This window comes from Methanobacterium spitsbergense (assembly GCF_019931065.1).
Lineage (GTDB): Archaea > Methanobacteriota > Methanobacteria > Methanobacteriales > Methanobacteriaceae > Methanobacterium_B > Methanobacterium_B spitsbergense.
The window spans coordinates 1-57,671 of the sequence record NZ_JAIOUQ010000002.1 but is presented as its reverse complement, the minus strand read 5'-3'; the positions used below and the strand labels follow the sequence as shown (position 1 = coordinate 57,671).

Genomic DNA, 57,671 nt, shown 5'->3' with positions numbered 1-57,671 from the left:
AAAACTTCGCATAACTGTTTTAAACATGACCTTGAACATGTGACGATGGTTCATGAGATATTTAGGTCTTGCATAAAATTTTAAATATGCTATAGCCAGTTTTCTTTCAACCATCTTCTTATTTAAACCCATTTCATCATACTTCAAAACTGGTTTAAGTACAGTGTATTCATCCCAGTCATCATTGTCTATTAAATCTTTTTCTTTGAGTTCATTGTAGATAGGTGTTCCAGGGAATGGTGTAAGTATAGAATATTGTGAGTAGTCTGAATCAAGTTTTGTTGAGAAATCTATGGTCTTATTCATATCGTCTTCGGTTTCTCCAGGATATCCTAATATAAATGAGGTTAAAACTTCTAGATCCACATTTTTAGCACTTTTAACTGCATCTTCCGCTTGTTTTAATGTTATACCCTTTTTCATTAGGTCCAATATACGTTGTGACCCTGATTCTACACCGTAGTAAATAGTTTTTAATCCTGCACTTTTCATGTTTTGAAGTAAATTTTGGTCTACACTGTCAACCCGAGATGATGCAACGAAGCTTAAATCTAGATCTCTGGCTTTGATTTCATTTGCTATATCGTTAGCTCTTCTTTTATTAAGCATGAATGTGTCATCCATGAATCCTATATCATTTATTTGGTATTTGTTTATTAATTCTTCAATTTCGTCCACTACGTTGTCTGGACTGCGTGATCGGAACTTTTTGCCCATGATTAGTGATGATGAGCAGTAGTTGCAGTTGTACACACAACCTCTGCTGGTTATTATTCCCCCATTCTGTTCTTTAGAAGCACCATATGAATCAAAGGGTACAAGATGTCTTGCAGGGAAAGGCAATGCGTCAAGATCATTTATCAAAGGACGTTTTTGTGTAGTTTTAAAATTTCCATTCTTTAAATCCCTGTAAACAATTCCTTTAACCTCATCGAGATCATGGATATTTTCGGTGGAATGGTTGGCTAAATCTACCATTGTTTCTTCTCCTTCACCGATAACAACTACATCTAGATTTTCTGAACTTTTTAAGGTTTCAGATGGCATGAAAGTAGTATGTGGTCCGCCTATTACAGTTAATGTATTAGGTAGGATGTTTTTGACTAGTTCCACATATTTCAACGCGCTTTTTATTGTAGATGTGGTTGCTGTAACACCTACTATTTGTGGATTGAGCTTTTCTGCAAGTTCAGAAACCTTTTCGTATCCCATCTGAAGAAGATCATCATCTACAATTTTGACTGAGTAAGATTCTTTCTCAAGTGATGATGCCAGGTACATAAGATTTGTGGGTGGGGTAATGAAACCAAGAGCATTCTTCAATGCATTCTCATCGTATGGATTTATAAGCAGTACATCAATATTTTTATTCATTTTTTATACCTTTTTTAGTCATCAATCAAGAGCCTATCTGAAATTTATTAAACTTTTTTTCATTATATCTACAATTTTCTTTATGTTTATGGCATAAAAACAAGGGATAACTCTCGTTATCCCTAAAAAATCCCTAAAAATCTTAGTACAACCCTAATATCCTTAATAAGATCACTACTACTATTATGAATACAATGAGGCCTATCCAACTACTCTGTCCTTTATTATCCATTATATCACTCCTATAAATTTCATCTTTTTAACTTATTTCATAAATTAGTTATTATCTTAATCTCTCCTATCTCTATCATCCCTTCGATCTCCGTCCCTTCGGCCGCCATAGTTTCTGCGATTTCTGCGGTTTAATAATAATATTAGAGCGCCGATTAAACCACCTATTGCGCCTGCGACTATTACAAGAATTAATTCTGGTGCTGAGTTTAATGGGACAAAGGTTGATAACTGTGAAGAGAATGCAGCTATCTGACCTTTGAATAAACTTAGTATCCATAAGATTATTGCACCTGCAACTCCCATAAGTGCTCCATTAATCACACCATCAATAATATCACCATATGAGATGTATCCAACTATTATACCTGCGATTAGAAAACCAAATATTGCAACTGGCAATCCCAGAACTGATCCAACACCCAAAATTGATAAAACAACAGTAATTATAATTGCCAAAATAAAACCTTCAACTATAGCGCCAACACTTACCATTCTATCCCCTTCAAAATTTTTTATTAATAATAAAAAAAATAATATATTAAATTTTCAGAACTGAAATTATATGGATTATTCGTTCTTGAAAATTTTGCCTTTAATTAGAACACTGTCACCTATTGCTTCAATTTTTTCATAGGGTACTATTTTTTTATCGCCTAGGCCAATTTTTGCTGATATTCCTGCTTCTTTTAAATATATAGATGTTACGGTGTTGGTTTCAAAATCCCATTCTACATCGTTTACTATACCAATTTGGTCTCCAGATTCGTCAATAACATCCTTACCAATCAATTCATCAGATATTTTCATACTTTTCCACTCTCCAAATTCACTTATCTAAGATAATCCAATTATTTCTCTATAATTGATTTAAGTCAGTATTTATCAGTTTAGAATATTCCTAATAATTTTAAAAGGATAATTAACACAATTATAACTACTATAATATATAACAGACTGGGTCTGCCTCCATTCATATTTTCACCTCTACGGTTGGTACATTAATCACAATCTAATAACTAAAACAAATTTAAATTCAATTTCATTTAATTGAAATGTATTTCACGGTATAACATTCTATGTCAATCGTTATTATTATAGATTTCTATATTTTCAGCAAATTATTGCTTTGTTTCGATGTTATCGATTAAAAAGTCCCAAGTGAAATTGTTTTCAATAGTTTAGTTAAAAGAAGTATTAAACGGTTGTTTAAATTAGTTTCAAGTAATTTTACAGAGTAATTGGTGACCTAATTTATAATTATTTAATATTCGGCCACTATTGTAAAAATCATCATTTAGTAGTTTCTGTTTTAGGATTGAAGTAAAAAAATATTAATTAGATACACCAATTATAATATATAAAGTATCGGAGGTGGAAAAAAAATGGCAAACCCTATATTGGCCCTGATTATATCTTTCTTTTTGCCGGGTATTGGTACGGTGTACGCTGGAAATATAATGAAGGGAATAATAATTTTCATAGTTGCAGTGATATTAGGAGCTTTAGCAACAATCTTTTTATTGGGAATCATTGCGTATATACTCTACGTCATTGTTTGGCTTTACGGTATGTACGATGCTTACACAACTGCTAGTGCTACATAAGTTAAATATTTCTTTTTTTCTTTTTATTTATGAATCCTGAATTTTTTTTTATATGGGAATGAGATTTTCTTATTAAAAAAAATTAGTATTTAATTGGCGGGATTTAAATCGTTCCATGCGATTTTCAGTGTGTTGATGATTAAATTTATAATTATTTAGAATATTATTAAAACTATTGACTTCAATATAGTATTTTGCAATCATACTTACTTTCTCAATGAATCTGTATCGGTTGCTAAGATCATGACCCATACTTATAATTTTACTTATAAATAATGTGTTTACTCATTTACGCCTTTACTCATTTATACACTTACTCACTTACTATGTTATTTACACAGAGCTGCTGTTAATTTAAGATAACTCAAGAAATATAAGAGGAATTAATATTTATTTCAAATTTTTTAACCTTTTGGTATTGTAAAGAATTTGATAGAATTATAAATAATTTAAAAAATATAAATTAAATCTATATTATCTTCCGTTTATTGCATAAACTTTTAAACCAGCTATTGTCCCATTAGTTACTTCCTTATATTTGGATAAAAGATTAATATTAGCTGTTGAATTATCCCAAAGAAGATAATAATCTATTTTATACTTTATGAAGTTATTTTCTAATTCGCTATCGCTGCTAATTTTCCAATTAATCAAATTTGTACCATAATACGGGCTATTTAGAAAGTATGCTACACCTTCTGATGTGTAATATTGACTATTTTCCCCATTTGATGCTAGATTACCATGTATGTTATACTGATTACTCAAAATATTACTCAGATTATAAATATACATTCCCTCATTAATCTCTTGAGTTATAGAGGTTACTGGTAACAAAATGAAAGAGGATATAAATAATATTATTAAAACTATTTTTCCAATATCTGTGAGTGATGTTTTCTTAAATAATTTATTAATCAAATAACCTCCCATCAAAATCAGCAAAATGTTTACAAGAATTAGATACCTAAATTCTACAAAAACAAGAATGTATCCTCCAATAAATAGCAATATCGTTGTTAAAGGATATAAATAATCAGTATCCGAGATGAGTTTCCGCGGTGGTTGAATACAAACAACAATATACGCTATAAGAATCAATATTGCAAAGATAGAAAAAGTTTGGATAATTCCTATAGTTTTGATGATATTGTTGCCTATTATCGTTAGTTGAAATATAAAATTTTTTACTGAGTGGAAAGGACTCCATTTTATGAGTTTATCATAGGATGGATCTTCCCAAGTGGTAATGGCTTTATCATTAGTTGGTTTCATAAATCCATTCCACATAGGAATCCCTTGAGAATCTGGCCCTACTAATTCGTAGTTATATTGTCCAGCAGTTCCTGTTGTTATCTTTCCATATTTGTCACTTATAATAGCACTCCAAGCTCCAGCTATGATAAAAAAAACTACAATCCCAATAGCAAAGTTTTTTAATATTTTTCTCCTTTTTACTCTTGAAATATCATTTACATAGTGAAACATATTAAATAATACAAAATGAACAATAAAAAAGGGTAAAGCATATTCTTTAGTCAAATAAGCCATTGCACCTAAAATTCCACACACAAACCCGTTAAATAATTTATCAGAGTAATTTGGGTCAAATATAAAATATAAGTAGTAAACTAAGAAACATAATAATAACAAATCCATAGGAAAAAAAGATGGTATTAATGAAAAATACAACACTACAAAAATCATTAAAAATAAGATTGATAACCTAATTTTCTCATCCATCTCAAATCGATAAGATAAAAATCTTATCCCAATTAAAGTAAAAAAACCTATAATCAAAGATAAAATTTTTGTTGAATATAAAGCAAAAAATTGTGATGATTTAAATAAGAGAAATGGTACTAACAACCATGAAAAAAGTGGGCCCCAATAACCATTAATTGCATTATGCAAATCTCCTTCAGCATATAACTGACCTATTGAGATTACACTAATTAAGTCTTGACCTGATATCGAATACTGGTAATATTTAAGCAAATAAACCCCTAATATCCAAAAAATGACTAGGAACATTAAAAAAATAATATTATGTTTTTTGGAACTCTTCTTCAAAATAGCCATGTAACTTTGCATAAATTAACTTATCTATTAATTCATAAAAAGCATTGTATTAATTCAAAATACATGTGATAAACAATTATATTTGGGGTGAGACTCTAAATAACCAACATGATGTTAGTGGTAATATTGCATCAAAATGGAAACTTGTTTGATGGGTATTATGATGAAACATTAGCACTTTCATATTTTTTAGGTTACAAGTTAATATGGATTCTCAAAACCTAACATGACCGATAATGATCTTAATGCAGAATTTAAGAAATATGGAATAGATTATAATTTTGTTTGGGGAAATTCGAGCAATGGGGTATTATTAGCTAGATTTCCACAAGTGAACAATGGTAATATAGCAAATTTAAGGATTTATAAAGTAAAAGGTGGATTATAAAATATTAATTTAATTCTCTTAATTATTATATAATTAATTTTTTTAATAATTAAATCAAAATATAATTAATTATAACTCAATAATTCATTAAAAAAGCTATGTAATAAGGTGGAAAATGAAGCTTGCAATTAAAAATATAAGTAAAAGGTTATTGAAAGATGAAACTAACAAAACTCATATCCAAATGTTTAGATACCTCTTTGTGGGAGGAGCTGCTTTCATAGTCGATTTTTTATCTTTATTTATATTAACTGATTTTTTTGGCATTTATTATCTGATTTCTGCAGGAATAGCATTCATTTTAGGATTAATAGCTAACTACTTCCTGAGTATAAGCTGGGTTTTTAACAAAAGGAAATTAAAAAATAGACACATTGAATTTGGAATTTTTGCACTTATTGGGATAGTAGGACTCGGATTAAACGAAATATTTATTTGGTTTTTTACACAGGATCTTCAAATATATTATTTAATATCCAAGATATTTGCTGCAGTTATAATATTATTCTGGAACTTTTTTGCAAGAAAATTCGTTTTATTCAGAGATTAAAAGTATTTTTTTAATGAGGAAGATTAATGCTTAATAAACAAGAAAATCAAAAAACAGCGATTATTATAGGTGCAGGTCCAGCAGGACTGACAGCAGCCTATGAACTACTCGATAAGACAGATATAAAACCAATTATTTACGAAAAAAGTAATGATATTGGAGGTATATCTAAGACTATTAATTACAAAGGTAACAGGATCGATATTGGAGGTCATAGATTTTTTTCTAAATCAGAAAGAGTTATTGATTGGTGGATGAATATTTTACCACTTCAAGGTGCTCCTGCAAAGGATGATCTTGCAGTTGGAAGGGAAATACCAATATCAAATGAATCTATTAAACATGATATAGGGTCTGTTAAAACAAAAACGTTCCCTGCACCAGATCCTGAGAAGATTGATGAAGTGATGCTTAATCGTAGCAGGTTGTCACGGATTTTTTTTCTTAGAAAATTCTTTAACTATCCTATATCCTTAAATTACAATACATTCGCTAATTTAGGAATTAAAAGAACTGTTAAAATAGGTTTAAGTTATATTAAAACATCATTTAGTCAGATAAAACCTGAAAAATCCCTTGAAGACTTTTTTATAAATAGATTCGGTGTTGAATTGTATCGTACATTTTTTAAGGATTATACAGAAAAGGTTTGGGGTGTTTCATGTATCCAAATTACAGCAGAATGGGGATCTCAACGGATAAAAGGCCTTTCTATAACAAATGCAATATTTCATGCTTTCAAAAAGCGATTCACACGTGATAGTTCTATATCTCAGAAGAATGTTGAGACAAGTTTAATAGGTCAATTCATGTATCCAAAACATGGTCCTGGCCAGTTGTGGGAGGAAGTTGCAAAGCTCATTATAGAAAATGGTGGAGAAATACATCATGGAAATAAGGTTGTAGGAATAGAAAGCAAAGAAAATGAGTTAGATGCGATTAAAGTTTTGGATGAGTTTACAGGTGAATTTAAGAGGATTGGGGGGGATTACTTCTTATCAACTATGCCAGTTAAAGATTTAATAAATTCTTTTGAAAAAAAGTTACCTTATGATGTTTCCGAAGTTGCACAAGGTTTAATGTACCGTGATTTCATAATAGCAGGCCTCCTTCTAAATGAATTGAAAATCAAAAATGAAACCAAAATGATTACGGTTAACGATTTAGTTCCTGACAACTGGATATATATTCAAGAAAGGGATGTGAAGATAGGTAGACTTCAAATATTCAATAATTGGAGCCCATATCTTGTAAAAGATGACTCTAAAGTATGGATAGGTCTTGAATATTTCTGCAACGAAGGGGACGAAATGTGGAACATGTCTAATGAAAATTTCACAGATTTTGCTATCAAAGAATTAGAAAAAATTGACATCATAAATGCAGATGAGGTAATTGATAGTGTAGTCATAAAAGTCCAAAAGACTTATCCTGCATACTTTGGAACCTATAAAAAGTTCGATATCATTAAAAATTTCACGAACCAGTTTGAAAACCTTTTTCTAATAGGAAGAAATGGAATGCACCGTTACAACAATATGGACCATTCCATGCTCACAGCAATGACCGCAGTAGAAAACATAAAAAATGATATAAAATCAAAAGAAAATATCTGGAACATAAATGCAGAAGAAGAATATCATGAAGAAAAATGAAAAATAGTGTAATCTTATCACAATAATCAAAACTGCAATCAAATACTACGCAGGCAACAACCTAACAGCTGCATACATATTCAAATTCAAAACAGGTTCCTAAAATACTTTTTTTTCTCTTTCTTGATTGCTAGCTTGCCGGATGAAATTTTCAAATAGCAAATGAAATTTCTGTATAAATTAACACCTCTGAAAATAACGTAACCTATGATTAAATGATGTACATACTATAGATTATACCAAATTAATTAATGTAAATATAATAAAACAGTATACCATTAAATAAAACCTATAGAACAAAGACTTAGTCTATAGCAACAATAATAGATATTATGTTAACCCACTATTTTATAATTAATTTCTTAATTAAGCGAGTGATAGATTAAGTGAACGTTTTCTCCATTGCAATTTTTAATTATTATAAAGATGCAGTAGTTTAATATGCAAAAAAAATATCATCTGTGCTTCCTTTCCAAATTAATAGCGAACAAAAAAGCGAAGTATTAAGAGATTAAAACAAAAGAAGGTAGATAATGACATATTACATCCATAATTTTGAATGGATTTCAATCATAAAAAAGAAAAATAGTTTAATTCTTAAATACTAGTCTATGAATAGCCAAAAAATATAAACTATTGACTTTGAAATAGTATTTTGCCTGTATACTAACTTAATATGTCCACAATAGAGTGGGTGATTCCTAAATTTTGATGGATTTAATGTTGATTGTTAGCAGATTTTGCATGATATGTTTACAATAACTTAAAAATAATAATACTTTTTCTCTAATTTCATCATCAATTTCATTGTATATCCATGCATTTTTAGATATGAGTATAACCATTTTCAATATTACAATTTAAAATAAAAAAATAGGAAAAAATAGGATTCTGATCTATATCCTAGTCTATCAATTAGGATTTGGTTGTCATATTTAAATTCAGAATTTTTTATGTTCTCAATGTTAAGAATAATATGTTTCAGATTCAAGTATTATATTAGGTGTTACTAATTTTAGAGGAGTATTAATATGGATGATATCGAAGAATTGAAACTATTAGAAAAAATATTGTTGCTTATTAAAGATTATAATGAAACGTATAAGCCGGAAATATATGATTCTAAAGTAGATTTAAAAGCTGTAAAACGAAGTTGGATTAAAAATGAAGATTATGGAACAATGGAATTAAGACATTGGGAGATAGGTTTAGAAGAGGTTCAAAATCAAATAAAAGAAATAGAGGAAAATCAGTAATCTTCCGATGATAAAACTGATTTATCATAGATTATTGCAAGAGTATAATAGGAATTTAACATTGACCCATCAAACACCTTCACTTATAATTATATATTTAAAAATTAATATAAATATTTAAATATGATTTATTGGTTTGGTATAGTGAAGTAGAATGTAGATCCTTTTCCAAGTTCGGATTCAGCCCATATTTGTCCACCGTGTTGAATTACTATTTTTTGTGCAATTGCAAGTCCTATTCCTGTTCCTTCATATTCACGATCTGAGTGGAGACGTTGGAATATAGTAAATATCCTTTCCAAGTGTTTTGGATCTATCCCAATTCCATTATCTTTTATAGAAAACAGATATTGTTTATCTTCTTTTTTAACAGATATTTCGATCTTTGGAGTTTCATCGCTTCGATATTTAATAGCATTTCCAATTAGATTCTGGAATAACTGAATCATGGACTGGTCATTTCCATATATAATAGGTAAAGGATCATGGGTTATAACTACATTATTTTCATCTATTGCAACCTTTAAATTAGTTAATGTTTCTTCTAATATTCCTTCAAGTTTAACAGAGCTAAATTCTCTTCTTTTGCTATTTACTTGGGAATAAATAAGTAAATCATTTATCAGATCATCAAGGCGTTTAGCTCCATCAACAGCAAACCCAATAAAATCATTGGCATCTTCATCCAATTTATCTGCATATCTACGCTCTAATAACTGTAAAAAACTTGATATCATCCGTAAAGGTTCACGTAAATCGTGTGATGTCACATAAGCGAATTGTTCAAGTTCAGCATTGGACCTTTCGACTTCTTCTAAACTTTTTTCAAGTTTTTCTAGGGTTTGGCTGTTCATAAGTGCTATGGCTGCAAGTTCACCAAATTCAGATGCGGTTTGAGCATCATCATCTGTAAAATCTGATTCTTTATTAGCAATTCCCATAATGCCCACAGCCTTACCATCAATTATCAGAGGTGCGAATAAGACCTTTTCCAATGGAGAGTGTCCTGGAGGCATGTATTTTATGTATTCACTATTAGAAAAGTCATTATCATACACTGCATCAGCTTTGCTGTAAGCTTCTCCTCGCAGTCCTCGAATGGGCATAGGGAGCTCTGGATCAACATTACAAGTTAAACCCCCAGAATCAAGGAATAAAACTTCGTTTTCAGAACCATCTTCACTCAAAAGAGCAACATATCCACTTTGGGCACCTATTAAATCTTTACAAGATTCAAATATTGCCTTGGCCGAGTCTTCTAATTCTTTGTATTTTAAGATAGATTTAGAACTCTCAAGTAATGCTGTTAATTTATTTTGTAATTTTTTAGATTCTTCAAGTGCATTAATAAACTTCTCTTCTTCATTCTTTTGTTTGGTTGTTATCTGAAAAAAAACCAATATTCCATTCTTCTTTTTAGGATAAACTCTAACATTATACCAGTTTTCATAGGGTTTTTCCGGGAAATAAGTTTCAAATTGAATCTCTTTTTTCTCTTTTAGAGCTTCCTGATATTTCTTTTGAAAAATAGAACCTTTAACTTCCGGAAAAACATCAAAAATGTATTTACCTAAAACTTCTTCTCGTTTACGTCCTAACATATCCTCAGCTGCCCTATTGAAATATTCAAAAACCAAGTTGTTATCGAGCAAAAAAAAGCGTCAGTGATGCTCTCAAGAATATCTTCAAATGAATCTTTAACCATTTAATCACCCTATTATTACATTCCAAGTCGCTCTTTATACTACAGAATCAATAAATGTGATCTTAAATTCAGTGCCACTACTTCTTTCAAGAATGATTTCACCATCTATTTGATCTGTTAAACTGTTTACCATTTGTAAACCGAGTGTATCTGTGTTTTGGTAATCTAAATCTTCTGGAAATCCTATTCCATTATCTTTTACAGTGAATTCGTAATACTCATCTATTGGATGGAAGTCAACATTGATTTTTCCAGTTTTACCTTCTGGAAAGGCATGTTTTAGACTGTTAGTGATGAGTTCATTCACTATCAGACCTAGGGGTACTGCAGTGTTGATATCTAGAAAAATATCTTCAACATTAATTTTTAGTTCAATAAGACTTGGATCGGCCACATAGGTATGGAAAAGTTCAGTGGCCAATGAAGTGATGTATTCACCAAAATCTATCCTTTTAAGATCAGTTGATTGGTATAATCGTTCGTGTATGAGTGCCATTGACCGTGCACGGTTCTGACTTTCCTTAAAAATATCCTTGGATGCTTTATCCTTTATATAACCTGACTGAAGGTTCAGGAGGCTGCTTATGATCATCAAATTATTCTTGACCCTGTGATGAATTTCCTTGAGGAGCATCTCCTTTTCTTCCAGAGACTTTTTAATTTCTTTTTCTGCATTCCTCAGATCAGTGATATCTCGAAGAACCTCGATAGCACCAACATAGTCCCCATTAATATTGTGGAAAGGCACTGCCTTGACCCAGAAAGTTCGAACATCCCCTTTTAAAGAGATTTCAGTTTCAGCAGTTAATACGTTATCCTTCTTTTCATAATTTCCGTATTTTTTTTGTATTTCATCTTCAGATAAATTTACCATATTAATTAACATTGGCCGGCGCTTTCCATAAACTGGTAAAGCGTATTCATAGTTGTCTTTTCCCAAAATTTCCTCAGGATTGACTTGAGTTATTTCTTTAATTGCCCTGTTCCAGGAAATGACCTTACTATTAACATCAATAACAAAAGTAGCATCAGGAAGAAACTCTATAATTTCAGCTAAACGCCGATCAGATTCTTTCAAAGCATCCTCTGCCATTTTTTGTTCAGTTATATCCTGATTCACACCTCTATGTCCGATTTTCCGGCCATTTTCATCAAATCTGAGTTTTATACGCACTATCAAATATCTTCTTTCTCCATCACCCCTTATAATCCAGTGTTGCATTGAACTTTCATAATTTGGATCATAAGATTCCACAGCCTTGGCAACTTCTACTTCCACTGCGGTTTGTTCTTCAGGAGGAACGAAACGGGTTGCATATTCCTCAGAAGACATCTGATTACCTCCCTCGTCGTCTACAGTGGTGCCATAAAGTGCGTAAAACTGATCATCGAAGGTGAACATGTCAGATGCCCCATCATATTCCCAGTAAACGAGTTTAGCAATGTCCATACCTATCTTTAGACGATTTTCCCTCCATCTGTACTTTTCTTCACTTTCTTGAAGGGCTTTTTCAGTCTTTTTACATTCTCTTATGTCTCTTGCAATCCCCAAGACTCGTTTTTGGCCTTTTATCTTTACTGGATAAGTTGCGATTTCGGTTGTGATATTTTTACCGTCTTTCCGGGTTAAAATGAATTCATCTGGTCCTGTGGGGAATCCTAAAGCATTTTTAGCTAGATTTTTTAAGGCTAGTGGAAGTTGATTTTTTGGTAGTATTGTTAAATCTGAAAAATTTTTTCCAATTAATTCTTCTTTTTTATAACCCACCATTTTTTCTGCGGCCTTATTACCATCGACAAGTTCTCCTTTAATGTTGCTTAAATAGTAAGCATCTGGTGCATATTCATATAATATTTTCATCCTTTCTTCAGAAGCCTTCAATTCATCTTCATTTAATATAGATTTAGCATATAATTCTTCCAATTCTGAAATTCTTTGCAACTTATTTTCTAGTTCATCTATAAGTTGTTCTTTAGTTTTATTCGAATATTCCATTTTAAAACTCTTCTTCATATCCTTTCTTTATATTTTAGTTCTTTAAATGTGATTTTAAATGTTGTTCCTTCGTTTTGGTCGAGTTTGATTGTGCCTTCGAGTTGTTCTACTAGGGTTTTTAGTAGTTGTAGTCCCAGTTTTTTGGGTTTTTGGATGTCAAAGTCTTTTGGTACTCCTATTCCGTTATCATTTACTATTAGTTCGGTTTCTTCATCTTTGGTATGTAATGATATGGATATTTCGCCTTTTGAATTTGGAAAAGCGTGTTTAAGGCTATTGGTGACCATTTCACTAATAATTAGTCCTAGGGGTATGGCTGTTTCCATATTGAGTGTTATATCCATAATATCGGTAATGAGTTTGATGTTTTTAGAAAGTGTTGAGTATGTTGCGAATAGTTGAGAGGTAAGGGCTAGTATGTATTCTTTAATTTGGATGCTTGAGATGTCTTCGGATTGGTATAAATTATCGTGTATGAGTGCCATTGATTTAACCCTGTCTTGAACATTGATAAAAAGACTAGTATCTCTTTTATCAAAGACTTGGGAAGATTGAAGACTTAGGAAGCTGGAAATAATCTGCATGTTATTTTTAACCCTATGATGAATTTCCCGTAATAACATCTCTTTCTCATCTATAGCTCTTAGTAAATGAGTTTCAGCTTCTTTACGTTCTGTTATATCACTAATCACTCCTAATATCCGGATTGGAACATCTTTCTCGTCATTATAAACGTTACCGTATACTTCGATCCATCGTATTTCTTTATCTGCCCTAATGATTCTGCATTGGAAAAATAATTTTTTAGTATCATAAGATTTTTCAAATCTTTGTTGGACATATTTACGATCTTCAGGTAAAATATGTTCGAAGAAGATTTTTGTATCCCATTCAGGTAAAAGTGTATCATAACCAAATATCTTGTCGTGATCAAGTGTCCTGATTGTAGTATCATTTACCAGATCTAAATCCCAAGCACCCATATCAGCCGATTCTAAAGCAATATTAAGTCTTCTGACATTATCTTGGATAATTTTATCCTTCTTTTTACGTTCTTTTATTTCTGCTTCAAGCAGAATATTAGCATGAACCTTTTCCGCAGTTTGTTTCTTCAATGCTTCTTTAGCATTTTCCTGTTTTGTCACATCCTCATAAATGGCTACTATTTCACCTGTGGGGGCTTTGAAAACATAGTTTTGATAATAGTTAGCAAATTTCTCATCTACATAGATTTTTGCCGGATATTGAATAGGTTTTCCAGTCTCCCAGACCTCCTTAAAAATAGGAATTAAACCATATTCATCAATTTCAGGTCTAATATCCTTGAGACTTTTACCGATAACATTTTCTCTCGTCATACCTTCAATTTTCTGGCTGGCAACATTAAATTCTTTAATAATGTAATCACTACCATTTGATCCATCATTTTGTACTTGATAAACTGAAATTCCACTAGGCATATTATCAAAAAGACCACGTAAAAGTCCTTCACTCTCAAGAAGTTCTTTTTCAGCCTTTTTACGTTCTGTAATATCGCTGAAAATCACAAGAATATAACCCGGCATATTATCCTTCTTTATAATGGTTAATGAAGTTTCTCCATGTCGGATTTCGCCATTTTTATCTTTGATTCGGGTTTCAAAAGGAGTTATATCTTCATGCTTTAATAAATGTGAAAATTTTTTTTCAAGCAAGTCTAATTCATCTTCTGGGAAAATTTCTAATTCCATGAAATGTTTTCCAACCAATTTTTCTTTTGAAATTCCGATTATTTGCTCTGCTGCCCCATTATAATCTAGGATTACACCATTCGAACCGATAAGTATTGTGTAATTCGGATTGGATTCAAAAAGGGTTTTATATTTCTTTTTACTCTCTTTTAGAGCATTTTCTACCTTTTTATTTTCAGTGATGTCTAAGATGGATGCCAATTCTTTTTGTGTACCTGGGATGGTGGCAATTGTTACATGAATATTTTTTATGTTTCCGTGTTTATCCCTAAATTTGGTTTCATATTGCCTGGGAGGTACGTCTGGTCCATTTCGTAAAGCATAATATCCTTTTAGTCTATCTAATTCTTCTTTGACTATGAAGTTTGTCCATTTTTTTTTGCCTTCTATTTCATTTTTAGAATAGCCAGAAAGTTTTTCAGCTTGTGTGTTTGCCTGGGATATTGTCATGTCTTTGTCAATGATTATTGTTGCAGTTCCAGTATTCTCAAACATTGTCCTGTAATAGGTTTCTGATTCTTTCAAAGTTTTTTCAGCTTTTTGACGTTCAGATAGGTCTCTTATGATAGATGTGAAGTATATTTTTTGCTCTGATTTCCAGGCGGACAGCGACATTTCAAAGGGAAATTCAGATTTATCTTTTTTTAATCCTATTGTAGTCACTGTTTTGCCGATAATTCTGTGTTTACCACTTTCCTTGAACTTTTGTAGTGATATTAGATAGTTTTTATGGTACCGGATGGGCATGAGGATGGTTAATGGTTTACCAGTTAAATCTTCTTTTGTATAGCCGAAGATTTTGGTTAGGCTATGGTTGAAAAAGATTATTTTTCCATTTTCATCGGTAGTTACTATGGCATCTATAGCGGATTCTGCTACGGCACGGAATCGTTCTGCACTTTTTTTAAGGGAAATTTCAGCTTTTTTACGTTCCGTGATATCTCGGACAGATTCAATAGCTCCATATTGTTCTCCTTTACTGTTTAAAAGTGGTGAAGCAGTCACCCAGAGATAAGCACCTCGTCCATCGTATACTGAAGGTACAAATACTTCTGCATACAGAGTTTTGCCCTGTTTGTGAATATATTCATACTTCTCACGAAATTCGGGGTTTCCTAGTTTAATAAGGTCTATTAAGATTGGACGACGTTCCCCATACCAGGGTATGGAATATGCATGATCTCCTTTACCAATGATATCTTCTTTGAGAGTGCCAGTCATCTTTTCAATAGAGTTGTTCCAAGCAATAACCTTCCCTTCTAGATCAATTGCGAAAGTAGCATCCGGTAAAAAGTTAATAATATCCGTTAAACGTTGTTTTGATTCTTTCAAAACCTTTTTTGCTTCTTCTTGTTCAGTGACATCCCTTATTATGGCTTGTATTAAGTATTCATTCTCAATTTTTATCCGGTTTAAAGTAATTTCGGAATAAATAGGTATTCCATCATAACTGAGATGTTTCCAATTGAAATGTTGAGGATAACCATCCAAAGCCTTTTTAATATGTTCAATAGCCCTATCTTTAGATCTTGTTCCGTCTGGTTGTAGTTCAGGGGAAAAATCATAGGGTGTTTGACCTATTATCTGTTTCCGGGTCACTTTGTAGATCTCCAGGGTTTTTTCATTACATTCTATGATATTTTCCCCTTTCATTAGAAATATTCCGTCACTTGCATTATCAAAAATGGCGTGATATTTATTCTCACTCACTTTGAGAGCTTTTTCAGCTTTTTTTTGTTGGGTGATGTCGTGGAAAATGCAATGTGTTTGTTTGAAGTTTCCCAATTCATTGTATCCAATTTTTCCTTCGTATGAAACATTGATTTGTGAACCATCTTTATGTTTCATTTCAAATTCGACTTCATGTATTTCGCCTGCATTCTTAAAATGTGGGAAATTCTTTTTAAAATGTTCTTTATATCCTGGTGCTAAGAAATCGGCAAAGTTTTTGCCAATAACTTCATCTTTGGAGTATCCTAAAATATCAAGCCAAGCGGGGTTAATATCTAATAAAAATCCATTTTCATCTAAAGATTGATATGGGAGTGGACTATTTTCAAAAAGAAGATAAAACTTTTTTTCACTTTCTTTTAATTCTTTTTCCATCTGGTTTTTGTAGATTGCGAGTTCTATGGCATATTTAAGTTCTGTATGGTCGTATGGTTTTATTATATATCCATAGGGTTCTGTGAGTTTAGCTCTTTCAATTGTGGACTCTTCAGAATGAGCAGTTAAATAAATAACAGGTATATTTCTGTCTTTAATATTGGAAACAGCTTCAATACCATCAATATCCTCTTTAAGAATTATGTCCATCAAAATAAGATCTGGCATTATTTCTAAAGCTTTCTCTACAGCTTCTTCGCCACTGGATGCGACATATAGAACTTCATAACCAAAGGATTCCAATGTTCGCTTAATATCCACGGCTTCTATGTTCTCATCTTCTACTAATAGAATTTTAACATCTGCCATTATGAACAACTAATAATATTGTTTGTTAATAACCCTATTTGTTTTTTTGGAATTTTAAATCAGTTGATGTGAAAAAGGTCAATAAATCCTTGTTTTTATTAAAAAACCTTTTGTATTTAGTTGTAAAATAAAAAAAATATTTTTGGAAAAATTTTTAGGATGATATCTGTTCCATAGTTTCTTTACTTATCCTAGTTATTGGCCTATGAATACAATAATATTTTTAGATTTTGAATTTAAATTGAATATATAAATACTATTTATGTATTAACTCCTATAAAAACATGCTAAACCTATAAAATTGTTCAAATGGTATTATATGTCCTAAGTCCTATGATTAGCAACAGGAATTAGAAATTAGATTTATATATTAGTATATTATACATATACCAATATAGGAGGGATTACAATGAATAAGAATATAGGTTTGGGAATTGGGGCTTTAATAATTGTATTAGTTGTTGCTTTTTCAGGATGCACAAGTACTCCTGCAAAAGAAACTGTAATAAAGGAATTTAATGTTTCATCACTTGAAAGTATGTCAGTTTTTGGCAGTAAAGGTATAATTTTTGATATTCCTGATAATGTAACAAAAGTAAGGGTAGTTTATAACTTAACAGGGGCCAATTCTTATGGAATGGGTTCTAATGGTAATATGGGAGTTTCAAGTGATAATATTGATCCTAATAGTGGACAATCTCCAATAGGTTTTGATAATCAATATTTAGAAGCAGGCCCGGGTAAAACTATTTCTGGTGAACAGAATTTCACATCCCATGGTGGCTTTTATTATGGTGGTAGTTTTGTTAAAGGTAAAATAACAGTTTATGGAACTGAATAACCTTTTTATTTCTTTTTTTTAATTTTTTAATAGATGAAATAATAAATATTCCACAAAGGTATTTCATAAAAAAAGACTTTTTTTAGCTGATTCAAATAATATAAATATTTTATATAAAAAAGTAATTATGGAAGATTTAATATTTTTTTCAAATTACAACCAACGGTGAATGATCAGATATTTTAGACTCCCTGATTTGAGAATCTGAATAAACTGATACATCCTCTAATGTTTCAGCAAGCTTTGATGAAACGAATGCATAATCTAATCTGAACCCAGTTCCAGAGTAGTGAAACCAAGTATATCCTTTAGACTCTTCTGTTCCATTGTACTTCCACAAGTCTATGTATCCTAATTCTTCTAGTTTCATTAAATCCTTGGCATTGTATTCTGTTTTATTTGAAGAATCTTCTTTGGTGCAACTGTTAAAGTCACCTGTTATCAGTACTTTATTTTCAACATGCTTCTCAGCGTAATCTAATATTTTCTTCCAGAATAAATTCTTTTGAGATCCTGACTTGTCTGGAACATATACTCCAAGCACATATAAATCCATGAGGGGAATATAAACTTCAACCCATCTATCCTCAACATTCTTGGTTATAAATTCCTCTTTACTTGCAATAAATGAACCTAACTCACCATTTTCATTTGATGGTTGAGTTTTATACCCTTTCTCAACTAATTTAGCTATAATTTCTTTACCATTATCATTTTTAATAAATTCTGTAAGTACGATCATATCAAAATCATTGTTTAACAAGTAATCCACTATTTTGTAGGTACGTTTCTCCCCACCGAATCGTATGTTGAAATTTAAAATTCTCATTTATCTCTCCCCTAATCCTGAAAATAAAGTTAAAAACAATTATTTATGCATATAATTCGATTATTCTTTATAGCGAATATTATTGATATGTTTCGCATTAGATAAAAGGAGGACTATTTATTTACAAGGAACATTTAGTCCGTTTTTCATGAATTTTTGATTCCGAATTCAGACAATTATAAATGAGAATATTTTCATAGATATTTTATTCAAAATTATTTTAATATAAATAATTCTGGGGAACTATATGGTCAAAGCTGATGCTAATATTAAAAATGTAGATGAATTGGAAAAAATTAGAAAAAATGAAGCATTACTCGCTAATTTACTTGAAAATTCTTCTCAGCCCTTTAGTGTAGGATATCCCAATGGACAATTGGGACTTGTTAATAAAACATTTGAGGAGCTTACTGGTTACTCAATGGAAGAGCTCAAAAGTACAGATTGGTCTGAAATTCTCACTCCTCATGAATTCAGGGATATGGAAAACGAAAAACTTGAAGAACTTCAACGCACAGGACAACCAGTAAGGTACGAAAAAGAGTATATAAGGAAAGATGGGACCAGAGTACCAATTGAACTATTGATGCATATAGTAAAAAATGAAAATGGCACACCTGAGTATTATTATTCATTTATCACTGATATCAGTGAACGTAAAATATCTGAAAAACTTAAACAAGAACTTTTAGAGAAGAAACAACAACTTACAGAGGAGTTAACAACTTCGTATGAAGAATTAAAATCCACGAGCGAAGAACTCCATAAATCTAATGAAGAACTTCAACAATATTCAGAAATGTTATCTACAATATATGAATTGAACCCAGATGCTATAGTTCTAACAACATTATCTGATTCAAAAATTATCGATTGTAACCAAGAATATCTAAATCAGATCGGTTATTCACGAGAAGAAACTATTGGACATACATCAATAGAACTTAATTTACTTACTTCCGAGGAACGTAACGCCTATATTGATGCAACACGAGGAAAAAAGAGCGTATCTAATTATGAACTAAGGGTTAGAAGGAAAGACGGATCATTAATCAACGTTCAATATTCTGCCAGACACATAACAATTAACAATGAACCAATAATACTCAACATAGGTCACGACATTACTGAACGTAACAAAACTGAAGAAAATTTAAAGGAAAGTGAAGAACGATTGCGTCTAGCCCAAAACCTAGGCAATGTAGGCATATGGGATTGGAATACAATCACAGATGAACTTCATTTTACCCCCGAACTCGAGCAATTATACGGCTTGACTCCCGGAACAATAAAAACATATCAAGATTGGCGTCAGTTAACTCACCCTGATGATATTGAAAAAATCGAAGTCGAAAGAGATAATAAAATTGCAAAAAACGAGCCATTCGATTTAGAATTCCGTATATTCCACAATTCAGGAGATATACATTGGTTATCGGCCAAAGGCGGGGCTATTTATGATAACCAAGGCAGTGTCATTCGTGTACTTGGTGTAAACACAGATATCACTGACCGAAAACATGCTGAATTGCTTACTCAGAAGCTTTTAAAGAATGAACAACAACTTACAGAAGAACTAACAACCTCAAATGAAGAATTACAATCCACAAGTGAAGAGCTTCAAGTATCCAATGAAGAACTTATCCATCAAGGAAATAGATTATTACAAATAAATAAAGCGCTGGAGGAAAGTGAAGAGCGTTTCCATGATCTTGCTGATAATATTCCTAATTTGGCATGGATGGCAGATGCCACAGGTTGGATATTTTGGTATAATACGCAATGGTTTGATTATACTGGTACAACATTAGAGGAAATGCAAGGATGGGGCTGGCAAAAAGTTCATCACCCTGACTATGTAGAGTCTATTACAGATGACTGGGCATCGAATATCAAAGCGGGAAAACCATATGATAACATATTCCCATTAAAAGGGAAGGATGGGAACTATAGATGGTTCCTAACGAGGGTTACTCCAATTAGAGATGAGCAAGGTAAACTTTTACGATGGTTTGGTACTAATACAGATATTACAGAACTTAAAAAAAGTGAAGAACATAATCAGAAGCTTTTAGAAAGTGAACAACAACTTACAGAAGAACTAACAACCTCAAATGAAGAATTACAATCCACAAGTGAAGAGCTTCAAACCTCAAATGAAGAATTAAGATACACTACAGAGGAGCTCCAGATATCTAATGAGAATCTTAGAAAAGTCTTGAAAAATTATGATCAACTTAATCATACCCTTATGGCACTTAGAGATAGTAGTTTTGCGATGATGCATGCTAATGATGAAGATTTTTATTTGGATGAAGTTTGTAGAATTATAATTGAAGACTGTGGTCATTCAATGGTTTGGATAGGTTTTACAGAAGAAGAAAGTAAGAAAGTTTTTCCCGTAGCATATTCTGGTTTTGAAGAAGATTATCTTAAAACATTGAATATCACATGTGATGATACAGAACGTGGCCAAGGACCTACAGGCACTGCTATTCGAACAGGAAATGTTTATATTTGTGAAAATATGTTCACAGATCCAAAATTCAAACCTTGGCGTCAAGAAGCCACCAAACGTGGTTACGCATCTTCAATCGTTCTACCACTTATTAATGATAATAGAGTATTTGGTGCATTGAATATTTATTCAAAAGAACCTAGTCCATTTTCAGAAGAAGAAATAGATTTACTTAAAGAGTTAACAGATGATATATCTTATGGACTTGCATCCCTCAGATTACGCATTGAACATGAGAAAGCCGAAAAAGTATTAAAAGAAAGTTTGATAGAAGTTGAGAGATCTAATGCTGAGCTTGAACAATTTGCTTATATCACCTCCCATGATTTAAGAGAACCTTTACGTATGATTACCAGCTTTTTACAGTTATTAGAGAGACGATACGGTGATCAGTTGGATCAGGACGCTAATGAATTTATAGGATTTGCAGTAGATGGGGCAAAACGATTGGATGCAATGATAAATGATATTCTAATCTATTCAAGAGTATCAAATAAAGAAAGAAATTTAACTACAGTAGATAATAATGAGGTTATTCAAGAGGTTTATGTAAATTTGGCAGCTTCAATAGAAGATACTAATGCTGAAATTACTTATGACTCATTACCATCAATTATTACAGATAAACAATTAATGATTCAACTGTTCCAAAACCTCATAAGCAATGCTATTAAATATCGAAGCGAAGAAACACCTAAAATTCACATATCTGCAACAAAAGAAAAAAATCAATACCTCTTTACAATAAAAGATAATGGAATTGGAATATCCCCAGAACACTTAGAAAAAATATTTACAATCTTTCAACGACTTCACACCCGTGACGAGTATGAAGGAACTGGAATTGGGCTTGCAATTGCCCAAAAAATTGTACATCAGCAAGGTGGATACATCTGGGCAGAATCAAAACTAGGGAAAGGTTCAACATTCTATTTTACAATCCCCATCAAAGAATAACTTTTGAATTCATTTTATTTTTTTTATTTTGTTCTTATGTGACCTCTATCTCAATAGGGAATATGTTCAGTTATCTTAATCAATAGGAACCTGTACAGTTACATAGTTAATCTTTAGTTTTATTCATTATATGGATTATTTAGATGAATTTATAGGAATTTTGGAGTAAACAAAGATTTTAACGGATGTATTGTTAAAAGCTGGTTGTTATACATGGAATATTGGATTCTGATACGTAGCTTTATATAGTGATAGCAAAAATATCGGTGCCTTATTTTTTATTTTAATATTTATTTTAATTATTCGCTATTTTTACAAAAATAGGTGACAAATTGCCAAAAAAATACGGAAAGGGTTCAAGAAAATGCAGCAGATGTAATGATCATTCATCTTTAGTTCGAAGATACAATCTTATGTTATGCAGACAATGTTTCAGAGAAATTGCAGCTAGAATTGGATTTAAGAAATATAACTAGAAATTCATTTTATAAGCTTTCAAAAATGGAAAAAATTGATTCTAATATTTTTAGTTGGATTTGATTTTTAAATTCTATTTAAATTATTATTTTAGATAATTAATTTTTTATAATGGGGGTTTATATGTTAAAAAATTCACAAGTTCAAGAATTATTAATGGACATCACAGATGATGAAAAAAATAGTATTACGATTATTGAATGTTTATTAAATGGTAAAACATCTGATGAATCTATTGCTGAAGAAACTGAAATAAAGTTAAATATTGTAAGAAAGATCCTTAATAAATTATATGACGCAGGGGTAGCTTCATATAAAAGATCTAAGGATCCTGAAACCAACTTTGAAATTTATAATTGGAAATTTGACCAGAAAAAGGTAAATGATATAATTAGTGATAAACACGAAGATTTATTGAAAGAAATTGAAAGATCACTAAAATATGAAAAAGATAATATGTTCTTTGCATGTAAGGCCAATGGTCACAGATACATATATGAAAATGCTTCAGAATACAACTTTATATGCCCAAAATGTGGTGAATCACTTGAATATCAAGACAATACTTTAATAATAGGGGAACTATTAAATAAGAAAGCCAAATATGAATCTATGAGTAAAATAAAAACAGAATACTTAAGTTATATAAATTAAACTAATTTATAGAATTTATTAAAAAATTTTTAAACCAAATTGGCATATAGTTTGTATTTTTACTTGAAGAAATGTATAACAATTATTTCTCTTCATTTAGGCGAGAATAAGTATAACTAACCATATTTGCCATGGGATAACTTACAATATTTTCATTATCTACTGCAACTTTGATAAGATTATTTTTTTCATTTATTTCAATACCAATAATAATGTTATCATTAAATTTCCCACTTCTTTTCAATAATAATTCAGATTGATCCATATATGAAATTAAAACCCAATCTACAAACATTTCTTAACATCCCCTGATACTTTTATGTAACTATCTTCTTAATTTATTTTTACATATCTGAATTCATCATTATAATTACTAGGGATATTCTTTGGATTATATTTTTTTATAAAATTATTAATTTCATTCGATCCTATTTAAAAAAAATATTCAATATATAATTTATTTTGTTTTATCATTCAACTTCCCAAATAAATATGTTTTTCTGCTGTTTTGCCCTTTTTAGCTAATTTTTGTTTTTCAAGTAGTCTTTTTTGTTTTTTCCTGTGATTATATACTTTGTTATGGATTAACATTTTTTTTCTCCTCTTAAATTTTTTTTATGTAACTACTAGAATAAATTTTTGATTCCTATTCCTATAAAAAATAAGCCTGCAGTAAGGATTGTTGTTATTTAATTGTTCAAATTTATCCATTACTTTCCAACAATTTTTTTCTCTCATTTATTAATATGTTCTATATAATCACATTATATATCAAAACCCTTGGATAAGATGATATAACAACGATCTCCATCCATTCTGAAGGTTTCAAGGTGGATATACCATCCATTGATCTTGTATTTATTCAGTTCATCATAAAATTTTTCTTTGTCTGTTGTTTCTAATATTTTCCATTGCATAAATTTTCCTCAATTCAATTTTTTATAGGATTTATTAATTTTTTTTAATTGAAATCAAACTTCTAACAAAAATATTATTCGTTCATTATATAAATTTCACCCTTCCATTCAAGGAGATTGGAATATATAATTTGAAATAATTTGATTAAAATATTAAGATTGATCATCAAAATAAAGATCTTTTGGATTCTTAATAATTTTTTCATTTATTTTGTAAATTGCTAGATCTACTTGATATTTAAGTTCTCGAATAACAATGGATTTAAATATATATGTATTGGGCGTTGTCAGCTGGGTCCTAATTAACTTTTTACATCATCATGAGGTCACTAGTTATTTTTTTAGTTTGACATGACCAATTCTTCATATATTTTTATTATTTTTATCCATTAAATTCCATGTAATGTTTCCACAATTACATTTAACAGCTTCTGCACGAGGACCATTAATAACCAAGTGTATAAAAGTACCACATTTATCACACTGGAAAATTGAAAACAGGTCATGGAATGTTTCAACAACTGGTTTGAAGTCTTCAAGTGTGAAATCTGTCCCTTCATTAAAATGTACAGCTGGATTTACAGCCCATCTTTCCAAATTTATTTTTTCAAATATTTCCTTTGAAAAGTCTTCAATCTCGGTTAATCTTTCAAGTTCATCATAATTTTCCCAGGATCTTGCAGCGGTTTTAGCATGTTTAAGTTGGCTTTTATATTCAGACATTGCTCCACTTAACAAATCACCCAACTCATACTGGCCATTAAATTTGAACCTCACAGGGGCTTGTAATGATGCGCAAACTTGGCTGAAATATTCTTCTGAACCTCTTCTGAGTTTGGCAGCAGCTGAAGGTATATCATTTCTATCAAGATCATTTTCTATTACTTCCCATATATCTCCTAATATATTCATAGAAGGACCGTTTTCAATAGTCCAGTTAGAGAATTCAATCCTATTCTTGGATGTGATAACACCTTCTGATTGCAGTTGCCTTGCCCATGTCTGGTCATGGGTGGTAATAAAGAATTGTCTTCCCTTGAAGAAGTTAGCTAACAGATTACATATCTCTCTTCTGTGTGGTGCATCAACACTCATCATCACATCATCCAAGATTATGAGATCAATAAATCCTTGTGTGAGCCTTTCTGCAAGTGCAAGATACAAGCAAATACCCATACTATCCTGGTGTCCTTCACTGTGAAGTGCATGTGGAGGATTTACTCCTCTGCCATGAAAATCAACCTTAAAATCTACTCCTGCACCTTCTGAAACTAAAAGGGCATTAAACTCCATTTCATCAAATCCATGAAGTTGCCTATAGAGTTCAACAAAACGATCTTTAATCTCAGCGAATAAATTATTTAAAATGGAGTTTCTAGATTCTAAAAAAGTGTTTAAAAGAATTTCCCCTTTTTTATATGATTCAAATGATTTTAAACAATCATTTGTTGACTTTTCATAATTTTTGAGGTTCTCCTCGAGCTTGGTTAAATTATCCCAAGCAGTTTGTTCATCAGATGGCTCTGGTGAAATTTCAATAGCCGCAGAATAAATATTATCTAAAATAACCTGTAAATTTACTGGTGCTAGAAGAACTTCTATTAAGTGACCATTAAATCGGGGATCAGGATAGTTATCACCCTCAAGAACAGATAAAAGTATTTCTAAATCATTAAACCAATTCTTCAAAATGTTTATTTCTTCCTTTAATTCTAATATCTCAGCTGATTTTATTATTTCATTCAAACTTGCAAGTACTTGATTCACTTCTATGATTAACTCATCTGATAATTTAATCATTCTATCCAAATTTTCTGCTGCATATGTTAGAACTTCTATCTTATTTTTTAAATGTTCCTTAAGATTATCGGTTTCCCATAGGGTATCACAAAGTGGACAGCTACCATCATGACCTAATAAATCCAATCCTAATCTTGATAGTCTAAGATGATCTAATGCATCTTTCATATTGTGGTCAGAAGATATTTTAGCCTTTAAGTCACGTAATTCAACGTCTATATTACGTATATTCTCTCTATTTTCAACTGATTTTATGATCTGAAGTTTATCAATATCATTTTTTAATAAACGAGTGTTTATTCCCATATCTGAGGGTAAACTTTGAGATTCTAGATTTTCTTTTAATTTATCTGATTTAAGTTCTTCTATGGGTGTTCTGCCTAAAATTTTCCTTTTTAGATTTACAAAATCAAGTATTTTATCTTCATCAAAGCTATTTATTCCAACATTAGAATTAATAGCTGCAGATATGGTATTTCTGGAATTTTTAGCTGCCTGATAATTACTTTTTAGAGTATTTCTGACTTTTAATAATTTCATACGTGTTTCTTCAACATCTGTAATCTTAAGAAGAGTTTGTATCTGTTTGCCACGTGTATTTGAGTCGGCATTGACGTAGTTAAGTATTTCGCGCCGGGTTAAAACATGCTGACCTCGACTAGCAAGTTCTAAAACAGGGTTTATCACCTCTTTAACGGAATCATCACATATCAAATCATTTGGACTTGAAAGGTTTCGTTTAATTTCAATAGGTTCTTCAACACCATGAATCTGGACCATTGCTTTAACATCTGTATCTTCGGCTGAATAATCAATATGATGGCCATGTTTTTTTAAAGTAATACCCTTGGTTCCCTTACCGGTCATACGGGATATCTGTCCCGTTAAAAGAAAATCTAATGCATCCACAACAGCACTTTTACCGGAGCCATTAGGACCGTAGATCAAGAAGTTTTTTCCCTCTGGTTTAATTGTAAGGTTTCTTATCCCTCTGAAATTATGAATCTCAAGTTCAAGCAGTTTCATAGAATACAACACCTAACCCGTTAAAAGATCAATAATATCGTTAGGAATTATCATCCCTTCTTGAACCATGGATTCTATCTTTTCAACAGTTTCCAAGTTAAAATCTGGATTATCCTTAAGTTTCTTTAAGGTTTCTGCCCAAACATCCTCTAAAACAGTTTTTGGAACACTCACGCTTTTTTCTATGATAATACCTCCATTATAATAGAAATAATAGTAAATAAAAATTAAATTAGATTATATTATGATATATCATTTTAATAAATCTTTATTAATATTTTTTTATAATGATACTGATATATTCTTTAAGAAATCCGTAAATCTAAAGAATATGTATTTTATCCATTGATCATTCGAAAAACAAGCTATTTTTCCATATTTGCTGTTATAATTCCATCTTTACAAGTTATTGATATTAGAGTGAGATGTGAGTCAACTCGTATAGTATCATTTTCCTCATTATAAATTAACTTCATCCTTTGATCCTCTTTACTTTTTAGATGAATGTATATTCTATCATTGCTAGTATTTCTGTTAAACTTAAAATGTGCTTTTCCATTTGCATAATAATGATGAGTTACGTCAGTAATTTCAAATTCATCTATCTCTAAATAAACTGAAGACATTCTTGGCATATATCTCCCTCCATAAAATACTTGGAGGGTTTATTAATTAATATTTTCTATAAACTGAATACTCAAAAGTTTAATGAACTAAATTTTAAACCATTTTTTACATTCAGGACAATAGTACTCGGTAACAATGATAGTAAGATATTTTTTACCTTTTGGTTCTGAATCTCTGTCTTTTGAACGTATTGGATGGATGTAACGGTTTTTTTGACCTTCAAATCCACAACGGGGACATTTGATATTAATTATAATAATTGTATTTTATAACTGTTAAAATATAGGTTTCAGAATATCATTTGATTATTTAGGGAACCCCCCCCGGGAACCCTAATGTCATCTTTCCATTAAAAACAAATAAAAATAAATTAATAGTATTATTTAATCTATTTCTTTAATTGCTAGTTCAATATCTACTGCTTTAATAGTTGTTCTTCCAGCGTGTTTTGCAAGTAGAATTGCTTGTTTGGAAATATCTTCTCCATATTGTTCTAAAACTTTTCCTAAAGCTTCTTTTGAATCCTCACTGATTCTTATATTTGCATCTGCATTTTTTATTATTCTTCTTATTGGTGCTATTGATAGTTCACCCATATTTATCACCATATATAGTTAACAGCCTCATTTTATTTAAATACATTGAATTTTAATGGATTTTCATAACGATATATACTTTTTATAAAGATTTTGTGATTATAATCACCAAAAAACAGTTTATAATAGTGCATATAATAATATTGCTCACATTTACTGGTCTTTTATATTCTTTCTACTAACTCTTTTCCTTCACGAGTGAGCTCTATAATGTGGCCATCTGCGGTTTTTCCATTATATTTAATGTGTCTTTTATGTCTTAGGTCGTGGATATAGGATCTTAGAATAGGACATTTAATTTTTAATTTTCCTGCTAAGTCTTTTTCAGATATTCCATTATTAGCTTGATTTACTATTTTCATGATTTTCATTTCATTTTCTTCCATCTAAACTCACTCCTATTCGGTCAATATTATTGAAATAGTTCTATCAAATATATAATGATTCTTCAATAATTTTTATCTCTTCATCAGTAAAACCGTAAAACTCATAGACCATTTGATCAATCTCGTTAGTAGTTTCCTTTATTTTTTGGAGCATGGGATTAATGACATTTATACTCTTTTCAAGCTCGTCTTTAAGCGTTTGATAGTTATTTCGGGATTTAATATCCACTTTATTCTTCTTTATTCTGCCAAAAAGTTATCTAATTCTAATTCATAGTATTTATCCAACTTTTTAGAGAATTTTTCAATATTAAATGTATGTTATAGCCAATTCAGAAAACAAACTTGGATTTAACAAATAGAAAAAAAGAGGAAATATTTTCCTGTTTAGAATTTGAAGTGTTAGTGAATTGCAATGATAAGCTTAATGAAGATGGTGGCTGTTCAAATATTAACTATGGACAATATTTATGAATATTATTATTTATTTACTTGCTCATTAATCCAGTTATAAGTTTCATTGAAACCTTTTTCTAAAGGGATTTGGGGTTCCCAGCCTAAAATCTTTTTTATAAGAGTTAAATCTGCATTTCGTCCTCGAACTCCCTGTGGGGCAGATAGATCATATTTTTTTTCTATATCTTTTCCAGATATGTCAATAATTAAATCTGCAATCTCATTTATAGTAATTAAACGGTCTGATCCTATATTTAGGGGTTGATTAAAATCAGATTTCATCAAACGGAGGATTCCTTCTATACAATCATCGATATAACAATAAGATCTGCTCTGTTCACCATCACCCCATATTTCAATTGTTCCAGGATTAGATGTCTGTGCTACCTTACGACAAAGTGCTGCTGGTGACTTTTCTCTTCCCCCATCATAAGTACCCTCAGGACCATAGATATTATGGAAACGGGCAACTCTAACCTCTAGATCGTAATCTCTTTGATAAGCTTCACACATTTTTTCTGTGTAAAGTTTCTCCCAGCCATAAAAATCATCAGGGTCTGCAGGATAAGCATCTTCCTCCTTTAAACCAGGGTTATCAGAATCTTCCTGAAGGTATGTGGGATAAATACAAGCGGATGAAGAGAAAAAAAATCGTTCTATATTATTATTCAATGATGCTTGTAACATATTAGTATTCATGAGTACGCTATCGTGCATAATTTCTGCACCAACCTCTGTAATGAAACCAATACCACCCATATTAGCGGCAAGATGAAAAACATGATCCATACCTTCAGTTGCCTTTCTACAATTCTCTGCCACCCTTAAATCCAATGTCAATTTCTCAGTGTAATATGGTTCAGAAGTATAACCCTCCCATTTAATATCTACTACTCTAACATCATAATCATCTTCATAAAGCTGTTTTGCAAGATGACTACCAATAAAACCCCCTGCACCAGTAACTAAAATCTTTTCCACAAATTAAACCCCCTATATTCTTCTAGTATATCATAATATTATTATGCAACAATTAACTAATTTTTCATTGTATAAATAGAATAATTTCCAAATGTTTTTGAGAGTTGATAATGAATTCTGATAAAATTGTCTAAATCCGTTACATTACCCTGTTCGCAGACATTTTCGCATCCACTCCATAAAATTATGTATTGCACATTGTTTTGTTTTAATTGGTTAATCATTTCTAACTGCACTGGGAGGGTTTGTAACAACATCACGTTCTAGATCATAATAAAATACACCATTGTCCCTTCCAGCAAGGAAATAAAACATAACATTGTTAATAAATATTTTGTTAGTGTTAATATTTCCCAATGACTTATTTCTAAGGGATGGAATGTAAGTTAAAAAAAATAAGTACTAAGTTCAACAGATTAACATCTAATCATTTTCTGTATTAAGATGGGGAGAGTTGTTTAAATGGATGAAAGAACAGTTTTTGTAGAGGGCGTATTACCAAATTCTGAATCATTAAGTGCTTCAATTAAAAAAGTGTTATTAAAATCTACAAATAATTTAGAATGGCTCTCCAAGGGTGATCTTGTTCTTTTAAAACCTGCACTAAATTCACCTAACCCTTACCCATCCACAACACATCCACTATCAGTAAAAGTTGTCAAGGAAGTTCTAACAGAAATGGGTGCAGAGGTAGTTGTTGGAGATCAATCAGGATTAAAGGATGTTCTCCAAGATTCATCTGGTGTTATACATGGAAAAACTCAGGACAATTATACCAAATCAGGCATGGGCACAATAGAGGACAGATTCATAAGTTTTGAATCTGAAGGCTGGGAAGAAGGATTTATCCACTACCAATCACAACATACTAGATCATGGCCCAAGGGTTTTTATGCAACCAGATGGATTAAAGAGGCTGATCATATTATTAATTTACCAAGGTTAAGTACCCACAGTCAGGGAGGTGTTACCCTGGGTTTTAAGAATATGGTAGGTATATTAAGGGATGATAGCAGGATGGATTTCCATGCAAACGGTCCATTTAATAATTTCATAAAAAATGAAGCCCATGGAAGCAATCTTAAATCAGTAGATGATGGATCTGATACTTTTATTGAGAAGATAGTGGAAATAAATAATGCCATCAAAGAAAAACTTCGTACAACACTTTTTGTTGCAACAAAAGCACAGACAACATTCGGACCAAACACCAATGCCCTTAAAATTGGAAAATTAGAAATAGGTAAGGCACATGTTGTTAAACTCAAACCAGGATTAGTATTTGCAAGTAACGATCCAGTTTCAACAGAATCATTCGCAATAGCAATATTAAAAGACTTAAGAAAGAACTTACCTTCATTACCCCGACTATCTTCGGAATTACTATTATTCTCCAACAATAACGTTACAAAACTCGACGAGACACCCATCAACGATATGAAATTTATACGCCATGCAATTGATATTGGACTAGGAGAAATGCCCACCCAACTAATTTATAACAATATTCCAGAAAGTTTAAAGAAACGCTTAAAAGAATACATTTAAAAAAAACGTTATAAAATTAAGAATTAATTATTCTTTTATATGATACATCTTGATTAATTGTTAAATAGCTCTGAGACTTCCTTTTTTCAAGATTAAAACCGCAACATTTACCGAAGTTAGTAATTAATTGTTTTATTATTTAAAAAGATTTTCATATAAACTTTTTTTGAATTTTATGGAAATGGATGTGGTAAAATTAAGCGACAGCAATTTGTATTATTATCTAAATTATTGAACAGTGCCCAGATTCCACTAAAAAAATTAACAGGATATGACGTTTAAAGTCTCCTTCTAGACTCAATTAAATCCTCTAATTTCTGCATATCAACTTGTCTTTCATATAATGGTAATTTATCATCAGTATAAACTTTTAAAGTCTCTTCGAAAGTTTTCTTATCATTGTTTTTGTAGAATATTCCTAATGGATATTTATCTTTTTCTGCGGCTCTTTTTAATGCTTCATTTTTATTGAATAGATCATGGGAAATGTCAAGATGATATGTATTTTCTTTAAACCATTGATAAGTATTTATTTTATTAAAGGTTACACAGGGCTGAAATACATCCACAAGTGAATAGCATTCATGATTTATTGCTGGTTTAAAAGTTTCTTTCATATGTTCAGGATCTCCGGAAAAAGTTCTTGCCACAAAAGAGGCATCTAGAGCAATAGCAACTGTTAATGGATTAAACGGTTCTTCAGATACACCTTCTACTTGATATGATGTTTTCATTCCCCTCAGGGTTGTAGGAGATGCTTGGCCTTTAGTTAAACCATAAACCATATTGTCATGGACTATACAAGTTATATTAGGATTTCGGCGAACAGTAGTGTATGAAATGATTACCTCCCTCTCCATACATATCTCCATCACCAGTTGTCACTATCACTTTAAGGTCTTTGTTTACGGCTTTTATCGCTGTTGCAGGTGAAAGAGCTCTGCTGTGAAGACTGTTATATGTATGTGATTTAAGGAAATGTGGTAATTTACCTGCTTGACCTATTCCAGATACAATTACCAATTTAAGAGGGTCAATTTCAAGTTCAGAGCTAAAACTTTTTTTAAGTTACTAAGAATTGAAAAGTTCCCACAACCAGGACACCATGCAATTTCTGCATCTTCTATATCAAATACTTCTGGATCCATTAAACCACTTCCATGAAGTTTTTTAAACTTTCTGTAACTTCTTCAACAGAAAAAGGCCTTCCATTATACTTTAAAACATTTTTATTTATTTTAAAATCTGTTTGAAGTTTTATGAGATTAGCAAATTGGGATTCATCAATATTTTCAAAGATAATAGTCTTATCGGCTTTATCAAGATATTTTTTAGTACTATCATGTAAAGGATAAACTTGTTTAAAATATAAAAATGCAATATCTTCTCTGTTCAGATTATCTAATGCTCTAATAAATATACTACAAATAATATATATAACAATATATTCATGGGGGATAGAATTGTGACCATTGAAATATTTATCATATTCCTAGTAGTTCATTTATTGGCTTTGATTATAGGAATTTTGTTACTTTATTATTCATTGTTGCTATTGCGAAGATTGAAGAGTAAAGATTTTGCTCTTTCAATGATCTTTCTAAATGAAAAAAAAATAATTAAAATTCTATTTGTACTGGTAATAGGTTCCCTAATATTCTTTATTGGACAGATATATTCTAGTTATGTCAATTATATTGCTATCAGCAACCTAACTATGGCTGTCGCCCCATCTTTATCAATAAAATATGTTTTGGTGAATTTGGTTAGATTTGTATATTCATTTGTGTTATTGTATTTTGTTTATGAACTACAAAATATACTAAAAGGGGAGAACTATGATTAAATATTTTATATTTTTTACTTTATTGCTGTTTGCTTTGATGTTTATATTCCCATTACTGTTCTATTTAAATGTTTTAAAATATAAAAAGGCTGCATTAGGGCTTTTAGTATCTCAAAAAGCCCAGAGTATTAGAGCATTCAAGTTCTTTGCATTTGCTATGATTTTATATGTTATCAGCATGTTCATTTTGATTTTAGTCGATATATACCCAATGGCATTTTTAAGTATTATTTTCGTCATTGTCAGTACTATTCTGGCCATAACACTAATTTATGTTTACTACAAACTGTACAAAATCACAAAAATTAGATAAAAATAAATAGGAAGAATATTTTAAATAAAAAGAAGGAATTCTGGAGTTTTATCATGAATGTTAAGCAATTTGAGAAAGCAATTGATTTTTATCGTTTACTAGCAAAAGAAGAGATGGAGAATGAAAAAATCGTTAATGGAACAATTATTGGTCCAAAATCTAAAGTTAAAAAGAAAAATTTTGATATAAATGACATAATCCATCCTTCAAGACAGTTTCTAGGTAAAAATGCGGGTGAAAATTTAGATAGTGTATATGTGAGCACGTTTAGGATAGGACATTTTAATCTCCCTGAGCAACTGGCTTCTACGGGTCAGGGAACAACATTTGTTGGTGGAATGGAATTTGGATCCAATTTGGTTAAGCAGAAGATAGTTAAAAGTTTAGAAGACCTTAGGTTATTATTAGCTGATTACAAGATGGGTATTGTTGATGTATTTAATGAAAAACAGGAAGATGGGGAAAAAATTATGAATATAAGGGTTTATGAGTGCATAGAATGTGTTGATTTACCCAATATCGGCAAACCCATATGCTATTTCGAAGCAGGTATTATTACAGGTGTTCTTAAAGAGCTTACAAAAAAAGATGTGATAGCTGAAGAGAAACGATGTTGGACTAGTGGTTTTTCATTCTGTCAATTTGATGTAAAAATTAAGGACTAAAAATTAATATAATCCCGATTAGATAATGTAATATATCCATTTATATCACTAATAGATTTATTCAAATAATTATTCGGATTAACTATCCATAATGGTCAGATTTAAAATAATTCCAAAAAATTTATCTTAAAAAAAAATTATGGGGTAATAAATATGGGCAAAACTAAAAAGGATAGATTGGATGATGTGCTTACAGGTCTCATGCAAGTGGGCCAGATTAAAGCTTGTGGTATTGTATCTAAGGAGGGTCTTTTAATTAATTCAAGAACACCTCCTGATGTTGATGCCAGAATATTTTCTGCACTTTGCTCAACAATAATGGGTGCTGGAGAAGCAGCCTCAGGACAACTTGCAACAGGAATAGTGAGCCAAATTTCTGTTACAACTGAAAAAGGAACTATTGTACTTCTTCCTGCAGGTTCAAAAGCCATATTAACAGTTTTAACTGATCCTGAAGCTCAACTTGGACTTATATTCTTTGAGATGGAAACACGTGCCACGCAGGTAGATGAAATCCTACGGGAGATGTAAGAGTTATGAAAAAAACTCACATTCCCAAACTTGACGACTTCCTCGGTGGAGGGATTCCCAGTGGATCATCCATAATATTTTGTGCAGTTCCTGGAGTTGAATGTGAAGCCTTTGGATATCAAATCCTCAACGGTATAATAGAAGATGGAAATAAAGGTTTTATATATACCAACGTTGCTGAACCCCACAACATAATATATGAATTCAGCAGATATGGATGGAACCTTGAACAGTATATTGAAGAGGAAAAGGCTTTCTTTGTCGATGGAAGTTCACAATTCTTAGGAGTACCTCCCATGGGTAAATATTCTATTGATGAATTATCCCATATAGAAGGAGTTGTACTTAAAGCAATAGAAGATGTCCCCGATGGTGTTGGAGTTATAAATAATTTATCAACACTCATTGATTACCTTGAAGAGGATAAAGTATTAGAAATCATGGGCAAATGGAATGAACGTGCAAAGCAAAAGGATGTTATTTTAGTTTATATTTTCACCAAATGGGACTACAATCCAAAATTCATAGATTCTATAAAGAATAGTGTGGATAGTGTTGTTAGTTTAAAAAGTATAGAAGAAAGGGTTATAATAGGTCAGGGATTCATGGTAACAACTGCATCATGGACAAAGCCCCAACATAATATGGTTCTATTTTTCGTGTTACAGCCTGGTGGTGTAAAAATATATATTCCCAAAATTCTTGTCACAGGCCCATACAACGCAGGAAAATCGAGTTTTGTTAAAGCAGTATCAAAAGAATCAGTATCTGTTGATAGAATGGCTTTAGAAAAGTTTCCAACCACCATTGCTATGGATATTGGCCATATTGATCACAATGGTTTCATTGCAGATGTATTCGGCACTCCCGGTCAGGAACGTTTTGATTTAATGCTGGATGTCCTGGCCAAAGAATCTGTTGGTGCCTTTATTTTAGTGGACTCTACTGCACCCCAAACATTTGCAAGGGCTAAAGAAATGATAAATAAAACACAGGCCGAAGCCATTCCCAAGGTAATTGTAGCCAATAAACAGGACTTGCCAGATGCCATGGAACCCGAAAAAATAAGAGAAGCAATGAAGCTCGATAAAAGTATCCCAATAATACCCACAGCAGTAAAAATGAATAAAGGTGTAGAAGAATCATTAGACACGCTTTTAAATCTTTTATACGGAGATCAATAATGATACCATGTATTGAATCCGGAATCCCCGGTTTTGACGAACTCACACATACAGATACAGTAACCGGCGGAATACCAGAGAATTCATCAACATTAATATATGGTCCTCCAAAAACAGGTAAAACAATATTCTGCAACCAATTTGCATACAAAGGACTTTTTATACAAGAACCATGCCTATATATCACTACAGACCATGGGATTAAACAGTTAGAAAATAACATGCTGGAATTTTTATTGCCCATTGAAAAATTCATTGATGATAATAGTCTTTATGTAATTGATACCGTAACCGATGTGAGTAGTGGATTGCCAATAGAATCTGAAACAATTATATTTTCACACAACAACAATCCAACAGATATTATGGTTAAGGTTGGTTCTGCAGTAAATTATATCAATAAAGAAAGTTTGAGATTCAGATCTGTATTAGATTCTGCTGTAAATCTCCTTGGATATAACGATTACATGTTGATAGTACGTGTTTTAAAAGCTTATTTAATGAGAATTAATGAATTTGGTGGGACTCCAATAATTACTTACACAGAAGATGCAGTTGATAAAAGAGTGGAAACAATGCTCAAATCCATGGTTGACAATATTATAAGGTTAGATGGGAACAATTTAACTGTTGAAGCCATGAAAGGTATTGGGAAAAGAAGTTCACCCTACCAAATAACAAACAAAGGTATTGAGCTATGAATAAATTTTTAGAATTAATTAAACATAAATTTACTCTTAAAGAGGTTACAATCCATGATTGAAGTTATAGAATCTGGAATTCCAGGATTTGACGAAATCACAGTTTCAGAAAGTATATCTGGGGGAATTCCAAAAAATGGAACCACTTTAATATATGGTCCACCAAAAACAGGTAAAACAATATTCTGCAACCAATTCACATACCATGGACTTACAAAAGAAGAACCCTGTCTTTATATAACACTCGATTATGGTATAAAACAACTTAAAAGCAATATGATGGACTTCCAGTGGTTAATACAGAATTATATTCAAAATCAATCATTGTATATAATTGATGGGATTTCAAAACTTTCTGGTGCAAAACTGGATGATACGAACAACTATAAAATCTCTTCAGCAAATAATCCTGCTGATATAATGGTTAAAGTTGGTATTGGAACAAGATCGGTATACAAAAAATCTAAACATTTTAGATCAATACTTGATTCTATAAATACGTTCATTGAATTCAACCCGGAACAGATGGTTATTCGAGTCTTAAAGGCATACTTAAGACGAATCAGCGAAGCAGGTGGTACGGGTATTATCGCTTACACCGAAGGTGTTGCAGATCCAGAAACAGAAAATGTGTTGAAATCACTTTTTGACCACACAATAAGGTTAGATGGTGAAAATCTATTGATAGAATACACATTAGAAGATTATGATGTTCATACCTTTGAATCATCCTACAAAATAACTGATAAAGGATTTGTAGTTGGGAAGATATAGTTGAATATTAAGATTCAGTGTTAACAAATTTTTTTTAGGGTTTGTTCATTTCTTGTAATATTTCATTTGAGACTTTTAGGAACTTTTCAACAATATAACGATATTTTTCTTCACTTTTTTTAACTGCTTCTTCTGATTTTTTTCTTTCGCTTATGTCTCTGATAATTGCTGAGAAATATGTTGTCTCTTCGGATTTCCATGTAGAAAGTGACATTTCAAAGGGAAATATTGTTCCATCTTTTTTTAAACCTGTTGTCTGGACTGTTTTACCAATAAGTTTATGTTTTCCGGTTGTTTTATACTCTTTTAATTGTTTTAGATAGGGTTTTTTAAATTTATCCGGCATTAATATTGTTAAATTTTTTCCTGTTAATTCGCTTGTGGAGAATCCAAACATATTTTTTAAAATTTTATTAAAAAATAAAATATTCCCATCATCATCAGTTGTAACAATTCCATCATTAGCAGACTCTGCAAAGGTTCTGAAACGTTGTTCACTTTTTTTAAGAGCCCTTTGTGTTGATTTGCAACGTTCTATTTCTTTTTTCATTTCAGCTATTTCGCCACGGAGTTCATCTTCAATTTCCTTTGACATTTTTTTATAACCCCATAAAATAAATTCATTAATAATTTTAACTAGTTAATTATATTGTGATAGGATGGTAATAAAATCTTATTAAATTACTATAATTTAGAATTAATTTTTTTACAACTAACTATACTGTCCCATTTATAGTATTTGTAATCATATTCGATTGTAAATTTAGTTTTACTAATTTTAAAGAATGATCTTTCATTATATTGATCTTTAAATGCAAAATAGTATTAAACATTGTGAATTTAGAATTGTTTAAAACTAATTAAAACGAATCATAATGTTCGTTCTTAAACGAATGTTCTTTTATATACGAACAAGAGTATTTATAAGTTGCTGTCATCATAATATTTGCCAGTGCAATAAAAGAAAACATTCTTAAAATTTGATTCAAGTTCATTACTAATTTATATATAAAATTTGGAGGGAATTAAATGGTTAAAGAAGTAGATGAAGACAAAGCATTTGAACAGAAATTAAAAGGTAAAATGGGATGGAAATGTTCATGTTCTCTGGATATAGTGGACAAAGAATGTTCACTAAAAGAGATTGCATGCAAAGATTGCGGTAAAGTTTTCAAGACTAACAGGGATGTTGAATATTGCTTTGATTGCGAGAAAAAACATTAAAATTATTCAAAAGATAGGAGTCTATTTATAATCTGTAGTCATGTTGAAGAGGTCCATGGTCCATACAAGGTTATATAAATCGGTTATCGTTTCTACGAATTCTGTATACTGATTCCACACACCTATCGCTGTTTGGGATATTACACTTCCATCCTTAAATTTACAGAATATTAATAGCATCTCTTTTTTATCTCTGATAATTGCCTTTATGAATGGTATTTGGAATGTCTTGATTTCACAATCTAATTTTTTAATATCTTCAGAGATGTCTATTTTTTCATCATCAGTAATGTTGTAGGGTGCTGCTATTATCCTAATCTGAACTCCTCTTTTTAATGATTTATTCAAAGCTTCATTTAATTTTTCAACTTCTTCATGAAACATAAAACCTGCTGCAATGTGCAATGTACTCTTAGCACGACCAATGATTTTTATCTCTTTTTTTACAATCTTATCCGAACCATAAATCAACCATATAGGGGCGGGAGATTTAGATATTTGACTTTCATAGATGTTTATAACTTCTGATTCAGCTTCATCGAGTTCTTCTTTTATTTTCATTCTTGATTTTTCAAAAACATCTTGTGGAGGCACAACTCTATATATCAAAGGTTTTCCTCTTGTAATTTCTAAAAATCCTTTTTTATGTAAGCTTTTTAGTATATCATATGTTCTCGAAAGTGGCACACCGGAATCTTCGCTTATTTCTGAAGCAGTAGCGGATATTAAAGAAGTTAAGGATAGATATGCTTTAGATTCATAGTCAGTAAGTCCTAATATTTTTAATGCATTTATCGTGGCTTGTTTTATTGGAATGAAAATCCCTCCTTTATTTTCTTACTTTATACAGGTTTAGTGAAAAAACATTTATATGTTGCGGATATCTGATCTAAATATTAGAAAATAACTGAATGAAATCCACACCAAGTTATTTTTGAATTAAATACAGTTTTGATTGTTATCCTAGCGAATGCTATCAAAATTGGAGGTAATTTAATGAAAAAACATAAAATACGTTTACGAATCTATATTTTAATAGCCTTAGTACTAACTTTGCCAATATTATTAAATGTATATTCACCCATCTTAATGGTTTGGGGAATTAGTAATGGTATTATCACAGCGAGCGTTATTATTTTTGCAGCATGGTTCATTCTATCGCTATTTATGGGCAGATCATTATCATGTGGCTACACTTGCCCATATGGGGCGTTACAAGAAATTTTAGGATTTCATGTTTTAAAAAAGAAGCCTAAATCTGAAAAAGCAAATAAAATAAGATATTTTGTATTTGTAATATTCCTTCTATTGGTTTCATTTTTAATTTTTAATTTGGGAGTAGCAAAAAACATTGATTTGTTTGCTTCAAATGGCAATTTACAATTGGTTATTCTCATAACTATTTCAATAATTACCATTAGCTTATTATCAATACTATTTGGAAGTAGAGCATTTTGTAGATATCTATGTCCTCAAGGTGTGTTTTTAACAATAGGATCCAAAATTGGTAGAAAAATTAGAATACCCTCCTTACAATTAAAATCAACCCACATTAACTGTTCGAACTGTAAATTATGTGATAAATCATGTCCAATGGGTTTAGATGTTAACCAGATGGTTAGTAACAGTACTATGAATGACTTAAATTGCATATTGTGTGGTGAATGTATAGATCAATGCCCTAAAGATGCAATTAATTATTCATTCACAGCTAAAGATTAAAAAATAGGTGATAAAATGAAAATATCTAAAATTGCAGACATTAAATGCTCTCCTAACCCTCACGGAGTGGATGCACGTAAAATATATGATACAGAAAATGCTGTTGTCGTTCACATGACCATTAAACCTGGAGAATCCTTAAAAAAACATAGCACCCCTGTTGATGTGTTTTTCTATGTTCTGGAGGGTGAGGGTATAGTTGAAATTGGAGATGAAAAAGAAAAGGTAAATAAAGATTCTCTGATTGAAAGTCCTGCCAAAACCCCTCATACATGGTACAATAAAGGACAAAACGATCTGAGAATATTAATAGTCAAAGTTCCAAGACCCAATAAATCTACAAAAATCGTATAAAAAAAATTTGGGGAGTTATCTAATTTGATAAAAGAAAAAAATGAAGAGAAAAGAAAAATGGACTGGAAATGTCCACTTTCTTTAAATAATGATAAAAACTCTTCCCTAAGACAAATTATTTGTAAAGGTTGTGGTACAATGTTTAAAAGCAATTATAAATCAAATTATTGTTTAGAATGTAAAGAAATATTTTATGATGAACCTTAAGAATTATAGATATACCGAGACATAGTTTAAATTAACAGCACCTCTAATTAAATAATATATTCAATATCTAAATATATGAATAAATGAGTGTATATATAAGTAAATGCATTCATTTATAAGTAAAGTCATATATGTGATACTTGATACATACACAGGTAAAATATTATTTATAAATCAATAGTTTTCATAATATCTTGAGTAATCATATATTATTCACCAAATAATCTGGAAAATCTTTTTAACAACACTTGCATACTTATTTTATTTAAAATGTCAAAAAGTCACTCTACAGACATGTAAATAATTGCACGACAGAGGGGGTACATGTTAAAAAAAATACTTCAAATACAAATTTAATATGATAAGTTAATTTTAATTATTTATCTAGCACCATAATAGCAAATAGGAGTTTGTACATACAATGTTATAGGTTATTAATAATGGCAGATGTTAAAATTCTATTAGTAGAAGATGAGAACATAGAAGCCATGGATATTAAGCGTACATTAGAATTTTTTGGTTATGAGGTTCCTTATGTCGCTTCTAGTGGCGAAGAAGCTGTAGAGAAAGCTTTAGAAATAATGCCCGATCTTATTTTGATTGATGTGGTTCTTATCGGAGATAGTGATGGTATTGATGTTGCTTCTAAGATTAAAGAGCATAATATGCCTGTTATATTTATAACTGCTCATTCTGAAGAGTCTACAATCGAAAGAGCCAAACACACAGAACCCTATGGAATTATAATTAAACCCTACAATCGTATAGAACTTAAATATGCTATAGAACTTGCACTTTACAAAAGCCAGATGGAAAATGAATTGAAAGAAAGTGAATACAATCTTCGCCTTATACTTAATTCGACGGCTGAAGGTATTTTTGGGATCGATCTTGAGGGTCTCTGCACATTTTGCAATACTTCTTCTCTTAACATTTTGGGGTATGATAACCCCAATGAATTAATTGGTAAGAATATACATGACCTGATCCATCAATACGAAACTTCTATTTTAGGCTTTAAAACTGGAAAACATGTTCATATGGCAGATGAAGAGTTTATGATGGCTGATGGGACGATTTTTAGTGCGGAGTACTGGTCTTATCCCCAAATCAAAGACCATGAAATTATTGGGGCAGTGGTCACATTCAAGGACATCACCGAAAGGAAACAAGCTGAAAATGAACTTCTTGAGAGTGAAGATTTTCTGAAAAATATTGTTGAAAATATTCCGAACATGATTTTTATAAAAAGTGCTGACAAACTTAATTTTGAAATGGTTAACAAAGCAGGGGAAGAATTAATGGGTTATTCTAGAGAGGAATTGATTGGTAAAACTGACTATGATTTTTTCCCAAAAAATGAAGCGGATTTTTTCACACAAAAAGATAGAGAAGTCCTTCAAAACAAGAAACTATTAGATATCCCCGAAGAAACTATTGAAAACAAGAATTTAGGTCAAAGAATATTACACACCAAGAAAATTCCTATTTTTAACAAGGAAGGGAATCCCCAATACCTCCTAGGTGTATCAGAAGACATCACGGAGCGTAAAAATGCTGAAAAAGCACTTATAAATAGTGAAAAACGATACAGAACACTTTATTCCTCTATGACTGAAGGTTTGGCTTTCCATAAATTAATTTATGATGATAGTTACGATCCTGTAGATTACGAAATTGTTGATGTGAACAGTGCATATGAAGAAATTCTTGGAATTAGCAGGAAAGAAATTCTGGGGAAAAAAGCTTCGGCGATTTATGGCACTGATAAAGCACCCTACCTAGAAATTTACTACGAAGTGGCTCAAAAAGGGAATCCAACCCACTTTGAAACCTACTTTGAACCAATGGATAAACACTTTAGTATATCCGTTTTTTCACCATCAATAGGAACATTTGCAACAATATTTGAAGATATTACAGAACGTAAAATAGCAGAAGAACAATTAAAAAAATCTTTAGCTGAAAAAGAAGTCCTTCTACGTGAGATCCATCATCGGGTCAAAAACAATCTCCAGATAATCGCTAGTTTACTCCACCTACAAGAAGGTTGTATAGATAAGAAAGACATGGTAGTGGATGTTTTAAAGGAAAGTCAAGGTCGGGTGAAAAGCATGGCTATGGTTCACGAGAAACTCTACCAATCACCCAATTTAACCGAAATCAATTTCAAGCAATACATTGAAAAACTCGTGTACGACATATTATGCACTTACGGAATAAAAATAGGAACTATCAAAGTCCAATTGGATATTGAAGATACTAATCTCAACATTGACACAGCCATACCCCTAGGACTCGTCATCAACGAACTAATAACCAACAGCGTTAAACATGCCTTCCCTAAATCCGAAGGAACCATAACCATCAAACTCAAATCTCAACCTGAAAACATGGCGATCACAATAGCTGATGATGGAATAGGACTACCAAAAGACATCAAACTAGAAAATCCCGAAAAGCTCGGCCTGCAACTAGTACAAAGTCTTGTAAACCAGTTGGACGGAGATTTAAAACTTAATACTGATAACGGTACCGAATTTAAAATCACATTTAAAGAATTAAAATATAAAAAAAGGATTTAAGGTTGGTAGATGTAATGGTGGATGGCTCTGATTTGATTGAACGGTTTAGATATTTTCCTGAATTATCCAGTATTTTAATAGTAGTGGCTGGCTTGCTGGTTCTTTTGGGTTGGGCTTTTGATATTTCCATCCTGAAAAGCCCTGGCATAGGGGGTTCCACCATAAAAACTAATGTCGCGGTGGCCTTGATTTTCTTTGGGGTTTCGCTGTGGTTATTGCAAAAAAAGAGAACCACGAGGAATATGCGCAGCATAGCTCAGATAAGTGCTATTATAGTAACATTGATAGGAATTCTAACCCTGATTGAATATTTATTTGCCATAAATTTGGGTATTGATCAAATACTGTTTAAAGAGCTTCCTGGTGCATTATACGCATCCAGTCCTAATAGGATGGCATTAGATGTTGCTGTTGCTTTTATTCTTATAGGTCCTTCTCTGCTATTTTTGAGTAGAAATACACCAAAAACTGTTAACTGGTCTCAAATTATTGCACTTATCACCGTTTTTGTTGTGGCTTTACCGTTAATAGGATTTCTTTATGGTGCTCCTCAATTATATTACATTCCTAATTTCACGGGAGTGGCCATTTATGCTGTGTTATTATTGTTATGGGCAAGTTTAAGCATTTTATTTGCACGGCCTGATCAAGGATTTGTTTCTAATTTAACTAGTAATCAACTTGGTTCATATTTCACTCAACGTATTCTTCCAATTCTAATAATTTTTACAATTATTATAGGATTTATCACATATTTAGGTGTTAAAGCCGGATTATACGATCCCTCATTTGGACTTTCAATACTTATTTTATCTACATTAATAATCTACACCATAATATTCTTGTGGTTTGCCATTACATTAAATAAAACAGATTTTGAACGTGATAAGGCCGAAGAACAACTGAAAGAAAATTTGGATAATCTTGAGATAACAGTAAAAAAACGAACAAATGAGTTAACTAATGCTAATGTCCTACTAAAAGAGGAAATTAAAGAACGTGAAAACATGGAAAAGGAGATAAAAACCTCTCTTGAAGAAAAAGAAATGCTCCTCAAGGAAATCCATCACAGAGTCAAAAATAATTTGATGATCATAAGCAGCCTATTGAATCTGCAGTCAGGTTATATTAAAGATAAAGAATCTCAAGTTATTTTCAAGGAAAGTCAAAACCGTGCACGGTCCATGGCACTTATACATGAACGATTGTACCAATCAACTGATCTTAAAAGGATAGATTTTGGTGACTACATCACTTCACTAGCCAATGAACTTTTCCATACCTACGAGGCTAAACCCTGTCTTATAAAACTAAATATTAATGTTGAAGATGTTCTTCTGGATATAAACACAGCAATACCCTTAGGATTAATAGTAAATGAACTCATCACCAACAGTCTAACACACGCTTTTCCAGAGGGCAAAAGAGGAAAAATCAATGTTAAATTCCATCCCAAAGACGATCACTACGAATTCACAGTAAAAGATAACGGAATAGGATTCCCCAAAGATATAGACTTCCAGAACACAGATTCACTAGGTTTACAATTAATAAACAGTTTAACCGACCAAATAGATGGTAACATAAAACTAGACCGAACCACTGGAACAGAATTTAAAATCACTTTCAAAGAATTAGACTATAATAAAGGTTAAGATGGAATTAACTATGCAAACACGATATACTCAAATTAACAGCACCTATGAGTAAATAACATAGTAAGTGAGTAAATGTATAAATGAGTGAAGGTGTAAATGAGTAAACACATTACTTTATAAGTAAACCTATATATATGGATCATGATCTATAGCACCAATACAGATTCATTGAGAAGTAAGAATGCAGGCAAAATACTATTTCGAAGTCAATAGTTTAGATTTTTTGGCTATCTTTCATACTTAGAGAATACCATCAGAAAATAGCTGTATTTTAAAACTTAATCTATAGTGTGCGACATTAAATTTTTAACAATTTGTTTTTATAAATTTTTTTATCCAGTTTTCGTGATATGTTTTATTTTCGATTATTTCATCGTAATTGGATTTGAATTTCTGAATTAGGAATGTTTTATTTGTTATATAGATTTTTGAGAGTTCTCGTTATGAACATCATCTAATATAAAATTTTCCATGTCGCAAACTATAATATCCATTATTACATAAAAAAAATAGAAAAAATATGTGAGGAGTTTTAAATCCTCTAATTTTCGCTTAATTTTATTTTATGTTGTGGTTGTTGTGAATTTTGTTGTGTATGGTGTTGTTAGTCCTGCTCCGCCTGTGCTTGTAACGCTGTTTGAATGTAGTATGACTGTGTAGGTTGTTCCTCTTGCAAATGCTGCGTTGGCTGTTATATTCAGTGTGTTACCGTTTATACTGGTTGTGTATGGTTTTATTTGTCCGTATTGATTTTTGAGTTCTATCCATGAGTTAGTTCCGAGTTGGATGGCTTTGCTGAAGTTGATTTGTATCACCTTATTTACAGCCACATTAACTTCGTTGTTCATTGGACTTGTGCTTGTTACGACTGGTGGTAAGGTTGTTGTGAATATGGTTGTGTACGGTGTGTTTAAACCATTTCCTTGCATGTCTGTTATGCTGTTGGAGTGTAGGATGACTGTGTATTTAGTTCCTGCATTTAAGAGTGAGTTAGGTGTTATTGATAGTACATTTCCTATTATGTTTGTTGTGTATGGTACTATTGTTCCACTGTTGCTTGTTTTGAGTTCGATCCATGGATTGGTTCCGAGTTGTATGGCTTTATCAAAGGTTATCTGTATCACCTTATTTAATGCGACGTTAAATGCATTGTAAAGTGGACTTGTACTGGTAACAACTGGTGCAGCCTCTGTTGTGAATCGTGTTGTATAAGGGGCTGTTAATCCAATTCCAGCTAGATTTGTGATACTGTTGGAGTGTAGGATAACAGAATATTGTGTTCCTAGTGCTAGTATTGAGGATGGTGTTATGGATAATACATTGTCTAATATGTTTGTTGAGAATGTTTTGGTGTTTCCTGTTCCTGTTTCATAGAGTTCTATCCAAGGGTTCATTCCGAGTTGTATGTTTCTGTCAAATACTATCCCTATAACCTTATTCAAAGCGACATTAACTGCATTGTTCACCGGATCTGTATTTGTAACAACTGGAGGCACATTTTCATTAATTGTAACATCTGTATTTACAGTTTCTGCATCAACCGTTGATGTTATTGTAGATATTCCCGGATTTAAACCTGCTGTAAATATGGATGATGCTTCACCATTAATCATAGTACCGGTTAATGGATTAACTGTGCCTAATGCATCACTTGCGAAGTTAACAACAATTCCATCAGGAACATGACCACCCGTAGGGTTTTGGTAAACACCATCTTGATCATGTAACAGATCAGCTGTGATATTTGATGTTTCACCAGTATTAATGGTATTCGGATCCGATGTAGTAGTTAAAACTAACCACTTAGAAACAGAGGCCCCAGATACTCTTCCTGCAGAAACTGGATCGGATCCCACAAAATTAGACCCCCACCAATTATAATCAACATCACAAGAACCTCCACTAGAATATATATCATTTGGAGTATTTCCTACAATCCGACAGAAACTCACATTCAAAGTACCAAAATGATTGTATATAGCACCACCCGAATTTGCAGTGTTACTGGTGAAAGTACTGCCATTAACAGTCACGCTACGCTGGATATCGTTGAAGATAGCACCACCATTAGTTGCGGTGTTACTGGTAAAAGTACTGCCATTAACAGTCACACTACCATCATGATTGATGATAGCACCACCAAAATAAGTTGCAGAGTTACTGGTGAAAGTACTGTTGTTTACAGTCACAGTACCATAAGAATTGTAGATAGCACCACCATAATAAGTTGCAGAGTTACTGGTGAAAGTACTGTTATTTACAGTCAAAGTACCATCATTGGAGATAGTACCACCATAATAAGCTGCAGAGTTACTGGTGAAAGTACTGTTATTTACAGTCAAAGTACCACCATAATCATTGCAGATAGCACCACCAGAATCAGTTGCGGTGTTACTGGTGAAAGTACTGTTGTTTACTGTCAAAGTACCATAATTGTAGATAGCACCACCATTATTAGTTGTGGTTGCGTTGGTTAGTGTTAGGTTGTTGATTGTAAAGTTTATTCCAGGGTTTATATGGAATATCCAGTTGGTGCCGGTTCCGTTTATTATGGTGTCTGTTTGACTTTCTCCATTAATTGTCATGTTTTTATCAATGGTGATTTGTGTGTTGTTTATTCCTTTGTATTGTTCATGGGCTATGTATATTTGTCCGTTGGTGTTTACTGTTCCTGTTGCGTTTTTTATTGAATATTTCGGGCCGATTATACCTGATTGATATGTTGCAGATTCACCATTCCAATCATCATTTCCCAGAGTACTATTTCCATTAACATAAATAGTATCTCCCGGAGCAGCTGAAACATTACCCATACCCAAAGCAAAAATAACCCCTAATAATGTTATTAAAACTGCAAAAACCATTAAATTATGATCATTTATTGAAAATTTATTTATTCTATAAATCTTTCCACCCCCTCCCAAAAAAATTATTTACCATCCTTTAATATTTTTACAATATGGACTATTAATATATATTGTTTAATAACAACCTAATAGAAAGACTTTTAAGTAAAAAAAAGTATTTTGGTGACTTTTTCACATAATTGAATACACACAAAATAAAATTCATAAAATTTATTTTACCATGGTTTACTTGAACGAAATAACTTTTTTTTTGAGAAATAAAATTGTATATAATGAAGTACGTACCATCAAGTGTTCTATAAGTTGTTGCGATAAGTTATTTCGGAATTTATTTATGATAACTATTATTTAAAAACTAAACATTTTTGTTAAATACATATTTTGGTTCGTGAATTCATTACATCTCAAACAGATAAATAATTATAAAATAGTATATTTCCAATTCATTTTATCTAATACTGGTCTAAGCCGGAAGATATGCAGGCAACACACCTTCATAATCTGGTTAGTATTCCACTTTTCAATTTCAGTTGAATTAGCAATATTTATAATGAATACAGTTCACCAATTTCATTCTTTCCTTCCTACAAAATATCCATAACCGATATAGTCCTTGCTATCTTTAAAAAAATTGTTATACTCAATCATGCCTCTTCTTAAACTTTTGTTTATCAACATGTACCAGCTCATTTTCAAAATGCCAGTAATGCCAAGAGTCTTGATATATAACATCTCCATGTTTTGCATTTTGTCTGAAAAATTATTTATCTTTATGTCAGTTAAACCCATCTTAATATAGAAGTCACGCCACTCGTCAAAGGTCTTGGTTGAAAATCCCCCCCAAATTTCAAATGCTTTATCAACGGCCTTCTTATCAGGAACCTTTTGCCAGCTCATCTCAAGGTCGGCTACATACCCGCCTGGCTTTGTAACTCTTATAAATTCTCTGAAAGCTCTCTCTTTATCCATCAAAACCGTGGAGCATTCCGCGAAAACTACATCGAATGAATTATCATCAAAGGGGAGTTTTTGCGCATCGAGGTTCATAAAACTTATTTTCTCCGAAAGCTTTTTTTTGGAAACAGCTTGTTTTGCGTACTCGACCATGTTGCTTGACATATCCACGCCGATAATATTGCAGCCATATTTCTGTGCAATATGGATCGCTGTAATTCCCTTTCCACTCCCAATATCTAAAACATTTGAATCTTTATTTATTTTGCAGTCATTTGCCATTTCAAAGGTTTTTTCCAAACCGCCGGGATGAAGTATTTCAACTCCACATGAATACATCATCTCGTCGATGTTTGCCATAGTGTTTGAAACGTTTTCAGAAGTCATTCCTTACCTCCATTCTTTTTTAAGAATTAATATCGCCCCAACTCACTTAAATGTTCATTACTCTTATCCATCAATTAGTGTTTATAACATTCTAACTATTATTAGTAACGATTCACGTTCAAAATGACTATCCATCATACTTAGAGAATAACAATCAGCAATAGTTATATTCAGTACATTTCACAACTACCATATCCACACAAAAGGTTCAATTTTATTTGCACATCACATGAGAGATTATAAACCTTTTATTACTGGATGAATTTAAAATAGTTAAATTCATCTTTCTTTGAAAACATAGAATAGTTGGTGGAAATGTTGTATCTTAATATATATTAGAAAAAATTGTCTTAACATATTTTAATGGCTTCTGTTTTATATTTCTGGCCCAGATAACTGCAAATATAATTCGAATATTTCTATCCTCATTTAATAGGGATTCATTGACCCATCTTTAAACCAGTATATAAGATAAACTTTAATGAAAAATCCATAGAATCTGTTAATCCATAGAATAAAAGGAGAAAAAAAATGATTACAAAAATGAGTGAAAGTAAAGGAAATATATTGGGATTCAAAATGATAGGAGATATTTCTAAAGAAGATTATAAAATATTGGTACCCGAAGTGCAAGCTCTTGTAGACAAAGAAGGATCAATCTCCCTACTTATGGATATAACACAATTCAAATGGGAAGATATAGATGCATGGGGGGCTGATTTTAACTTTGGCCGTACATACCGCAAGAAAATAAATAAAATGGCCGTCGTTGGGGATAAAACTTGGGAAAAGTGTATAACAAATCTTGCAGAACCTTTTTATTCCATAGAAGCAAAGTTTTTCAACCCAGATGATATAAAAGATGCATGGAAATGGTTAAAAGAGTAAAAAATCTCCAAACTTAAAATTAGAATACCATTGTCTCAAATATTCCCACCAAAACCGTTGAAGACATGGGATCCATTGCAAGAGGACACCTATATTTTATCTGCCCATGGTTCCCTTAAATTTAGAAATTCTGGCCATTATTCCCTGAAATAACAACTATTCTTGTTAAATCATCAACAAATCTTAATTTGCCTAATAGGAGGTTGAGATCATTAATTGGTATGAATTGATAATTACATGGGTTCCAATAGCGTTTTCAGTAGTAGGTTCGATTATAATCATTTATGGTGGCATATTAGCAACAATCAAAACTTTAGTATCTGAAATAAGAAGAAAACATTTTTATTATGCTGAGATTCGATTTAATTTCACTTCCAAAATTGCGCTTGGATTGGAATTTTTTATAGCGGGTGACCTTATAAAAACCATCACCGAACCAACATTCTCTCAAATCACCACACTAGCCGTAATTGTAGGTATACGTACAGTAATAGGATATTTCATGGACAAAGAATCAAAAGAACTCAAAAAAGAAATTCAAAAAAATGGATTATAAATAAATAAAAATTTTTTTCTAGAGGGTAAAAGTATGGTGGAATCAAGGAAGATACGGATTAATGTTGTAGATTCTGAGGAGAATAGGAGTAGGTGTTATTGTAGATTATGTCCTAGCTATCCTCATGATTGTGAAGGTGAAATTTTATTTTGTGGTAAAAAAGCTAGTAAATGTGAAATTAATGCCAAAGGATGTCTCTGTAGCAAATGCCCAATATATTCTGAAAACAAATTGAAAGGAAACTACTACTGTGACAAAGTTGAAACCGGTACAAGTAAAATCCTAATGCGAAAACAAAAGGCAAATGAAGACTCCCATTTCTATAACAAAATTGTAGATATAAAAGATCAAAGCCTCAACGGCCAAAATATAGTAGTGGCAATGGGTTCAAGGAAGAAACAATTGTTTTCACTCGATGAACTATTTTTTGTGCCAGCTCAAGTAAATAAAATACCTTTAAACATTGAAGAACCAGTTAACACTACTTTAACATTAGGTCCAAATGCTAAAAAACCATTAAAAGTTTCATCACCCATTATGATATCGGGAATGAGTTTTGGTGCTGTTTCCAAAAATGTGAAAATAATAATAGCTGAAGCTGCAGAAAAACTAAAAATCGCATACAATTCAGGTGAAGGCGGAATAATAGACGAAAACAGAACAACTAACTTAGATTACAAAATAGTACAATACTCAACTGGCAGATACGGAGTAGATGAAGACATACTTAAATCTGCAGCAGCAATTGAAATCAGATTTGGACAAGGAGCATACCCGGGTAAAGGAAGTTATTTGCCCGCAGAAAAGATTACACCTGAAGTTGCAAGAATGAGAGGTCTTAAAAAGGGTGAATCATCTTATTCACCTGCACATCACTCGGATATGACAGATGTTGATGCTATAAAAGATAAGGTAAAATGGCTTCGTGAACTTACAAATGGTGTCCCGATTGGTGCTAAAATCGGATGTGGAGATGTAGAAGCAGATGTTGAAGTTTTAGCTGAAGTGGGTATGGATTTCATAGCCCTTGATGGTTTTGGTGGAGGAACTGGAGCTACTAATTTATATGTACGTGATAATGTTGGTATGCCTGTCTTTGTGGCTATTCCACTTGCATTTAAAACACTTGATGATCTAGGTGTTAAAGATAAAACAACTTTAATAGCTGGTGGAGGTCTGCGTAGCTCTGCTGATTTTGCTAAATGTTTAGCTTTAGGTGCTGATGCAGTTTATATCGGTACCACAGCTTTGATAGCAATTAATTGTCAGCAGTATAGAGTATGTTACTCCGGTCTTTGTCCAACTGGTATTGCTACACAAAATCCAGAACTAATCAAACAACTGGATATTGGCGAAGGAATTTCAAAGTTGACTAATTTTATACAATTATCAACGGAAGAAATTGCTAACCTAACTCGTATCGTAGGAAAAAACGATACAAATTTACTTTCTAAGGAAGATATTCGCTCTGAAAGTCCAGATATGGCCAAACTCACAAATATTCGCTGGATGAACGGACAATATCTTAACTAAATGAATCATAAAGTCATGATTTCAGTTAAATCTAGTAAAAAATATATCCGAGGGAGTGCATATATTTCTTATAGAGAGGTGATTTATTATGGGTAAAATTGAATTTAATATGGAAAATTGGGATAAGTGCATCTGCAAAAATTGTCCAACTCAGGCTGAAAGTATGTGTGTGAAAGAAAAAAAGATGAAAGCCATGGAAATGATGCCAAAAATAAAAGAAAGCAAAATGATGCCCAAACCCGAAATGGTTCCAGGAATGTATTGCGCAAATGGAAAAGGTGTATGCGAAGATGTTGATTTCAGTAAAATGTGCATATGTAACGAATGTGACCTTTGGAAAGAATACAACCTTGCAAACGGACAACCCATGGGATATTTCTGCAGAGACGGAGAAGCAAAATAGAAGCACTAATTAAGGATGAATACTTAGATTGATAGAAAGGACAAATACTAATATGGAGTCCTAACAGGCTCCTCTTTACTTATTTTTAAAGTTAGATTTAAATGATATCACATTTAAATTTCATACATTAAACTTATCAGATTAAAAACTTTCTATTTAAAAAAAGAGGAGATATTCTTGTTTATAGATAACTTAGACAAAATAATTGGAAACATTACCCGTCTTGCAATGATGTTAGGAACATTTTTGTATTTGTGAAGAAGGATATGAATTAACACTGAAACATTCATTTTTTATCAAATTCTTTTTTTTCATTTTATTTGACATTTCGTCTATTTATTTTCACATAAGTATATATGGATAATCATACAAAAAAGGGTATAGTGACTGAACTAACATTTTTATGAGTTTTTGATAGTTAAATTGGCTAAATATTTATTAAGTTCAGGTTAAATTAGCTTTTTTTGTAAGTATAGATACATTTTTTCTATAGTAAGTGATAATATTTCATTTCTAGAAAGAATTAGCATATATAACGTCTTATGAGTATAATAAAAAAAAAATTACTTTTCTGATGTTTTAACTAATTTTGATAATGTTTTCATAGTTCCAAGTTGATGGAATCAACAAGGATCTTAAAAATGATTTAACATCATGAAATTTAGTTTACATATTGAAGTGTATACGGAGACTTAGAGCCATCCAACCTTCTAAAATAGCTAAAAATCAATAATTCACGATAATAGCCATAAATGGCATAAAAAGGAAAAATTTAGATAGAATATAAAAAGGAAGAACAAAATGTATTCAGACAGAAAATTAAAATATTTAAACATATTCAACCAGAATGTTGAAGAAGAAATAGGATTCAAGGAGAATATAGAATGAGTGTTGAAGTAATTGCAGTGGGAGGATATGAGGAAGTGGGCAAAAATATGACCGCTATCAAGATAGGAGAAGATATCGTAATATTCGACATGGGAATACACCTTGACCGCCTTCATATCCACGAAGATACGAATATAGAAAGAATGCACAGTTTAGACCTCATTGAAAGGGGCGTAATCCCTGATGATACATTAATGAAAGATGTTGATGGTAAAGTAAGGGCAATTGTTTTTACTCATGGACACTTGGACCACATAGGTGCAGTTGCAAAACTCGCACACCGGTATGAAGCACCATTAATTGCTACACCATACACAATGGCATTAATCGAGAAAACCATCAAGGGCGAAAGAAAATTTAAGTTTACAAATCCTCTTAAAGTCTTAAATTCCGGTGAAAATTGTCAAATATCTAAAGACATAACATTAGAATTTGTTCATACAACCCACAGTATACCACAGGCAGTAACACCAGTTCTCCACACATCAGCAGGTATCATAGTATACTCCAATGACTTCAAATTTGACAACCACCAAACACTTTCACCACCACCAGACTACCAAAGATTCAGAGAACTGGGACGAAAAGGAGTTTTAGCTGCAATTATTGACACTACACGTGCAGCAGAGAAGGATCAAGTAAAAACTCACTCAGAAAAAATAGCAAGGATAGTACTCAAAGATATAATGGAAGAACCGTTAAAAGAGGATAATGGAATGTTAGTAACTACCTTTGCATCCCACATAGAAAGAATACAAGCCATATGTAACATTGCTGCTGATAGTAACCGTAAAATCCTCCTTTTAGGACGTTCAATGGAACGTTATTGTACAATGGCCGAGACCATGGGAATATTGAAACTTCCTGAGAATACTAGTGTTTATGGAAGTCCAAAAGCAATTAACAGAGCCCTTGCAAGAGCAGATGAAAACAGGGGCGAATACATCCTGGTCACAACAGGCCACCAGGGAGAACCAGATGCACTGCTTCCACGAATCGCCAACGGAAAAACCATGTTCAATGTACAACAGGGAGACAATATTGTAATATCTGCACCTGTAATACCCAACCCACTGAATAGAGCCAACCGTAACCTTATGGAGAGAAGACTCAAGTCGAGTGGTGCGAGAATATTTACCAACGCACATGTTTCAGGCCATGCTGGTCGTGAAGACCATCGTGACTTCATAAGAATGCTCAACGCTAACCATCTAATACCTGCCCATGGAAACCTTGAAATGTTGACAGCATATGCTGAATTAGCCGAAGAAGAGGGTTATAAACTGGGCAGAGATATTCACTTACTTCGTAATGGACAGGCACAAGTATTCGATGGACCAACAACTGGAAAACCTTGAACAATCAGCCCAAATCATTAATAGAACGGAAAATCATTTCTTTCTAAGTTTTATTCCAAATTAAAGAGTTATCATAATTAGGATACTTGTTTTTTTGGTATATATTTGAATAATTTATCAATTATGAAACTTGGTCAGTTAGATTTTCTTATTTTGAATTTTTAGTGAATATGTAATACTTTATATCAAAAAGAAATGATTGGGTTGATAATTTTATGTTTTTAAATTTTAAAAATAAAATTAAGTTAAATCTTAAAGATGATGTTTTATCAGGTATTACCGTAGCTTTAGCTCTAGTACCTGAAGCTGTTGCTTTTTCAATAATTGCACATGTAAATCCTTTAATTGGATTATACACGGCTTTTATTATAGGATTGATAACAACTATGATTGGTGGCAGACCTGGAATGATCTCCGGTGCTACTGGTTCTATAGCAGTGGTAATAGTTGCTTTGGTAGTGCAGCATGGTGTTGAATATTTATTTGCAGCTATAATTTTAATGGGTCTTATTCAAATAGCAATTGGTATTTTAAAGCTCGGAAAATTCGTTCGTTTAGTTCCACATGCTGTAATGTTCGGTTTTTTAAATGGTCTAGCAATACTCATTTTTGTTGCACAGTTTGCACAGTTTAAAACCGGGGATGGAAGCTGGATAACCGGACCTACACTTTGGATAATGTTAGGATTTGTAGCATTAACAATGGCTATTATTTATCTGTTGCCTAAGGTTACAAAAGCTGTTCCTGCAGCTTTAACTGCAATTGTGGTAGTTTCAGCTATTACAATAATATTCCAAATTTCTACAAAAACAGTTGGTGACATAACTTCAATTGCCGGAGGTTTTCCTGCATTTCACATACCATTAGTTCCATTGAATCTTGAAACTCTTCAAATCATATTACCTTATTCCATTATAATGGCTTTAGTTGGATTGATTGAAAGTTTATTGACACTGAATATTATAGATGAAATGACAGAAACCCGTGGACGGGGAAATAAAGAAAGTATAGGTCAGGGAGTAGCAAATCTAGTTTGTGGGTTCTTTAGTGGAATGGGTGGCTGTGCCATGGTGGGCCAAAGCATTATTAACATCACTTCAGGAGGTAGAACCCGAATTTCTGGAATTGTGGCAGCCCTGGGATTATTAATATTCATCCTGGCAGGCTCTTCACTAGTGGAAAAAATACCTATGGCCGCATTAGTTGGTTTAATGTTTATGGTTGCTCTAGGTACATTTGAGTGGACTTCATTGAAAATATTTAAAAAAGTACCAAGAATCGATGTGGTGGTAATGGTAACAGTCACTTCAATCACTGCAATATTCAATAACCTTGCATTAGCCGTTATTGTTGGAGTTGTTATTTCTGCATTAGTATTTGCATGGGAAAGTGGAAAAAGAATTAACGCAAAAGTAACAGTCGATGAAAATCAAGTAAAACACTACAAAATATCCGGCCCTCTTTTCTTTGGTTCAGTAACCACTTTCAAAGATATATTTGATTATTCAAATGATCCTGATGAAATAATTATTGACTTTAGCAAATCTACTGTTAGAGATCATTCAGCAATTGAAGCATTAAATACTGTAACTGAAAGATATGCAAAATTGGATAAAAAGGTCCATCTTAAACATTTAAGCCAAGACTGCAGGCTAATCTTAGACAATGCATCAGAAATAATAGATATTAATCACTGGGAAGATCGTTCATTATAAATATCAATTAAACCAATGAATAAAATCTTTGTCTTATAAGAAAATCTTATAAAAAAAATTCGTTTAACTTAAAGAGGAAATATACTTCCTGTAGTGAAATGATTTAAAAATTAAATCATTAAAGACTCTGTCAGGTGAAAGTTAAAAAAAAATAATGTTATTATTTATTGAATTTATAACAATAGGAGAAATATCATGTTCTTAGATAATTTAATTGTTAAAATTAGTGCATTGGTAGGTATGTTTGTGGGAATTGAATTAATTGCAATAGCCATTTTTACGGTTTCTGTTATATATTTCAGGAGTCCTGTAGTTGCGGGAGTAATTGGAAACTTATCTAGTCTTGGAATGGTATTAGGACTTATCTTAGTTTCTGTGAAGATGGAAATGCGTTAACCATCTGGACATTTATTCTACTCAATATTTACTAATATATTTTTGTTTGATAAAATCATCTCTTCTATTCACATCTTTAAATTAATCCAGCCCTGCGTATATGACATAGTTACTATTTAAATGTATGAATGAGTGCATATATGAGTAAATGCATTCATTTATAAGTTAAAGCTATATATGTGATGCTTGATTACGAGGCAAAATACTATTTCAAAGTCTATAAATTTTAAATTCTAAAAAAAATAGAGGCTGTCAAGTTAATGGGTGTTGGGGTTTGTGAAAAAAAATTTCGATTAACCT

The 57,671-nt window shown here is 31.7% G+C and carries 51 protein-coding genes (1 of these 51 running past the window's edge); 27 read left to right on the top strand and 24 right to left on the bottom strand.

Going from position 1 to position 57,671, the window contains the following annotated elements; all coding sequences use genetic code 11:
- From K8N75_RS00900 to K8N75_RS00890, 3 genes are all read right to left on the bottom strand, one after another.
- Positions 1–1,374 carry the 5' portion of a B12-binding domain-containing radical SAM protein gene (locus tag K8N75_RS00900; protein WP_223790294.1) on the bottom strand. Its footprint begins 75 nt before the window's first position, so 1,374 of the gene's 1,449 nt are visible here — the first part of the coding sequence; the start codon lies at positions 1,372–1,374; its stop codon lies beyond the left edge, outside the window.
- 288 nt (positions 1,375–1,662) lie between these two features.
- Positions 1,663–2,100, bottom strand: a complete 438-nt coding sequence (locus K8N75_RS00895; RefSeq protein ID WP_223790293.1) for a DUF5518 domain-containing protein — start codon at positions 2,098–2,100, stop codon at positions 1,663–1,665.
- 75 nt (positions 2,101–2,175) lie between these two features.
- Positions 2,176–2,415 carry a PRC-barrel domain-containing protein gene (locus K8N75_RS00890; RefSeq protein ID WP_223790292.1) on the bottom strand — a complete coding sequence of 80 codons (240 nt, stop codon included), beginning with the start codon at positions 2,413–2,415 and terminating at the stop codon, positions 2,176–2,178.
- A 575-nt stretch (positions 2,416–2,990) separates the two neighbouring features.
- On the opposite strand from K8N75_RS00890, the gene K8N75_RS00885 reads away from it, so the two are divergent.
- On the top strand, positions 2,991–3,212 hold the full coding sequence (locus K8N75_RS00885) for a hypothetical protein (protein WP_223790291.1): 222 nt from the start codon (positions 2,991–2,993) through the stop codon (positions 3,210–3,212).
- Positions 3,213–3,686: 474 nt separating this feature from the next.
- Here the strand turns inward: K8N75_RS00885 and K8N75_RS00880 are convergent, their stop codons facing one another.
- Positions 3,687–5,210 carry a hypothetical protein gene (locus K8N75_RS00880; RefSeq protein WP_223790290.1) on the bottom strand — a complete coding sequence of 508 codons (1,524 nt, stop codon included), beginning with the start codon at positions 5,208–5,210 and terminating at the stop codon, positions 3,687–3,689.
- Positions 5,211–5,797: 587 nt separating this feature from the next.
- Here K8N75_RS00880 and K8N75_RS00875 point away from each other — a divergent pair.
- The 3 genes from K8N75_RS00875 (at position 5,798) to K8N75_RS00865 (ending at position 9,143) form a co-directional block, all read left to right on the top strand.
- Positions 5,798–6,232 (top strand): GtrA family protein, encoded by a 435-nt coding sequence (locus K8N75_RS00875; protein WP_223790289.1) that lies wholly within the window; start codon positions 5,798–5,800, stop codon positions 6,230–6,232.
- Between the two features lie 26 nt (positions 6,233–6,258).
- The gene (locus tag K8N75_RS00870) at positions 6,259–7,887 is read left to right on the top strand and encodes an NAD(P)/FAD-dependent oxidoreductase (protein WP_223790288.1); all 1,629 of its coding nucleotides are present in this window, start codon (positions 6,259–6,261) and stop codon (positions 7,885–7,887) included.
- 1,031 nt (positions 7,888–8,918) lie between these two features.
- Complete coding sequence (locus tag K8N75_RS00865) at positions 8,919–9,143, top strand: hypothetical protein (protein ID WP_223790287.1); 225 nt, start codon at positions 8,919–8,921, stop codon at positions 9,141–9,143.
- A gap of 128 nt (positions 9,144–9,271) precedes the next feature.
- On the opposite strand, the gene K8N75_RS00860 is transcribed toward K8N75_RS00865, so the two are convergent.
- The 3 genes from K8N75_RS00860 to K8N75_RS00850 form a co-directional block, all read right to left on the bottom strand.
- Positions 9,272–10,795: an ATP-binding protein gene (locus tag K8N75_RS00860; RefSeq protein WP_223790286.1), complete on the bottom strand. Its 1,524-nt coding sequence runs from the start codon at positions 10,793–10,795 to the stop codon at positions 9,272–9,274.
- Between the two features lie 87 nt (positions 10,796–10,882).
- A complete protein-coding gene (locus K8N75_RS00855; protein ID WP_223790285.1) occupies positions 10,883–12,844 on the bottom strand; it encodes a PAS domain S-box protein in 1,962 nt (653 codons plus the stop codon).
- A 14-nt stretch (positions 12,845–12,858) separates the two neighbouring features.
- On the bottom strand, positions 12,859–17,049 hold the full coding sequence (locus K8N75_RS00850) for a PAS domain S-box protein (protein ID WP_223790284.1): 4,191 nt from the start codon (positions 17,047–17,049) through the stop codon (positions 12,859–12,861).
- A gap of 409 nt (positions 17,050–17,458) precedes the next feature.
- On the opposite strand from K8N75_RS00850, the gene K8N75_RS00845 reads away from it, so the two are divergent.
- Positions 17,459–17,890: a hypothetical protein gene (locus tag K8N75_RS00845; RefSeq protein ID WP_223790283.1), complete on the top strand. Its 432-nt coding sequence runs from the start codon at positions 17,459–17,461 to the stop codon at positions 17,888–17,890.
- Between the two features lie 148 nt (positions 17,891–18,038).
- Here the strand turns inward: K8N75_RS00845 and K8N75_RS00840 are convergent, their stop codons facing one another.
- Positions 18,039–18,719 carry an endonuclease/exonuclease/phosphatase family protein gene (locus K8N75_RS00840; protein WP_223790282.1) on the bottom strand — a complete coding sequence of 227 codons (681 nt, stop codon included), beginning with the start codon at positions 18,717–18,719 and terminating at the stop codon, positions 18,039–18,041.
- Between the two features lie 247 nt (positions 18,720–18,966).
- Here K8N75_RS00840 and K8N75_RS00835 point away from each other — a divergent pair, with 247 nt between their 5' ends.
- The 3 genes from K8N75_RS00835 to tfe all read left to right on the top strand — a co-directional run bounded on the left by K8N75_RS00835 (position 18,967) and on the right by tfe (position 23,325).
- Positions 18,967–22,194 carry a PAS domain S-box protein gene (locus K8N75_RS00835; protein ID WP_223790281.1) on the top strand — a complete coding sequence of 1,076 codons (3,228 nt, stop codon included), beginning with the start codon at positions 18,967–18,969 and terminating at the stop codon, positions 22,192–22,194.
- Between the two features lie 332 nt (positions 22,195–22,526).
- On the top strand, positions 22,527–22,670 hold the full coding sequence (locus tag K8N75_RS00830) for a 30S ribosomal protein S14 (protein ID WP_223790280.1): 144 nt from the start codon (positions 22,527–22,529) through the stop codon (positions 22,668–22,670).
- Between the two features lie 124 nt (positions 22,671–22,794).
- Positions 22,795–23,325 (top strand): transcription factor E, encoded by a 531-nt coding sequence (gene tfe, locus K8N75_RS00825; protein ID WP_223790279.1) that lies wholly within the window; start codon positions 22,795–22,797, stop codon positions 23,323–23,325.
- Positions 23,326–23,407: 82 nt separating this feature from the next.
- Here the strand turns inward: tfe and K8N75_RS00820 are convergent, their stop codons facing one another.
- The 9 genes from K8N75_RS00820 to K8N75_RS00780 form a co-directional block, all read right to left on the bottom strand.
- Complete coding sequence (locus K8N75_RS00820) at positions 23,408–23,620, bottom strand: hypothetical protein (protein ID WP_223790278.1); 213 nt, start codon at positions 23,618–23,620, stop codon at positions 23,408–23,410.
- Positions 23,621–24,089: 469 nt separating this feature from the next.
- Positions 24,090–24,242: a hypothetical protein gene (locus K8N75_RS00815; protein WP_223790277.1), complete on the bottom strand. Its 153-nt coding sequence runs from the start codon at positions 24,240–24,242 to the stop codon at positions 24,090–24,092.
- A 363-nt stretch (positions 24,243–24,605) separates the two neighbouring features.
- Positions 24,606–27,068 (bottom strand): AAA family ATPase, encoded by a 2,463-nt coding sequence (locus tag K8N75_RS00810; protein WP_223790276.1) that lies wholly within the window; start codon positions 27,066–27,068, stop codon positions 24,606–24,608.
- Between the two features lie 12 nt (positions 27,069–27,080).
- Complete coding sequence (locus tag K8N75_RS00805; protein ID WP_223790275.1) at positions 27,081–27,242, bottom strand: hypothetical protein; 162 nt, start codon at positions 27,240–27,242, stop codon at positions 27,081–27,083.
- A gap of 191 nt (positions 27,243–27,433) precedes the next feature.
- The gene (locus K8N75_RS00800) at positions 27,434–27,703 is read right to left on the bottom strand and encodes a hypothetical protein (protein WP_223790274.1); all 270 of its coding nucleotides are present in this window, start codon (positions 27,701–27,703) and stop codon (positions 27,434–27,436) included.
- 375 nt (positions 27,704–28,078) lie between these two features.
- Positions 28,079–28,291 (bottom strand): histone family protein, encoded by a 213-nt coding sequence (locus tag K8N75_RS00795; protein WP_223790273.1) that lies wholly within the window; start codon positions 28,289–28,291, stop codon positions 28,079–28,081.
- A gap of 164 nt (positions 28,292–28,455) precedes the next feature.
- Positions 28,456–28,677: a hypothetical protein gene (locus K8N75_RS00790; RefSeq protein WP_223790272.1), complete on the bottom strand. Its 222-nt coding sequence runs from the start codon at positions 28,675–28,677 to the stop codon at positions 28,456–28,458.
- 480 nt (positions 28,678–29,157) lie between these two features.
- Entirely contained in the window at positions 29,158–30,114 is a 957-nt protein-coding gene (locus tag K8N75_RS00785; protein ID WP_223790271.1) for an NAD-dependent epimerase/dehydratase family protein, read from the bottom strand.
- Positions 30,115–30,330: 216 nt separating this feature from the next.
- On the bottom strand, positions 30,331–30,471 hold the full coding sequence (locus K8N75_RS00780; protein ID WP_223790270.1) for a hypothetical protein: 141 nt from the start codon (positions 30,469–30,471) through the stop codon (positions 30,331–30,333).
- Positions 30,472–30,576: 105 nt separating this feature from the next.
- Here K8N75_RS00780 and K8N75_RS00775 point away from each other — a divergent pair, with 105 nt between their 5' ends.
- Positions 30,577–31,662 (top strand): DUF362 domain-containing protein, encoded by a 1,086-nt coding sequence (locus K8N75_RS00775; RefSeq protein ID WP_223790269.1) that lies wholly within the window; start codon positions 30,577–30,579, stop codon positions 31,660–31,662.
- Positions 31,663–31,940: 278 nt separating this feature from the next.
- Here the strand turns inward: K8N75_RS00775 and K8N75_RS14050 are convergent, their stop codons facing one another.
- From K8N75_RS14050 to K8N75_RS14040, 3 genes are read right to left on the bottom strand one after another with little or no spacing between them, the layout of a single operon-like run.
- Positions 31,941–32,522, bottom strand: coding sequence for a thiamine pyrophosphate-dependent enzyme (locus tag K8N75_RS14050; RefSeq protein ID WP_255590752.1), 582 nt, complete (start codon positions 32,520–32,522; stop codon positions 31,941–31,943).
- The gene (locus K8N75_RS14045; protein WP_255590751.1) at positions 32,473–32,685 is read right to left on the bottom strand and encodes a thiamine pyrophosphate-dependent enzyme; all 213 of its coding nucleotides are present in this window, start codon (positions 32,683–32,685) and stop codon (positions 32,473–32,475) included. The genes K8N75_RS14050 and K8N75_RS14045 overlap by 50 nt, the downstream gene beginning before the upstream one ends.
- The gene (locus tag K8N75_RS14040) at positions 32,679–32,810 is read right to left on the bottom strand and encodes a hypothetical protein (protein ID WP_255590750.1); all 132 of its coding nucleotides are present in this window, start codon (positions 32,808–32,810) and stop codon (positions 32,679–32,681) included. The genes K8N75_RS14045 and K8N75_RS14040 overlap by 7 nt, the downstream gene beginning before the upstream one ends.
- A gap of 1,064 nt (positions 32,811–33,874) precedes the next feature.
- Here K8N75_RS14040 and K8N75_RS00760 point away from each other — a divergent pair.
- The 5 genes from K8N75_RS00760 to K8N75_RS00740 all read left to right on the top strand — a co-directional run bounded on the left by K8N75_RS00760 (position 33,875) and on the right by K8N75_RS00740 (position 37,676).
- Positions 33,875–34,486, top strand: a complete 612-nt coding sequence (locus K8N75_RS00760) for a V4R domain-containing protein (protein ID WP_223790268.1) — start codon at positions 33,875–33,877, stop codon at positions 34,484–34,486.
- Between the two features lie 153 nt (positions 34,487–34,639).
- Entirely contained in the window at positions 34,640–35,017 is a 378-nt protein-coding gene (locus K8N75_RS00755) for a roadblock/LC7 domain-containing protein (protein ID WP_223790267.1), read from the top strand.
- Positions 35,018–35,022: 5 nt separating this feature from the next.
- Positions 35,023–36,201, top strand: coding sequence for an ATPase domain-containing protein (locus tag K8N75_RS00750; protein WP_223790266.1), 1,179 nt, complete (start codon positions 35,023–35,025; stop codon positions 36,199–36,201).
- A complete protein-coding gene (locus K8N75_RS00745; RefSeq protein ID WP_223790265.1) occupies positions 36,201–36,902 on the top strand; it encodes an RAD55 family ATPase in 702 nt (233 codons plus the stop codon). Before K8N75_RS00750 ends, K8N75_RS00745 begins: the two co-directional genes overlap by 1 nt.
- Positions 36,903–36,956: 54 nt before the next feature.
- Entirely contained in the window at positions 36,957–37,676 is a 720-nt protein-coding gene (locus K8N75_RS00740) for an RAD55 family ATPase (protein WP_223790264.1), read from the top strand.
- A 34-nt stretch (positions 37,677–37,710) separates the two neighbouring features.
- Here K8N75_RS00740 and K8N75_RS00735 read toward each other — a convergent pair whose 3' ends face one another.
- Complete coding sequence (locus K8N75_RS00735) at positions 37,711–38,271, bottom strand: PAS domain-containing protein (protein WP_223790263.1); 561 nt, start codon at positions 38,269–38,271, stop codon at positions 37,711–37,713.
- A gap of 434 nt (positions 38,272–38,705) precedes the next feature.
- Between K8N75_RS00735 and K8N75_RS00730 the strand changes: the two genes are divergently transcribed.
- On the top strand, positions 38,706–38,900 hold the full coding sequence (locus K8N75_RS00730) for a hypothetical protein (protein ID WP_223790262.1): 195 nt from the start codon (positions 38,706–38,708) through the stop codon (positions 38,898–38,900).
- A 21-nt stretch (positions 38,901–38,921) separates the two neighbouring features.
- Here the strand turns inward: K8N75_RS00730 and K8N75_RS00725 are convergent, their stop codons facing one another.
- On the bottom strand, positions 38,922–39,680 hold the full coding sequence (locus tag K8N75_RS00725) for a TrmB family transcriptional regulator (RefSeq protein WP_223790318.1): 759 nt from the start codon (positions 39,678–39,680) through the stop codon (positions 38,922–38,924).
- A gap of 216 nt (positions 39,681–39,896) precedes the next feature.
- Here K8N75_RS00725 and K8N75_RS00720 point away from each other — a divergent pair, with 216 nt between their 5' ends.
- The 5 genes from K8N75_RS00720 to K8N75_RS00700 all read left to right on the top strand — a co-directional run bounded on the left by K8N75_RS00720 (position 39,897) and on the right by K8N75_RS00700 (position 45,423).
- Positions 39,897–40,622 carry a 4Fe-4S binding protein gene (locus K8N75_RS00720; protein ID WP_223790261.1) on the top strand — a complete coding sequence of 242 codons (726 nt, stop codon included), beginning with the start codon at positions 39,897–39,899 and terminating at the stop codon, positions 40,620–40,622.
- 15 nt (positions 40,623–40,637) lie between these two features.
- Positions 40,638–40,976 (top strand): cupin domain-containing protein, encoded by a 339-nt coding sequence (locus K8N75_RS00715; protein WP_223790260.1) that lies wholly within the window; start codon positions 40,638–40,640, stop codon positions 40,974–40,976.
- A 24-nt stretch (positions 40,977–41,000) separates the two neighbouring features.
- Positions 41,001–41,183 (top strand): hypothetical protein, encoded by a 183-nt coding sequence (locus tag K8N75_RS00710; protein ID WP_223790259.1) that lies wholly within the window; start codon positions 41,001–41,003, stop codon positions 41,181–41,183.
- A 440-nt stretch (positions 41,184–41,623) separates the two neighbouring features.
- Positions 41,624–43,768 carry a PAS domain S-box protein gene (locus K8N75_RS00705; RefSeq protein ID WP_223790258.1) on the top strand — a complete coding sequence of 715 codons (2,145 nt, stop codon included), beginning with the start codon at positions 41,624–41,626 and terminating at the stop codon, positions 43,766–43,768.
- A 2-nt stretch (positions 43,769–43,770) separates the two neighbouring features.
- Complete coding sequence (locus K8N75_RS00700; RefSeq protein WP_223790257.1) at positions 43,771–45,423, top strand: histidine kinase dimerization/phosphoacceptor domain -containing protein; 1,653 nt, start codon at positions 43,771–43,773, stop codon at positions 45,421–45,423.
- A 566-nt stretch (positions 45,424–45,989) separates the two neighbouring features.
- Here the strand turns inward: K8N75_RS00700 and K8N75_RS00695 are convergent.
- Positions 45,990–48,290, bottom strand: coding sequence for an Ig-like domain-containing domain (locus K8N75_RS00695; protein ID WP_223790256.1), 2,301 nt, complete (start codon positions 48,288–48,290; stop codon positions 45,990–45,992).
- A 573-nt stretch (positions 48,291–48,863) separates the two neighbouring features.
- Complete coding sequence (locus tag K8N75_RS00690; RefSeq protein ID WP_223790255.1) at positions 48,864–49,634, bottom strand: methyltransferase domain-containing protein; 771 nt, start codon at positions 49,632–49,634, stop codon at positions 48,864–48,866.
- A gap of 531 nt (positions 49,635–50,165) precedes the next feature.
- On the opposite strand from K8N75_RS00690, the gene K8N75_RS00685 reads away from it, so the two are divergent.
- The 7 genes from K8N75_RS00685 (at position 50,166) to K8N75_RS00655 (ending at position 57,371) form a co-directional block, all read left to right on the top strand.
- Complete coding sequence (locus tag K8N75_RS00685; protein WP_223790254.1) at positions 50,166–50,522, top strand: SpoIIAA family protein; 357 nt, start codon at positions 50,166–50,168, stop codon at positions 50,520–50,522.
- 226 nt (positions 50,523–50,748) lie between these two features.
- The gene (locus K8N75_RS00680) at positions 50,749–51,078 is read left to right on the top strand and encodes a DUF1622 domain-containing protein (protein ID WP_223790253.1); all 330 of its coding nucleotides are present in this window, start codon (positions 50,749–50,751) and stop codon (positions 51,076–51,078) included.
- A 33-nt stretch (positions 51,079–51,111) separates the two neighbouring features.
- On the top strand, positions 51,112–52,611 hold the full coding sequence (locus K8N75_RS00675) for a glutamate synthase-related protein (RefSeq protein ID WP_223790252.1): 1,500 nt from the start codon (positions 51,112–51,114) through the stop codon (positions 52,609–52,611).
- An 88-nt stretch (positions 52,612–52,699) separates the two neighbouring features.
- Entirely contained in the window at positions 52,700–53,014 is a 315-nt protein-coding gene (locus K8N75_RS00670) for a DUF2769 domain-containing protein (RefSeq protein ID WP_223790251.1), read from the top strand.
- A gap of 884 nt (positions 53,015–53,898) precedes the next feature.
- A complete protein-coding gene (locus K8N75_RS00665; RefSeq protein ID WP_223790250.1) occupies positions 53,899–55,260 on the top strand; it encodes an RNase J family beta-CASP ribonuclease in 1,362 nt (453 codons plus the stop codon).
- Positions 55,261–55,475: 215 nt separating this feature from the next.
- Positions 55,476–56,975 (top strand): SulP family inorganic anion transporter, encoded by a 1,500-nt coding sequence (locus tag K8N75_RS00660; RefSeq protein ID WP_223790249.1) that lies wholly within the window; start codon positions 55,476–55,478, stop codon positions 56,973–56,975.
- 195 nt (positions 56,976–57,170) lie between these two features.
- A complete protein-coding gene (locus tag K8N75_RS00655; protein ID WP_223790248.1) occupies positions 57,171–57,371 on the top strand; it encodes a hypothetical protein in 201 nt (66 codons plus the stop codon).
- Positions 57,372–57,671 lie beyond the last annotated feature (300 nt).

What these genes read in the sequence shown, in the direction of transcription:
- K8N75_RS00895 (WP_223790293.1), bottom strand. Translation starts at nt 2,100, where the DNA reads ATGGTAAGTGTTGGCGCTATAGTTGAAGGTTTTATTTTGGCAATTATA.
- K8N75_RS00890 (WP_223790292.1), bottom strand. Translation starts at nt 2,415, where the DNA reads ATGAAAATATCTGATGAATTGATTGGTAAGGATGTTATTGACGAATCT.
- K8N75_RS00885 (WP_223790291.1), top strand. Translation starts at nt 2,991, where the DNA reads ATGGCAAACCCTATATTGGCCCTGATTATATCTTTCTTTTTGCCGGGT.
- K8N75_RS00875 (WP_223790289.1), top strand. Translation starts at nt 5,798, where the DNA reads ATGAAGCTTGCAATTAAAAATATAAGTAAAAGGTTATTGAAAGATGAA.
- K8N75_RS00870 (WP_223790288.1), top strand. Translation starts at nt 6,259, where the DNA reads ATGCTTAATAAACAAGAAAATCAAAAAACAGCGATTATTATAGGTGCA.
- K8N75_RS00865 (WP_223790287.1), top strand. Translation starts at nt 8,919, where the DNA reads ATGGATGATATCGAAGAATTGAAACTATTAGAAAAAATATTGTTGCTT.
- K8N75_RS00855 (WP_223790285.1), bottom strand. Translation starts at nt 12,844, where the DNA reads ATGGAATATTCGAATAAAACTAAAGAACAACTTATAGATGAACTAGAA.
- K8N75_RS00850 (WP_223790284.1), bottom strand. Translation starts at nt 17,049, where the DNA reads ATGGCAGATGTTAAAATTCTATTAGTAGAAGATGAGAACATAGAAGCC.
- K8N75_RS00845 (WP_223790283.1), top strand. Translation starts at nt 17,459, where the DNA reads ATGAATAAGAATATAGGTTTGGGAATTGGGGCTTTAATAATTGTATTA.
- K8N75_RS00840 (WP_223790282.1), bottom strand. Translation starts at nt 18,719, where the DNA reads ATGAGAATTTTAAATTTCAACATACGATTCGGTGGGGAGAAACGTACC.
- K8N75_RS00835 (WP_223790281.1), top strand. Translation starts at nt 18,967, where the DNA reads ATGGTCAAAGCTGATGCTAATATTAAAAATGTAGATGAATTGGAAAAA.
- tfe (WP_223790279.1), top strand. Translation starts at nt 22,795, where the DNA reads ATGTTAAAAAATTCACAAGTTCAAGAATTATTAATGGACATCACAGAT.
- K8N75_RS00820 (WP_223790278.1), bottom strand. Translation starts at nt 23,620, where the DNA reads ATGTTTGTAGATTGGGTTTTAATTTCATATATGGATCAATCTGAATTA.
- K8N75_RS00815 (WP_223790277.1), bottom strand. Translation starts at nt 24,242, where the DNA reads ATGCAATGGAAAATATTAGAAACAACAGACAAAGAAAAATTTTATGAT.
- K8N75_RS00810 (WP_223790276.1), bottom strand. Translation starts at nt 27,068, where the DNA reads ATGAAACTGCTTGAACTTGAGATTCATAATTTCAGAGGGATAAGAAAC.
- K8N75_RS00800 (WP_223790274.1), bottom strand. Translation starts at nt 27,703, where the DNA reads ATGCCAAGAATGTCTTCAGTTTATTTAGAGATAGATGAATTTGAAATT.
- K8N75_RS00795 (WP_223790273.1), bottom strand. Translation starts at nt 28,291, where the DNA reads ATGGGTGAACTATCAATAGCACCAATAAGAAGAATAATAAAAAATGCA.
- K8N75_RS00790 (WP_223790272.1), bottom strand. Translation starts at nt 28,677, where the DNA reads ATGGAAGAAAATGAAATGAAAATCATGAAAATAGTAAATCAAGCTAAT.
- K8N75_RS00775 (WP_223790269.1), top strand. Translation starts at nt 30,577, where the DNA reads ATGGATGAAAGAACAGTTTTTGTAGAGGGCGTATTACCAAATTCTGAA.
- K8N75_RS14050 (WP_255590752.1), bottom strand. Translation starts at nt 32,522, where the DNA reads ATGGAGAGGGAGGTAATCATTTCATACACTACTGTTCGCCGAAATCCT.
- K8N75_RS14040 (WP_255590750.1), bottom strand. Translation starts at nt 32,810, where the DNA reads ATGGATCCAGAAGTATTTGATATAGAAGATGCAGAAATTGCATGGTGT.
- K8N75_RS00760 (WP_223790268.1), top strand. Translation starts at nt 33,875, where the DNA reads ATGAATGTTAAGCAATTTGAGAAAGCAATTGATTTTTATCGTTTACTA.
- K8N75_RS00755 (WP_223790267.1), top strand. Translation starts at nt 34,640, where the DNA reads ATGGGCAAAACTAAAAAGGATAGATTGGATGATGTGCTTACAGGTCTC.
- K8N75_RS00750 (WP_223790266.1), top strand. Translation starts at nt 35,023, where the DNA reads ATGAAAAAAACTCACATTCCCAAACTTGACGACTTCCTCGGTGGAGGG.
- K8N75_RS00745 (WP_223790265.1), top strand. Translation starts at nt 36,201, where the DNA reads ATGATACCATGTATTGAATCCGGAATCCCCGGTTTTGACGAACTCACA.
- K8N75_RS00740 (WP_223790264.1), top strand. Translation starts at nt 36,957, where the DNA reads ATGATTGAAGTTATAGAATCTGGAATTCCAGGATTTGACGAAATCACA.
- K8N75_RS00735 (WP_223790263.1), bottom strand. Translation starts at nt 38,271, where the DNA reads ATGTCAAAGGAAATTGAAGATGAACTCCGTGGCGAAATAGCTGAAATG.
- K8N75_RS00730 (WP_223790262.1), top strand. Translation starts at nt 38,706, where the DNA reads ATGGTTAAAGAAGTAGATGAAGACAAAGCATTTGAACAGAAATTAAAA.
- K8N75_RS00720 (WP_223790261.1), top strand. Translation starts at nt 39,897, where the DNA reads ATGAAAAAACATAAAATACGTTTACGAATCTATATTTTAATAGCCTTA.
- K8N75_RS00715 (WP_223790260.1), top strand. Translation starts at nt 40,638, where the DNA reads ATGAAAATATCTAAAATTGCAGACATTAAATGCTCTCCTAACCCTCAC.
- K8N75_RS00705 (WP_223790258.1), top strand. Translation starts at nt 41,624, where the DNA reads ATGGCAGATGTTAAAATTCTATTAGTAGAAGATGAGAACATAGAAGCC.
- K8N75_RS00695 (WP_223790256.1), bottom strand. Translation starts at nt 48,290, where the DNA reads ATGGTTTTTGCAGTTTTAATAACATTATTAGGGGTTATTTTTGCTTTG.
- K8N75_RS00690 (WP_223790255.1), bottom strand. Translation starts at nt 49,634, where the DNA reads ATGACTTCTGAAAACGTTTCAAACACTATGGCAAACATCGACGAGATG.
- K8N75_RS00685 (WP_223790254.1), top strand. Translation starts at nt 50,166, where the DNA reads ATGATTACAAAAATGAGTGAAAGTAAAGGAAATATATTGGGATTCAAA.
- K8N75_RS00675 (WP_223790252.1), top strand. Translation starts at nt 51,112, where the DNA reads ATGGTGGAATCAAGGAAGATACGGATTAATGTTGTAGATTCTGAGGAG.
- K8N75_RS00670 (WP_223790251.1), top strand. Translation starts at nt 52,700, where the DNA reads ATGGGTAAAATTGAATTTAATATGGAAAATTGGGATAAGTGCATCTGC.
- K8N75_RS00665 (WP_223790250.1), top strand. Translation starts at nt 53,899, where the DNA reads ATGAGTGTTGAAGTAATTGCAGTGGGAGGATATGAGGAAGTGGGCAAA.
- K8N75_RS00660 (WP_223790249.1), top strand. Translation starts at nt 55,476, where the DNA reads ATGTTTTTAAATTTTAAAAATAAAATTAAGTTAAATCTTAAAGATGAT.
- K8N75_RS00655 (WP_223790248.1), top strand. Translation starts at nt 57,171, where the DNA reads ATGTTCTTAGATAATTTAATTGTTAAAATTAGTGCATTGGTAGGTATG.